The following is a 57671-nucleotide window of genomic DNA, read 5'->3' as shown; positions in this document are numbered from 1 at the left end:
GTCAACTGAATACTGAAAACTGCCTACTGAAAACTGAATCAACAATCAACCATTCTTACGGTAACCGCTAAACCACCTTCAGAGGTTTCTTTGTAGTTTTTATTCATGTCTTTTGCGGTTTCCCACATAGTGTCAATTACGTCATCTAAATGTACTAAAGATTCTTTTGGGTCAGTTTCTAATGCAATTTCTGCGGCATGAATTGCTTTTATTGCGCCCATTGAATTACGTTCAATACAAGGAACTTGTACTAAACCGGCAATTGGATCGCAAGTTAAACCTAAATGATGTTCCATGGCAATTTCTGCGGCAGACAAACATTGTGCGGGAGTTCCGCCTAATAGTTCTGTTAAAGCTCCAGCTGCCATTGCTGAGGAAACTCCAATTTCTGCCTGACAACCTCCCATTGCTGCGGAAATTGTAGCGTTTTTCTTAAAAATACTACCAATTTCTCCTGCGGTTAATAAGAATTTTTTAACGTGGTTAAAATTTGCGTCATGGTTTTCTATCACCATATAATACATTAAAACTGCAGGAATTACTCCTGCACTTCCATTTGTAGGAGCTGTTACAACTCTACCCAATGCAGCATTTACTTCATTTACAGAAAGGGCAAAACAGCTAACCCATTTTAAAATTTCTCTAAATTTTACTTCGCTACTTCTAATTGCAGATATCCATTCATCTGGGTTGGAGTAAACAGCATCTTTAATCAATTTTGCTTGTGTATCAAAAGCACGTCTTTTTACATTTAATCCGCCGGGAAGTTTTCCTTCAGTGTGGCAGCCAATGTACATGCATTCTAACATTGTTTCCCAAATTCTATTCAATTCAAAATCAATTTCATCAGAAGAACGGAGTTCTAATTCATTTTTTAAAACGATATCAGAAATTTGTAAATTTTCTTTTTCGCAATATTCTTCTAATTGAATAGCTCTATTTATAGGAAACGGAAAGTTCTTTTTTGTGATTTCTATTTCTTCTTCTAAATGATCGTTTTCTTGAACAATAAATCCACCGCCAATAGAATAATAAGTTTCTGTTGAGATTTCTTTTCCGTTAGAAAAACCTTTAAAAGTCATTCCGTTTGAATGAAAAGGCAAAAAACCTCTATTAAAAACAATAGAATTTTTTAAAAATTTAATTTTATTTCCACCTTTAAAATAAATTTCTTCTTGTGTATTAATTCTATCCACAATTATAAAAACATCTTCAATAGGTATGTATTCTGGGTCTGCTTCACTTAAGCCTAAAAGAATAGCTAAATCTGTTGCGTGCCCTTTTCCTGTTAAAGAAAGTGAGCCGTACAGATGCACTTCTATAGTGTCTATAGCACCTAAAATATTTGTTTCTCTTATTTTTTGAACCCAAGCCATGGCAGCTCTCCATGGTCCTAATGTGTGTGAGCTAGATGGGCCAACGCCAATCTTGAGCATATCGAAAACACTAATAAATTGTGACATTCTTAAATAACTACATTTAAATTGCTGTAAATGTAAAAAATCCAACTCAATGAGTTGGATTTTTTTATAATATTATAATAAAAATTATTTTTAGAAACCGTAAACAGATTCTTTATCAAATTTTTTCATTAGCATGTAATATACTACTGCTCTATATTTATTTCTTTCGGATTTTCCAATTCTTTCCATAACTTCAGCAATACCTGCATCTAATTCAGGGCTATCAGCTAAACCTAATTTTTTCATCAAGAAGTTTTTCTTAACCGTTTCTAATTCTTTAGCGTCAGAGCCAGATACAGTTTCAGCATCTTTTTTATAAATTGATGGACCTAATCCTTTTGTTACGGCTTTTAATAAATCTGTGTTAGAGCGTAAATCTCTATCATCCATAAATTTTTTATACAATGCTACTTTTTCGTCAAACTTGCTCATGATTTTTTGTTTTATAGGTTAACTTCTTTTTTTTGAAAATTCAAATTAAGATTCCAAATATAAAAAAATAATAATGGAATATCAAAAAGAATTTTAAATCAGCCTATTAGCAGTTAACAATCAATAAAATCAACGATTTGTTAATTAAATTGTTGAAAACAAAAACGCATTGTTTCTAAGCGGCATTATAGTTGTAGTACATTTAGAGTGTAATTCTAAACCTTTGCCTATGTCTTTATCAAAGTTTGAATCGATGCTTAAAACAAATAATATTTATTTTTTCGATTTGGTTGAGTTTGAGGAAATTATAGTTCACTATCTTGATGTGGGTAAACATTCTTTAGCTAGAAAAGCAGTTAAACTTGGGATGGAACAACACCCAACTTCTGTAGATCTAAAACTACTACAAATAGAACTCCTTATTTTTGAGAATAAACTAGAAGAAGCAACGCTGTTAGTTAAGAGGTTGGAAGTAGTTTCTCCTCAAAACGATGAGGTTTTTATTCAAAAAGCTACTATTTTATCTAAAAGTGGAGCGCATTTAGATGCTATCAAAAATCTTGAAAAAGCATTGGCTTTTTCTGATGACAAAGCAGATATTTGGTCTTTAATAGGTATGGAATACTTGTATTTAGATGATTACGATAATGCTCGTTTAAACTTTATACAATGTGTTGAAGTAGATTTTGAAGATTACTCATCACTTTATAATGTTGTGTATTGTTTTGACATGCAAGAAAATCATGAGCAAGCTATAAAGTTTTTAAATTCTTACGTAGATAAAAATCCATATTGCGAAGTAGCTTGGCATCAATTAGGGAGACAGTATTTTACCCTAAATATGTTTAAAGAAGCATTAACTTCTTTTGATTATTCGGTTTTAATTGATGAGAGTTTTATTGGAGGTTATTTAGAAAAAGCTAAAACTTTAGAAGCGTTAAATCGTTATGAAGAAGCAATAGATAATTATTTAATTTCTTTAGAATTAGATGATCCAACAGCATTTGCGTATACAAGAGTAGGAGAGTGTTATGAGAGATTAGGAAAGAAAGAAGTTGCAATTAGATATTATAAAAAAGCCGTACATGAAGATCCTTTGTTAGATAAAAGCTGGTTGTTGTTAACTAACTTGTATTATGAGCAAAAAGAGTATCAAAAAGCAGCATATTATATAGGGAAAGCATTGAAAATAGATGATGCAAATCCAATGTATTGGCATAAATACTCCAGCATCAATTTAAAATTAAACTTTTTTGAAGAAACTGTAAAAGGTTACAAAAAGTGTATGGAGTTGGGAGATATTGATCTTGAAATTTTTACAGCGCTATCAGATGTTCAACTATTTTTAGGTGATTTTAATGATGCTTTAAAGACTATTTTTGAAGCACAGAAAATATATAAAGATTTTGCCGAATTAGAATATAGGTTAGCGGGATTGTTTTTTATATTGAATAAAGAAAACTACGGTAGAGATCATTTAATTAACGGAATGAAAATAGATTATGAGTACCATATAATAATACAAGAATTGTATCCAGCAGTTTTTGATAATGTTAAGATTCAGCAATTATTAAAAAATTATAAGAAAGCTATAGAATAATAAAATTTCTTTTACAGTTAAGCCGAGCATTTATGTTCGGTTTTTTTATGTTTTTAAACTATCTTCGCCACAAACAAACTAAACAATGAGTAGAACATTAAAAGACTATATTTTTATAGGTTGTAAAGGATTAGCAATGGGAGCAGCAGATGTTGTTCCAGGAGTTTCTGGAGGTACAATTGCTTTTATTTCGGGTATTTATGAAGAATTGTTAGAGAGTATAAGTAATATAAATTTAGATTTATTTAAAACCCTTAAAAAAGAAGGTTTTTCAAGTGCTTGGAAACAGTTAAATGGTAATTTTTTATTAGCATTGTTTTCAGGTATTTTTATAAGTATTGTTTCACTAGCAAAAGCCATAAAATGGTTGTTAGAAAATGAACCAATTTTATTGTGGTCTTTTTTCTTCGGATTAGTTTTGGCAAGTATTATTTACATTGCTAAACAAATTACAAAATGGAACGTAGTTTCTTATGTTTTATTGGTTTTAGGAGCTGTTTTGGCGTATTATATAACAACTTTAAATCCTTTAATATCTGAAAGTTCTTCGCCTTTGTTTATGTTTTTAGCGGGAGCAGTTGCAATTTGTGCTATGATTTTACCGGGAATTTCAGGTTCTTTTATTTTAGTTTTATTAGGTGCTTATAAGCCAATTTTAGAAGCCATAAATAATAGAGATTTAAAAACAATAGCATTAGTAGGAGCAGGAGCATTTGTGGGTTTACTAACTTTTTCTAGAGTTTTAAAATGGTTGTTTACCCACTATAAAAATTACACATTGGTAGCGTTAACAGGTTTTATTATTGGTTCTTTAAATAAAATTTGGCCTTGGAAAAAGGTGTTAACATATCGTTTAAATTCTCATGGAGAAAACGTGCCTTTTAATGAGCAGTCTGTTTTACCAACTTCTTTTGATGGAGATCCTAAAATTGTATTTGGAATTGTATTAATGATTGTTGGTTTTTCGCTAATTTTATTACTTGAAAAATTAGCGGTTAAGAAGAATTAATTTTACGTAACTTCGTCTCCGACAGTTACCAAACAATGTATAAATCTAGAACTTTATCTAATAAAATAGGGCTTTTTCTTAAAGGACTAGCTATGGGCGGCGCAAACAAAGTTCCTGGAGTTTCTGGAGGAATGGTTGCTTTTGTTATAGGTTTTTATGAAGAGTTAATCTTTAGCTTTAGACGTATAAATAAAAAAGCATTTTTATTGCTTTTTAACGGTAGGTTTAAGAGTTTTTCTCAATACACCAATTTACCTTTTTTAATGCTTATACTTTCTGGAACTATGTTTAGCTATTTTAGCATATCGTTAGTTTTAGACTATTTCTTAAAACATTATGAACTCTATGTTTGGTCTTGGTTCTTCGGAATGATTATAGGCTCAATTTATTATATATCTAAAGATTTTGGAGTTTGGAGAGCTAAAGATATTGTAAGTTTAATTATTGGAATTTCAGTTGGAGTTGCAATTAGTTTTTTATCGCCTGCAAAAGAAAATGATAATTTATGGTTTGTTTTTCTTTGCGGAATTATTAGCGTTTCTGGAATGACGCTCCCTGGGCTTTCAGGCTCTTTTATCTTGATTCTTTTGGGTAATTATGTATTGCTTTTGGTAGATAGTGTAAATGCCTTTTTAGGAATAGTAACTAATTTGTTTTTAGGGAATTTTGATGTTTTAAGTGATCCAGAAAATATTCGATTCTTAAAAATTATAAGTGTTTTTACAACGGGATCTGCATTTGGATTGGTTTCTATATCGCATGTTTTAGGATATGTTTTAAAACACTGGAATCAGATTGTAAATGCAATTATTATAGGATTTATAACAGGCTCATTAGGTATTGTTTGGCCTTGGAAAAAAACACTGTTTGTACAAGAAAATGGAACAGCGCTTATAGATATAAATGGAGATAAAATTATTGAAAACTACCAACGTTATTTGCCAAATTTACAAATGACAGAAACATGGTTCGCAATTTTTTTTATTGTATTTGGAATCGCATTAATATTAGGAATAGATTTTTATGGACGTAGAAGAAAAAAATAAATTGTTTGCACTTGTTGGAAAAGATATTTCGTACTCTTTTTCTAAAGGATATTTTACTGAAAAGTTTCAGCAATTAAAATTAGATAAGAATACATATGTAAATTTTGATATTCAATCTATTGATAAGTTGCCAAAATTAATAGCAAAAAATAAGGAAGAACTTGGTGGTTTAAATGTAACCATACCTTATAAAGAAGCTGTAATTCCGCTGTTAGATAAAATGTCTAAAGCTGCAAAGAAAATTGGAGCGGTAAATACGATTAAAGTGACCAAAAAAGGTTTGTTGAAAGGTTACAATACAGATGTGTATGGTTTTCAGAAATCTATAGAACCGTTGTTAAAAGAACACCATACAAAGGCGTTAATTTTAGGAACTGGTGGCGCTTCTAAAGCTATTGCTTTTTCACTTAAAAAACTTGGAGTTTCGTTTAAGTTTGTGAGTAGAAATCCGCAGGGGAAGAAACAAATAGGGTACAATAAACTAAAGAAAGCAGTAATACAAAAACATACAATTATTATAAATTCTACGCCTTTAGGCACGCATCCAGATGTGTTTAATTATCCATCAATACCGTATGAGTTTTTAACTGAAAAACATTTATTATTCGATTTAATTTACAACCCTGCAGAAACAGCTTTTTTAACTAAAGGTAAAGAAAGAGGGGTAACTATTAAGAATGGGTTAAGAATGTTGGAGCTGCAAGCCGAAAAATCTTGGCAAATTTGGAACGGAATTAAAGAGTAGAAATACCTGCATAAATAGGCTGCGTTAGGGATTGAAACGGCATCCTTTATTATAAAAAAATGCGATAGCATTTATGTATAATAAAGATATAGTGTAAAGCCCGCCCGAACGCCCAAATATTAATTTGCTGTTTTTGGAATACATTGTTATCTTTACGTACTAATATTAGAACTTAAACATTGTAGATATGTTGGATAAAAATGAAAATCCTGAAAAGGAAGTTGAAAATGTTGATGTTAATCCGTTAACAAACACCGAAGAAGCTGTAGAGAACCTTGAGAGTTCTGAAGCAGAGGCGCCAGAAACCACTGAAGTAATTGAGGCTATTGATAATCAGGTTGCTGAAGATGCAGAAAAATCTGACGAAAAAAATGAAATTCCGATGCTCGATTATGAGTCTATGGAATTAGAAGGTTTGGTAGAAGAGCTTGAAAAGTTGGTTAAAAACAATCCTGTACAGCAAATAAAAACAAATGCAGATGCTATTAAAAATGCTTTTAATAGTAAGTTTGGTAAGTTATTGTCTGATAAAAAAGAAGCTTTTTTAGCGGAAGGTGGTAATGTTATTGATTTTCAGTTTTCGAGTCCAATAAAATCTTCTTACAATACACTTTTAGGAGAATATAAGACTAAAAGAGATGCTTACTACAAAGCGTTAGAAGGGCAGCTTAAGGCAAATTTAGATAAGCGAAATCAAGTTATTGATGCGCTTAAAGAACTTATAGAAAGTGGTGATGCAAAAACCATGTATAACGATTTTAAAGGCCTGCAAACTCAGTGGAAAAGTATTGGACCCGTGCCAAGAACTAAGTATAATGATACTTGGAAAATTTACCATCATCATGTAGAGCGTTTTTACGATTTATTACACTTAAGTAAAGATTTTAGAGAGTTAGATTTTAAGCATAATTTAGAAGAGAAATTAAAGTTAATTGCACGAGCAGAAGGTTTAGCTGCAAAAGATAATATTAACGATGCTTTTAAAGAATTACAAGATTTACACAAGCTTTGGAAAGAAGAAATTGGTCCTGTAAGTAAAGAGTACCGAGAAGATGTATGGCAAAAATTTAGCAAAGCAACTAAGGTTATTCATGATAAACGACATGACCATTTTCGTGCTTTAAAATCTCAATATCAGGGTATTATTGATGTTAAATTAGCAGTTATTGAAAAAATAGATGCGTTTGATACTTCTAATAATAAAACGCATAAAGATTGGCAAAATAGTATTAAAGGAATTGAAGCTTTACGTAAAGAGTATTTTGATGCTGGTAAGTTGCCTTATGCAAAGAGTGAGGCTGTTTGGCAAAAATTTAAAGGTGCAACAAAGAAATTTAATGCTGCTAAGAATACTTTTTATAAACATGAAAAAGGAAGTCAGAATGATAATTTAAAGCAAAAAATGGCTTTAATTGAATTGGCTGAAAGTTTAAAAGAAAGTGAAGATTGGGAAGAGTCTACAAATACAATGAAACGTATTCAATCTGATTGGAAAAAAATTGGTCATGTGCCGCGTAAATTTTCTGATGATATTTGGAAACGTTTTAAAGCAGCTTGTAATTTTTATTTTGATAGATTACATGCTCGTAAAAATGAATTAAATAAAGAACAACAAGTTGTTGTAGATACTAAAGTAGCCTATTTAGAAGCATTTAAATCGGAAGAGACTTCTTCTTTAGATGCCGTGAATTTAGCTATTGAAAAATGGAAGGAATTAGGTAGTTTGCCAAGAAATATGCGTCATTTAGATGGTAAATTTAATAAACAGATAGATGCTGCTTACGAAAAATTAAATCTTGGTAAAGAAGAAGTTGCCATGATGAAATTTAAGAATGTTATTAATAGTTACTTAGATCAAGAAGATTTTAGAAAACTAGATAATGAGCAATTCTTTTTACGTAAGAAAATTGATGAAACCGTTAGAGAGATGCAACAGTTAGAGAATAATTTAAGTTTTATTTCTAATGCTACTGAAGATAATCCGTTTGTTATTAATGTTAGACAAGGTATTAATAAACATAAAGAAGATTTAGATGTTTGGCAATTAAAGTTAGATTATCTAAAGAAATTAAAATACTAGATTTAGTGTTTCTATAAAATAAAAAACTCGAAGCTAAGCTTCGAGTTTTTTATTTTATAATTAAAAAAGATTAAGCAAAAATCTTGTCAATTTTTTGTTTTTCCTCTTCAGCTAAAGCAGCATCCACTAAGATTCTACCACTGTGCTCATCAATAGTAATTTTCTTTCTGTTTGCTATTTCTAATTGTACTTGTGGTGGTATTGTAAAGAAAGATCCTCCAGAAGCTCCACGCTCAATAGAAACTACAGCTAAGCCGTTTTTTACTTTATTTCTAATTCTAGAATAAGCAGCAAATAAATGTGCGTCTAAAGATTTAGAAAATTCTTCAGATTTAGATTTTAAAAGTGCTTCTTCCTTTTCAGTTTCTTTTAAGATAGCATCTAGTTCAGATTTTTTGTGTCCTAAATGAGTTTCTTGTCTGTTTAATTTTTCCGTAGTTGTAGCAATTACTTGTTTCTTTTGCTCAATTTTAGCCTTAAACTCGTTAATACGTTTTTCAGCTAATTCAATTTCTAATTCTTGATATTCAGTTTCTTTAGCTAAAGAGTCAAACTCACGATTGTTACGTACGTTCTTTTGTTGCTCTTCGTATTTTGCCATTAGCGCTTTACTTTCGTCAATTGCTAATTTTTTGTTTTTAATATCTGTTTCAAGATTAGTAACATCTTCACCTAAGTTAGAAACACGGGTATTTAATCCGGCAACTTCATCTTCTAAATCTTCTACTTCTAAAGGTAATTCTCCACGTACATTTCTAATTTCATCTATTCTAGAGTCAATTAATTGTAAGTCGTACAGTGCTCTTAATTTCGCTTCAACCGTAATTTCTTTCTTTTTTGCCATGTTTAAAAATAATATATTGGGTTCGTACTTTTTTCTGATAAAATGACCGCAAATTTAGTAAATTTTTTCGAGAGATACTCAACTAAAAGGTTTTTTGTAAACTGTTCACTTTCATAATGACCAACATCTGTTAATAAAATTTTATTTTCAGCTTTAAAAAACTCGTGATACTTAAAATCTGCACTTATATAAGCATCTGCTTTTTGTTGAATTGCATTGTTAATAGCAAAACTTCCTGAGCCACCTAAAACAGCAACTTTTTTAATTTTCTTATCTAATTTATTAGAATGACGCACACAGCCAGTTTTAAATTTTTTTTTCACTAATTTTAAAAAAGCGTCTTCTGTTATTGCTGAAGGAAGCTCGCCAATCATTCCCATTCCTATATTTTGATTGTAGTTTTCTAAAGTGATAATTTCATAGGAAACTTCTTCGTAAGGGTGATATTTATATAGTGTTTGTAGAATTTTACTTTCTAGGTAGCTTTCAAAAATGAACGTAATACAAGTTTCTTCTTCAAACCTTAATTCACCTGTATTACCAACAACAGGATTAGAGTTTTCATTTCCTTTAAAACTACCTTTTCCTTCCATGTTAAAACTACAATTGCTATAGTTTCCTATTTTACCAGCGCCAACTTCAAAAAGTTTTTCTCGTATGTTATTTGCTTGGGCAAACGGAATGTAAGTGGTTAATTTTTTAATGATATTTTTTTTAGGAAGTAATACTTGCGGGTTTTTAATTCCTAAAACTTCACACATCTTAGCAGAAACCCCTAAATGAGTATTGTCTAAAGCGGTGTGCGTTGCATAAATAGCAATATCATTTTTTATAGCTTTTAAAACTACGCGTTCAACATAATTATTGCCGTTTAATTTTTTTAATCCGCCAAAAATAATGGGATGAAAACTAACTATTAAGTTACAATTCTTAGCTATAGCTTCGTCAATAGTTTCTTCTAAAGTATCTAAAGTAACTAATACTCCTGCAACTTCTGTGGCGTAATTACCAACTAACAAACCAACATTGTCAAAATCTTCAGCATAAGAAAGTGGTGCAAGTTCTTCTAAATAATTGGTTATGTCTTTTATTTTCATTTGTAAATAATTTGTTAAAGTACCAAAGTTAAGATTTTAATTAGAGAAATACCTCAATGTTTTTACATTGAGTTTCCTTAAAACTGTCATTCCTGTAAAACAGGAATCTAAAAAAAATATATTTTACAATCTTTAAGCATAAATCTACTTAAAACTTTAAATGATGTATCTTGAACAAGAAATTTATATAAATTTTTTATTTTCGCAGTAATGAAACTACTTCGTTTTTTATTATTTCCAATTGCTGTTATTTATGATTTGATTACTTCAATTCGTAATTTTTTGTTTGATAAAGGAATTTTTAAATCAACTACGTTTAATATACCAGTAATAGCTGTCGGAAATTTAAGTGTTGGCGGAACTGGAAAAACGCCTCAGATTGAATATTTAATAAGACTTTTAAAGGACAAAAACAAAATTGCAGTTTTAAGTAGAGGTTATAAAAGGAAATCAACAGGCTTTTTATTGTTGAATAAAGATCACTCTGCAGAAGATGTTGGTGATGAGCCTTTACAGTATTTTAAAAAGTTTAATAATATTAGAGTCGCAGTTGATGCTGATAGAACAAATGGTATTATACAATTATTAAAAGGTGAAAATCCACCAGAGATTGTTTTATTAGATGACGCATATCAACATAGAAAAGTAAAAGCAAGTCTCTATATTTTACTTACAAAATACAACGATCTGTTTACGGATGATTTTCTATTGCCAACAGGAAATTTAAGAGAAAGTAGGAGTGGAGCAAAAAGAGCAAATATTATTGTTGTTACTAAATGTCCAGCAGATTTATCTATAGAAGAACAACAAAAAATAAGAAGCAAAATAAATGTAGAGAAGCATCAACAATTGTTTTTTACAAGTATTTCTTATGATGAAAATATAAGTGGAAGCGAAAGTATTTCGGTTAATGATTTAAAAACTTACGAAGTAGTTTTAGTAACTGGAATAGCAAACCCAAAACCGTTAACTACTTATTTAGCGAATAAAAATGTAAACTATACACATCTTAATTTTCCTGATCATCATGCTTTTTCAACAAAGGATATTGTTGGTATTCAAAATACATTTAATGCTATTTCATCAGATAAAAAAATAATTTTAACAACAGAAAAAGATTATGTTCGTTTAGAAGATAAATTGAAAGATGTTAGTTGTTTAGGTATCAAAACAAACTTTTTATTGGAAGATAATTTATTTGATGAGGTAATAAAAAGTCATATTAAATGTTAAATTTTGATAAATGGCATTTTTTTTGATACATTTGGTAAACGTAAATTATTTATTATGAGAAAAATATATCTTACCTCCCTAATTTTATTTCTTGGTTTTAGCTTTGCTAATGCGCAAGAATCTGTGGATACTCAAGAAGTAATTGAAGTTCAGGAAATACTAGAACCTGAAATTGTAATTAATTGGGAAAAATCTTACGATGATGCTCTAAAGAGAGCAAAAGCTGAAAATAAACCGTTATTAGTTTATTTTACTGGATCAGATTGGTGTGGCCCTTGTAAAGTTTTAGGTAAAAAATTATTTAAAACTGAAAAGTTTCAAGAATATGCTACTAATAAATTTGTTCTTTATAAAGCAGATTTCCCTAGGAATAAAGATTTAGTTGAAGAAAAAACAAGAAAAATTAATGAAGAAATACAAGCTCGTTTTGGTCAATCTAAATTTCCTACAATGCTTATTGTAAATTCAAAAGAGCAAGAATTAGGTATAAAACAAGGAATGTATATGACTGAATATTATTATCCGTTTTTTGACAAAGCTATAAGAGCTTTCTAGTTATAAAATAATTAAATTAAAAATAAAAAAAAAGCCTTGATGTTAAACATTAAGGCTTTTTTCTGTTATATACAGAATGTATTAAATGTTTTAAGCATTATAGAGAGACTTTTATTCGTGTATATGTTTTGGTTTAGCTCAATGTATAAAAGTTTGCTTAGACTTATGTGTTCTATGTTGTTATTGATTTAAAAAAGAAATAGAATAGGAGTTAAGCTGTTTAAGTCTTTTTATAGCTAAAAGCTATAGGCTTTCTTATATAGTTAGTTAGTTAGTTAGTTAGTTAGTTAGTTAGTTAGTTAGTTAGTTAGTTAGTTAGTTAACGTTTACAAAGAGTATGAGTACTATAATTTAATTTTAAGGCAATAAAAAACCCGAGCAAAGCTCGGGTTTTTCTTATTTGATTCTCTTGTTAGAGTGAATCGTAGTATATAGAATTACTTTTGGTTTACAACTCTAAATGTAGTTCTTCTGTTTGCTGCATGCTCTCTTTCAGAACAAGAAACACCATCAGCACAACGGTTAGTTAATTTGTTTTCACCTAAACCGTTAGCAGTTAATTGGCTTCCATTAACACCTTTAGACATTAAGTATTTTACAACTGAACCAGCTCTCTTTTCAGATAAAACTTGATTATTAGTTTTGTTACCTCTAGAATCTGTATGAGATTCAATTACTACAGCAACACCGCTATTTAATACTGGTAATAAACGAGCATCAATAATACGCTTAGCAGCTGGAGTTAAAGTTGAACTTCCTAAGTTCCAGTTAATTGGTAATGGAGTGTTGTTTACTAACTCACAATCAACAGTTTTCCAAGAAGTTAAACCTCCTTTAGAAACTAAAACTTCTTTAGTTACAGTCTTATATTTAGCTGCAACTGGTACAGTTTCTTCATAAGCATCTTTTTCTAATACAGTCTTTCTGATTGTAGAATATTTAGGCTCAGACTTCACAACTCTTGTAGTTGGAGGAGTTACCATAACAGTCTTCTTAAAAACTTTAGTTTTAGCTGGAGAAGCTACAGTAGTTGTAGATGGAGTTCCAGGATTAGTAACAGTTACTGAAGTGCTTTCAGAAGGAATTTCAATAACTCTCGTTGTTGGAGGAGTTACCATTACAGTTTTCTTAATTACTTTAGTTACAGCAGGCACATCAACAACTCTAGTTGTAGCTGGAGTATCAACAACAGTTCTTTTAACTGTAGTAGTTTGTTCTGGTATAGCAACAACTCTTGTTGTAGGAGGAGTTACCATTACAGTTTTCTTAATTACTTTTGTTACAGCAGGAATTGCTATAGTTCTAGTTGATGGAGGGTTAGTCATAACTCTCTTCTTAACAACTTTAGTAACTTCTGGTATAGCAATTACATTTGTTGTAGGAGGAGTTTTCATAACTCTCTTAGTATACGTTGCAAAACAACTTGGGTCGTTAGAACCTTCAGCACATTTACCAGCGTTAGCTAATACAGATGCATCATTACTTAAAACAGTTTTGTTAACTGTAGTGTATTGTGCAGGAACTTCTTTATAACACCAGTAACGACAATCGTTAGGGTCAGAAGACTCACAATCAGGAGCTTTTTCGCTCATTTGCCATCTTGCAGATGCAGCTCTAACTTCAATAGTTTCACTATCTCTACCAAAAGATGCAGGTACAACTCTTAAAGAGTTTCCTTCAACCTTTTTTCTATAAGATAAAGTTTCTGTTCCGTAAGTTGCAGGAACTACTGTTAAACGTTGAGAAGCTTCTCTTGTTACAATAACAACATCTCTCATTTCGTAAGTAGCAGGTACAATCTCTAAACGAGATCCAGCTTCTTTTACAGTAACAACAACATCTCTAGTTTCATATTTAGCAGGTACAACCTCTAAACGCTGAGACGCTTCTTTAGTTACTAAAGTTTCTGTTACAGTTTTCATTGTAGCAGGAACAACAACTAAACGTTGGTATGCTGCTTTAGAAGTAATAACAACATCTCTAGTTTCATATTTAGCAGGTACTGTTACTAAACGTTGAGACGCTTCTCTAGTCATTACAACTTGCTTAGAAGTAGTTGCTTTTGCAGCTACTCTACGTAAACTTTGTCCACCTTCGTCAGTTGTAACAACAACATCTCTGTTTTCATAAGTTGCAGGTACTACAACTAAACTTTCACCTCCAGCATCAACTAATACTCTTTCAGTAACAGTTTTGTATTGTGCAGGATGCGTAACAATTCTTTTGTATGCTGGTGCTACTTCGATAGTAACATCTTGATTTTTCCATACTTCTGGAGTTTTACAGCGTACATAACATTTTCCTGGTTCTGCGTTTGTAGGTAAGTCCTGTGCAGATACCGTAAATCCGAACATTAATAATGCTCCAGAAAATAATAGTTTTTTCATAATAAATGATTTGATTTTGATTTAATTTTTCTCTACTTAGTATGACACACTATCTTTAGTGAAAGTCACATGTCAAAGATAGTAAATTAAAAAAGAATGTTAAAGAGTTGTTAATATTATTTAAAAACAAGTTATAACTTATTGTAGTGTAGGCTTTTAATTATTCCGTCAGAAAGACCAATTTTAGGTACAAATATTTTTCTAGCGCCACTCCATTTCATTGCAGAGAGATAAATTTTGGTTGCAGGAACAATAACATCTGCTCTATCTGGATTTAAACTTAGTTCAGTTATTCTGTCTTGATAGGACATTTTTTTTAAGAATTGATACTGGGCATTCAAATAAATGTAAGAAATTGGGTTTCCTTCTGTCCTTCCAGACATTTTAAAAAGTTTATTGATATTTCCTCCTGAACCTATTAAAGATATGCTTTTAAAATCTTTAGTATTTTCTTTTATCCATTTTTCAACACTTTTAAATTTTACTTTATTTTCTGATTTTGTGTTATTTAGTAAACGGACTGTACCCATTTTAAAGGATTTAGAATTCACTATTTTTCCTTCAGTAAAAACGGTAAATTCTGTACTTCCGCCACCAACATCTACATATAGGTAAGATTTATCGCTTTGTATTAGTTCTTTTAGGTCTGTTGAAGAAATAATTCTAGCTTCTTCTTTACCATTAATAATGTCAATTTTAATTCCTGTTTTTTTAAGAATCTTTTTTGCTACATCTTGTCCATTTTCAGCTTCTCTCATTGCTGAGGTTGCACAGGCTTTGTATCTTTCTACACCATGGATTTTTATTAAAAGTTTAAATGCTTCCATAGCATCAATCATTCTTATGGTGTTCTCTTCGGAAATTTTTCCGTTAACAAAAGCGTCAGCACCTAAACGAATAGGTACACGAATTAAGGCAGATTTTTTAAATTTAGGCTCTTTTCCTTTTTCAATAATAACATTGGCAACCAGTAATCTAACTGCATTTGATCCAATATCTATAGCGCCATATTTTTTTATTTCTAACAAACTATCTATGATTTTTTGGGAATTCTACCATTGTTGTAGTTCCTTTCTTTATGTTTTTCCAATGTTTTTCTTCAAATTCTATTGCAATAACACCACAAGTTGAAACATGTGCAATTGGTTTGCTTCCAAATTTATTTACAAATGTATTTATTCCATGATCGTGACTAAAAATAATTGCACTATCAAAACTATCATCTAATGCTTTTACGGTTTTTACCAAGTAACCATCGCTAAAACTATATAATTGACGTTTAATTTGCAAATTAGATAACGGATAGCTAAAGTTTTCGCAAAAAATTACAGAAGTATGTAATGCTCTATTAGCACTACTAGAAATAAAGACATCTGGCCTTTTAATTTTTGAGGCTAAAAATTTAGACAGCAAATGAGCGTCATTAATGCCTCGCTCTTTTAAAGGTCTATCAATATCTTGCACGCTATCATAACTCCAAGAAGATTTTGCGTGACGAACAATGTAAAGTGTTTTCATTTTAACTTTAAAAGTGAAGTGTAAATATAAAAATTACGGTTGTAATCTTTCTAATTTCCAAGAAAAATCTTTTTGCAACGTATATCGTATTCTATCGTGCATTCTATTTGGGCGTCCTTGCCAAAATTCAATAGAAATTGGCTTTACTAAAAAACCGCCCCAATGTTTGGGTCTTAATATTTCTTTGTTAGTATGTTTTTTTTCTTCTTCGGAAAGTTGCTTGTCTAAAACTTCTCTTGATGCTACAACTTCACTTTGGTTAGAAGCTAATGCACCTAATTTGCTTCCGTCTGGACGAGATTCAAAATAACCGTCAGATAAATTTTCTGCTAGTTTTTCTGCACTACCTTTGATGATAATTTGTTGCTCCAAACCAGCCCAAAAGAAAGATAAACAGATATTGTTGTTGGCTGCAATAGCCTTTCCTTTTTCAGAATTATAATTTGTGTAGAATATAAAACCTTCCCAAGTATATTTTTTAAGTAAAACAACTCTATTCTTCGGAAAACCATCTAATCCAATGGAAGAAACTGTCATTGCATTGGCTTCATGTACAGTTTCAGATTCGTCTGCATTTATAAACCAGTTTCTAAATAATTCTAACGGATTTTCTGGACAAGTACTTTCTAAAAGTTCTTGTTTTTGATATGTTTTTCTGTGATTACTTAAATCTTGTGGCATTGTTGTATTTTAAAAGGTATTTTGGAGATGGTTCGCTAACTGTAAAAGAATATCCATTGTTTTAATTGTGGATATTCAACGTTAGCGAAGTTACCCAAAAATACCTTTAGAAACAAACTAAACTATTTCTTGTAGCGTATTTTTTTATAATTAAAATGGGTGTTCCATAAATCTGATAGTATATTTGCACTTTACTATTTTATGTCCATAAACACACTATTAATAACACCTCCTTTTACACAATTAAATACTGCGTATCCCGCAACTGCGTACATTAAAGGTTTTTTAGAATCTAAAAATGTGAAAACAACGCAAATGGATTTAAGTATTGAGTTGTTTACGGCAGTTTTTACCAAAGAATTTATTGATGCAATTTTTAAACAAGCAGCAATGCTTGGTAATAAAGAATTGCCTTTGGTTTGGAATCAAAAGGAAGATTATATTAATAAGGTAGATTCGGTAATGAATTATTTACGTGTGCAAGAAGTTACTGCAGCGTATCAAATTGTACACAAAGATTTTTTACCACACGGACATAGACGTATAAAGTTAGAAAAAGACTTAAGTGTAGAATTTGGTAAATTAGGAATTTTAGACAAAGCAAAACATATTGCAACTTTATTTGTTGAAGAATTAGGCGATTTTATAAAAGCAAACGTAGATGAGTTTTTCTCTTTTACACGCTACGCGGAACAAATTGCCAGCGCAGCTTCTAGTTTTGATGAGTTAGCGGAATGTTTACAATATGAAACTACTCTAATTGAAGATGAAATGTTGTATTTGTTGGATGAAAAATTACAACAAGACAATTTTGATTTGGTCTGTTTTACTGTGCCTTTTCCAGGAAATTTATTTTCCGCTTTGCGATGTGCGCAGCATATAAAACAAAAATATCCAACCATTAAAATAGGAATGGGAGGCGGATATTGCAACACAGAATTAAGACGACTGTCTGATCCAAGAATTTTCGATTTTGTAGATTTTATTACGTTAGATGATGGTGAAAGTCCGTTGTTGCGAATTACCGAATTTTTAGAAGGAAAAATAGGCGAGGAGTCTTTAGAAAGAACCTATATCTGTAAAAATGATGAAGTTGTTTATTTGAACAAAATACCAAACACTATTTTTCATCATAAAAATTTACCGGCGCCAAGTTATGTTGGTTTGCCTACGGAAAAATATTTATCTTTTTTAGATGTAATGAATCCGATGCACAGAATGTGGTCTGACGGAAAGTGGAATAAACTCACTATTTCTCACGGTTGCTACTGGAAACAATGTTCTTTTTGCGATGTAACTTTAGATTATATTGGTAATTACCAAAACACCACAGCTGATGATTTGGTAAATAAAATTGAAAAAATAATTTCTGAAACAGGTATTACAGGTTTTCATTTTGTTGATGAAGCTGCGCCACCAAAAATGCTGAAAGCATTGGCAAATAAATTGATTGAGCGTAAAATTTATATTACTTGGTGGACAAACATCAGGTTTGAAAAAACATTTACACCAGAATTATGTGCTTTATTATCTAAATCGGGTTGTATTGCTGTAACTGGTGGATTGGAAGTTGCTTCGGATAGGTTATTGGCAAAGATGAAAAAAGGCGTAGATATTGCCCAAGTTGCAAGAGTTACCAAAGCTTTTTCTGATGAAAATATAATGGTGCATGCCTATTTAATGTTTGGTTTTCCTACGGAAACGGAACAAGAAACCATAGATTCTTTAGAGGTTGTACGTCAGTTATTTCAAAATAATTGTATTCAATCTGCATTTTGGCATCAATTTGCGTGTACAAGTCACAGTCCGGTTGGTAAAAATCCAGATGAATTTCAAATTAATATTGTTGGTCCAGAATTTAAAGGTTTTGCAGAAAACGATTTATATCACGAAGATCCAACAGGAGCGGAACATCATTTGTTTAGTGAAGGATTAAATATAGCTTTGAATAACTACTTAAACTATAAAGGTTTTGAAATTCCGTTAGAGGAATATTTCAACTTTAAAGTTCCTAAAAAAACGTTGGAAGCTAATTTAATTGCTAATTGTTTAGAAGCTGGAATTCCGCAGAAAAAAACTACTTAATTTTATTTAGATAATCTGCTAAATAAACACCAGAACTTACACAAAACTGAAGTAAATAACCGCCAGTTGGCGCATCCCAATTTAGCATTTCTCCAATACAAAACTGATTTGGTAAATTGTTGATTTCAAAGTTTTCATTAACTGCTTTTAGGTCAATTCCGCCAACGGTAGAAATTGCTTCATCAATTGGACTGAAACCTATAATTTCTAATGGAAAATTTTTAATATTTTCAGCTAAAGAACTGTTATTTAAATACGTTTCTTTTGATAGATTTGTTTTTAATAAATCAATTTGAGAGGAACTTAATTTTAGTTCTTTTTTTAAAATTTGCGTAGTATTTTTTTGATTTGAACTCATCATTTTAGAAAGCACATTTTCTAACGACAAAGCAGGTTTTAAATCAATATAAATTGTTGCTTTTTTATGTTGATTTAATGCTTCTCTAATTTGCGGGCTTAATCCGTAAATAGCATTTCCTTCCAATCCAAATTTAGTAATAACGGCTTCACCTTTCTGTGTTTTATCTTCACAAGAAACAGCAATATTTTTTAACGGTTTTCCTTCGTTTTGTTGAATGAAACCTGATTTCCAATCAATTTTATAGGCACAATTTGAAGCTTCAAAAGGAATGGTTTTAATACCTTTTTCTTTAAATGTATTTAGCCAACTTCCATCGGAACCAGTAACTTTCCAGCTTCCGCCTCCTAAAGAGAAAACTGTGTAATCAGAAATAACAGCAGCATTATTGATTATCGGGTTATTGTCGGAATTCCAACCAGAAAAAATATGCTCGTATTTAATAGTTACATTTTTGCTTTTAAGATGATTTAGAATTGTAGTTAAAACTTCAATCGGTTTAATGCCTTCTTTTGGATATACTCTTTTGCTACTTCCAATAAAAGTTGGAATTCCTATTTCTGCTAACCAATTTCTAAAATCAACATTTGTAAAATTTAACAGTGCTTTTTTTAGAAAATTAGAAGGCGTATATCGTTTAATAAAAGTAGAAATATCTTCGGAATGTGTAAGGTTAAATCCACCTTTTCCGGCAACTAAAAACTTACGTCCTGCAGTTTTGTTTTTTTCATAAATAGTAACCGTAAATTTTGCTTCGTCTAAAAAAGAAGCAAGTAAAAATGCGGAAGGTCCGCCACCAATAATTGAAACCGATTTTTTCACAACTTATAAAATCTGTTAAAATGCGTTTTTATTTTACAAAATCTGGCCATCTTTTTAAATAAGTAATAAAAGTTTCACTTAGTCCTTCTTTTTTAAGATGTTCTTTAGAAATTGGAACTTCAACAGGACTAAAATCTGGATTTTCAATAACTAATTGAGGGAAATTATGATGTAAAATTGCTGATGTTCCAATAGAAACAAAATCTACATCGTTGTCTAAAACTTTTTGAACGTCTTTAGCGTTGCTTATTTTTCCAGCAACTGTCCATTTTACATTTTTAAAGTCGATACTTTTAAAGTGCTCGAGTAAAGATATTTCTTGATATTTTTCTTCGTGTGGCATTTTAAAAACATCCCATAAAGAAATATCTAAAAAATCAATTTTATTCAAATTTACAAGATTTTGACAAACAGTTTTTATTTCGTCAATATCCATTCCAAATCTTTCTGGAGACAATCTTACACCAAGTAAAAACTCTTTACCACATTGTTCTCTAATTCCTTCAACAATTTCAAATAACAACCGAGCTCTATTTGTTAAGTTACCTCCATATTCATCGGTTCTTTTATTTATTTCAGAACTTAAAAATTGCGTTAAAATATATCCGTGCGCACCATGAACTTCAACACCATCATAACCACATTTTTTTGCTCTAATTGCTGCGTTGATAAAATCTTCTCGTAATTGTTTTACTTCATTTAAAGTAAGTGCACGCGCTTTTGTTTTTTCATTATCTGAAGGACAAACTGGATTTTCTCCAATTAATTCTGAAGGAGTTCTCATTCCTGCATGATGTAATTGAATTACGGCTAAACTTCCATGTTCTTTTATAGCGGAAGAAAGTTTTATATGACCTTCATTTAAAACATCGCTAAAAATACCTAACTGACCTGGAAATCCTTTTCCAATTTCTTGAACGTGAGAAGCACAAGTCATAACCAAACCAAAATTTCCTTTTGCTCGCATAGTTAACCACTTAAATTCATCATCAGAAAGTTGTCCGTTTTCATGACTTTGTTGGTTGGTTAAAGGAGCTAACATGAATTTGTTTTTCATGACTGCACCACATGGAAAAGTAATTGGAGTGTTTGATTTTATCATATTAGAATAGGTTTTTTTAAAAAGTTAATTTAAATTAGAGCTTAATAGCGTTTAATTCTTTGAGGATTTAATTAAATATAGTCCAATAAAAGTGATTAAACCGTTTAAGACGAGAATAAAAAACTCAAAATCGAAACCAAATTTGGTTTTGGTAATTTCGTTAATTCCGTAGGCAATAAACGGTGATAAAATACAGATGATTGGAACTAATTTGTCTTTAACTTTCAGTTTTGTAAATAATCCGAAGGCATATAAACCTAATAAAGGTCCGTAGGTATAACCCGCAAACGTGAATATTTTTGCAATCACACTTTCATCAGCAATAAAGTATTTGAAAATTAGAATTACAGCAATCAAAATAAAAGAAAATATTACATGAATTTTCTTTCTAATTTTCTCTTGTTCGTTTTTTTCTTTCTTTTTATCAATCTCTACAATATCAATAGAAAAAGAGGTTGTTAATGATGTTAAAGCAGAATCTGCGCTTGAATATGCTGCGGCAATTAAACCAAGTAAAAAGAACAATGCGGCCGCCAAACCTAAATGACCTTTACCTGCAATGGTTGGAAATAATAAATCTTTGTGAGCGTCTATTCCGTTTTTTTGAGCAAAATCGGTTAGTAAAATACCTAAAGCTAAAAAGAAAAAGTTGACAATTACTAAAACAATTGTAAACCAAAACATGTTTTTTTGAGCGTCTTTTAAATTGCGGCACGTTAAGTTTTTTTGCATCATATCTTGGTCTAAACCTGTCATTACAATGGCAATAAATGCACCTGAGAAAAAGCGTTTCCAAAAGTAATTTCCGGCTTTAAAATCATCAAAAAAGAAGGTTTTAGACAATTCGCTATCGGCAACATAACTGAATAAATTTGAGATTTGTAATTCATCAGAAATCACATAAATACAAACTCCCACTGCAATTAACATAAAAAGCGTTTGTAATGTGTCTGTCCAAACTATAGTTTTTATTCCGCCTTTAAAAGTGTACAGCCAAATTAATAAAATGGTAATGGTTACGGTTACCCAAAATGGAATTCCGTAAGCATCAAACAATAATAATTGTAAAACATTGGCAACTAAAAATAGTCTAAAAGCTGCGCCAATTGTTCTTGATAATAAGAAGAATGAAGCTCCAGTTTTATAGGAATAATTACCAAATCTATCTTGTAAATAGGTGTAAATTGAAGTTAAATTTAATCGATAATAGAGTGGAAGTAGCACCAAGCCAATAATTGCATAACCAACAACATAACCCAAAACCATTTGCATATAACTTAATTGTTGTGCTTCTACCCAACCAGGAACGGAAATAAATGTTACGCCAGAAAGCGAAGCACCAATCATACCAAAAGCTACTAAATACCAAGGCGACGAGTTGTTGGCTTTAAAAAAAGTTTCGTTATTTGCTGATTTTCCTGTTAGGTAAGAAATTAAAATTAATACAGAAAAATAGGCTACAATTAATAGTATTATATGAAGTGGTTGCATTGTTTTATTTCGAGTTGAAAATTTTGAAGTACGAAGATACTTTTTTTAGAAGATAGAATATAGAGAAAAGAAGAAAGACTTCTTTTTGAGTATTGAATTTTCTTTTCTCTTTTTCTTGATTCTTTTCTCTTTAATGAGTTAAATTTGTAAAATGGATTTTTCTTCAAAACTTCTTGAAAATGCTGTAAATGAAGTTTCTCGTTTACCAGGAATAGGTAAAAGAACTGCGCTTCGTTTGGTGTTGCATTTACTAAAACAACCTTCAGAAAATACAAAATTTTTAACCGAAGCGTTGTCTGGACTACGTGAAAACGTAAATTCTTGTGAGAAATGTCATAATATTTCAGACACAGTTATTTGTGCTATTTGTAGCAATCCTAATAGAAATGCTTCTTTGGTTTGTGTGGTTGAAGATATTAGAGATGTAATGGCAATTGAAAGTACAGCGCAATTTAGAGGTTTGTACCATGTTTTAGGTGGAAAAATTTCTCCGATTGAAGGAATTGGTCCTCAAAATTTACAAATAGAGTCTTTAGTACATAAAGTAAAAGAAGGAGAAATTAAAGAACTAATTTTTGCACTAAGTTCTACTATGGAAGGCGATACAACCAACTTTTATATTTACAAACAAATTGAAAGTTACGATGTAATAACGTCTACTATTGCACGTGGAATTTCCGTTGGTGACGAATTAGAATACGCAGACGAGGTTACTTTAGGACGAAGTATTGTTAATAGAATTCCTTTTGAACAGAGTATTAAGAGTTAGATTTTTTTATTTGACATCATTACTTTTGTAGTTTTCTGTCAAGTTTTAAAAATGTTATATATTTGAAAAATAAAAAAGCCGATTGCTGTAACAATCGACTTTTAAAAAAAGGTGATTAGCTTTGGACACATAACCAAGTGATTTGCTCATTTAATTTAAAAGGGTTGGAATCTTTTAAATTGGCTACAAATTCAAATCAATTTTTACCTTTTAAAAATAGTACTCTATTTGAGTACTATTTTCATTTCAAAGGTATGTTCAATTGTGCCAAAAAGAAAGCCGTACTTATTCACAAAACCCTTGAAGTTTTTAACAAAAAATGGTTTTTTGAAAAATAAACGAAAAACAAATCTTTTATATCGAATTTATAGCCCGTTTGTAGTGATTTTTAAAGAGATTCTTGATTTTTATCTTCCTCTATTATTTTTTTCTCCAATTTATCCCAAGATTTTTTAGCTCTTACTTTTTTGTAGAGTTTAATACTCATCATCATAAGTGTACCAAAAAGAATAATTCCAACTACGCCCCAAACCCAGTTTATTGCGCTTTTTAGGGTTACTAAAAATACAATTGCAAATAAAATTATGGTTGCAACTTCATTCCAAATTCGTAGTTTGAAAGCAGTGTATTTTATTTCATCATTTTGTAATTGTTTAAAGATTTTATGACAAGCAAAATGATAAAAATACAATCCTAAAACAAAGGCAAGTTTTACGTGCATCCAAGGCATTTCTAAATATATGGGGTTTTTCCAAAGCATCCAAATGGCAAAAAAGCTCGCTAAAATTGCTGATGGCCAAGTAATAATATACCATAAACGTTTGCTCATTAATTTGTATTGTGTTTGTAAAATCTCTTTAGCAGGTTCGTCTTTTTTTTCTGCTTCTGCATGATAAATAAATAATCTAACAATGTAGAATAAACCAGCAAACCAAGTTACTACAAAAATAATGTGTAATGCTTTTACGTATAAAAAATCCATAATTTTTATTTAAAGATTCAAAAATTGAAATATTATTTTTTCACAGTGTCACTTCGAGTGATTTCGATTTTTCTTCGAAATTGTATCGAGAAGTCTTTTGAAATAGTTCTCGATACAAATTTTTTCATTCTTCAAAAATTCACTCGAACTGACAGTCCGTTTGATCTTTGAAGTTTTATTTTTCTTCTAACTTCTAACTTCTAACTAAAACTCATTAATCCATCCAGCTAAAACATCAACCCATTCGTTATTGTCATTAATACAAGGAACAGTGTGGAATTCTTCTCCACCAGCTTCTAAAAACTCATGTTTTCCTTCCATGGCAATTTCTTCTAATGTTTCTAAACAATCCGAAACAAAGGCAGGAGTTACAATTGCTAACTTTTTAATGCCGTCTTTTTCAGCTTTATTTACAATAGTTCTGTCTGTATAAGGTTGCAACCAAGGATCAACACCTAAACGAGATTGAAACGAAGTTGAAACTTTATTTTTATCCCAACCTAATGCTTCAATTACATTTTTTGTGGTTTGCAGACATTGATGTTTATAGCAAAATTCGTGTGCTTTAGAAGGTGAACTACAACAAGGCGCTTCACCAGGAATATGAGGTTTACAATGACTTTTTGTAATATCTGATTTTCTAATATGACGTTCTGGAACTCCGTGGTACGAAAACAATACGTGATCATAATCTTTATCCGCTAAATAATCTTTGATGGAGTTTGATAAAGCAGAAATATATTCTGGTTTGTTGTAAAACGCAGGAACATCAGTAATTTTCATTTTAGGAAAGAATTCTTTTCTTAACTCTTCAGCAAGAACAACAATAGTTTCTGTGGTTGCCATTGCAAATTGTGGATACAATGGAACTAACATAACCTCAGTAACACCTTTGTCATGCAGTTCTTGTAGTCCGCTTTTTAAATTCGGATTTCCATAACGCATAGCCAAAGCTACAGGAAGTTCTGTTTTTTGTTGCACTTTCTTTTGTAATCTTTCTGATAAAACAATTAATGGAGAACCATCTTTCCACCATATTTTTTTATACGCTGCGGCAGATTGTTTTGGTCGAGTATTTAAAATAATTCCTTTTACAATAAAAGAACGTAACCAATACGGAACGTCAATAACGCGTTCGTCCATTAAGAATTCGCCTAAATAATTTTTTACGTCTTTTGGATCTGTGCTTTTTGGCGATCCTAAGTTTACTAATAAAACTCCTTTCATAAAAGCCCACCTTAATCCTCCCAAAGGGAGGAAACTTGCAGCGGTGGTTGCTGGTTTTTATTTTGTTATTATATACTGAAGCTTCGAGAGTTTCAGAATTTTATTCTTTATACATTCAGTTGCTCAATTCCTTCCCTTCGGGAAGGTTAGGATGGGCTTCTTAACTGATTTGTAGTTTCATACAATGCAATCGCTAAACTATGTATTACGTTCATGCTCGAATTTCTCCCAAACATTGGTATCGCAACCGTTGCATCTACTAAATTTATATTTTCTATTCCGTTTCGTTCGCTACCCAAAAGTAATACGATTTTTTCTTTTGAAGCAAAATCAAAATCTTGAATATTTATGCTTTTATCAGTAATTTCTATACCAATAATTGTGTTTCCTTGGTCTTTTAATTTGTTGATGGTAGCTTCAAAATCTGTGTAAATTTCATGTTCAATCTGAGCTACCGTATTTCTTGCTGTGTTTGCAACTTTTCTGTTTTCGATTGAAGGAGAATCTTGATGTAAATAAATTTTTTGCACACCAAAACTTTCCGATATTCTAAAACACATACCTATGTTTTCTGGCGTTCTAATTGCGTCGCAAACAATTGTAATAGGGAATTGTTGTTGCGTGTTTTCTATGTCGTAATGTGTTAATTGTTCCATCTAACTATTTTGTAATGATAAAACATACTGTTTAGGTGTTGTGCCAAATTTCTTTTTAAACGCTGCAATAAAATGACTCGAAGTGCTGTAACCAACTTGTAAACCAACTTCATTTACGTTGTATTGATTGCTTTCTAAAAGTTTTTTTGAATGCTCCATTTTGTAATCAAATAAAAAACTGAAAACCGTATCTCCATAAATTTGCTTAAAACCTTCTTTCAGCTTCTTTAAATTTAAACCAATTTCGTTTGCTAATTCTTGTAAACTTGGCGGTTCTGCCATTCTTGAAATAATAATTTCTTTCGCTTTTCTTATTTTTAAAACATCGCGTTCATCAACCAAAAACGGACAATATTCACCTTCCACGTTTTCATCTTTCTGAAAATGTAAACTTAGCAATTCGTAAATTTTTCCCTTTATGTATAAATCTTTTATCGAACTGTTGATGTTGGCATTAATAATTTGCTGCAAAACTATTAAAACGGTTGGTTTTATAACACTGTCATCATAATATTTTCTATTGCTATTTTCTTCAGACAAAAAAGGAATATAGCTTGCTTCCTTTGAGAATAAAGAATGGAATTTCTTTATCGATATTAATAAAGAAACCATTGTAGATTTTGGTAAAATCTCTAAATTTATCGGTAATTTTTGTTGCGGATTGTATAGTAAAATTGAATGTTTGTCTAAAACATCAAAGGTATAATTACCATTATTAAAATGAAATTTTAAGTTTCCGCGTATGCAAAAATGTAATTGAATAAATGTGCTATCAATATCTCTCTCTAAATGACGAGTTTTAGAAGTCTCATTTTGAGTGTGTAAGACTAAAAAATCGTTTTCGAGATTAATTTCTTCAAAAGGACTCTGAGCGACATTTTTTGGCATCATCAAAAATATTAAAAGAGAGTATTTTATTTAGATTCGTTCTAAATTAAATTCATTCAAATAGCTAAATTCATTGCAAAAATAAGTCATTTAGATGATATTTATCATAAAATAAACTAAAAAACAAAAAACGACATTTAAAGTTCTTTTAGCGATACTTTTTTCTTGCTGTTCTTTTTACTTTTGAGCGATATTTGAAATTATTGAATGACTTTCCATCACAAGAATACGAATCTATACAATATTGGTGTCAGCTATAAAAAAGCCGATGCGCAAATAAGAGGTAAATTTTCTTTGTCTAAAGAGAATCAAATTGCCTTATTAGAAGAAGCTAAACAGAGCGGTGTAGATGGTATTTTAGTTTTATCAACTTGTAATAGAACAGAAATTACTGGTTTTGCAGAACATCCTTTTCAATTGATAAATTTATTGTGTAAATACTCTAACGGAAATGTAGATGAATTTGCAAAAGTTTCTAATGTTTCTAAAAATAAAGACGCTGTAAGGCATTTATTTAGAATGGGAACAGGTTTAGATAGCCAGATTTTAGGAGATTATGAAATTGTTGGGCAATTACGCCAAGCCTTTAAACAAGCAAAAAAATTAGGAACAACCAATGCGTATTTAGAACGTTTGCTAAATAATATTATGCAAGCAAGTAAGCGTGTTAAGAACGAAACTAAGTTGAGTTCTGGAACAACATCGGTTTCATATGCAGCGGTTCAATACATAATTGAAAATGTTGCCGATTTTAATTTGAAAAACATTTTAGTTTTTGGATTAGGAAAAATGGGGAAACATACTTGTAAAAATCTTGCCGAGTACACGCAAAATAAAACTGTAACGTTAATTAATAGAACTGAAGAAAAAGCAGCAGAATTTGTAAAAGAACATCCTTCAATTAAAAAAGCATCGTATGCTAATTTACACGAAGAAGTAGCAAATACAGACGTTTTAATAGTTTCTACAGGTGCCGATAAACCAACAATTACTACAGCGCATGTTTCAGAAGGCAAAGAAATTTTAATTTTAGATTTGTCGATGCCAGAAAACGTGTCAAAAGAAGTAGCTAATTTAAACAGCGTTTCTTTGGTAAATGTTGATGAATTATCTAAAATTACTGATAAAACGTTGGCAATTCGTCAAGCAGAAATTCCTTCCGCAGAAAAAATTATTGACGAGCATAAAGAAGAATTTACAGCTTGGTTAAATCATCGCCGATTTACACCCGCAATAAATACATTAAAGCAATCGCTTGAAACAATTCAGAAAGATGAAATTAATTTTCAAAAAAAGAAGATTAAGAATTTTAATGAAGATCAGGCAGAAATTTTAACATCGCGTATGATTCAAAAAATCACAACGCAATTTGTTAAACACTTAAAAGATGAACAAACTTCTGTTACAGATAGTATAGAAGTTATTCAGAAAATCTTTGGAAACAACTAAGACACCATGCAAAAAACAATTAGAATAGGAACTCGCGATAGTGAATTAGCACTTTGGCAAGCAAATAAAGTTCGTAAACAACTTGAATTTTTAGAGTATAAATGCGAAATAGTTCCGATAAAATCTACAGGAGATATCGTTTTAGATAAACCTTTGTATGAACTTGGTATTACAGGGATTTTCACCAAAAATTTAGACATTGCAATGTTAAATGGCGATATTGATATTGCTGTTCACTCAATGAAAGATGTTCCAACAGTTTTACCTGAAGGAATTATTCAAGCTGCCGTTTTAAAACGCGCAAATTACAACGATATTTTAGTTTTAAAAGACAACGAAGAGTTTTTTGGGCAGCCAAATGGCGTTATTGCAACTGGGAGTTTGCGTAGAAAAGCAATGTGGTTAAATCGATATCCAACGCATAAAGTTGTTGATTTAAGAGGAAATGTAAATACACGTTTAGAAAAATTAGAAAATAACGATTGGAACGGAGCTGTTTTTGCAGCTGCCGGATTAGAAAGAATAGGAAAAAGACCAGGCGGAGCAGTTAATCTATCTTGGATGATTCCTGCGCCAGCACAAGGTGTAATTATGATTACTGCCTTAAATGAAGACGATTATATAAAAGACGCATGCGAGCAATTAAATCACTACGAGACACAAGTTTGTACTGGTATTGAGCGCGAATTCTTAAACTTATTGGAAGGCGGTTGTACAGCGCCAATAGGAGCTTTGGCTTATATTGATGAAAAAACCGAAGAAATAAACTTTAAAGGTGTTTTATTAAGTAGAGACGGAACCAAAAAATTATCAGTTAATAAAACGGGTAAAGTTGGTCGTCATCGTTATTTAGCAAAAGATTGTGCCGATTATATTATTAATCGTGGCGGAAAAGAATTAATGCTTGAAGATGAAGATATTGAAAAAGAATTTTCAGTATATTCAACAAAATCTTTATCAGAAATTCAAAAGAATTTATTGCCAACTTCTATGAAAGTTGAAAGTAGCGATTTCATTAAAATACGTTTTAATAGAATTCCGCCAAAAACAGTAAAAGACGAAATTAAAAACGTGATTTTTACAAGTAAAAATGGTGTAGAATCTATTTTAAATTCTTTTACTTCGGATGAGTTACAGTTTAAAAACATTTACTGTGTTGGCCGTAGAACTAAGAAATTAATAGAACAAAGAATAGGTAAAGTTAAACATGCCGCAAGAAATGCCGCAAAGTTAGCAGAGTATCTTTCTTTGGAAATTCCAGAACAAAAAGTTACCTATTTCTGTAGCGATTTACGTTTAGATACGTTACCAACAGTTTTAACTGAAAACGGAATTAGAGTCAACGAAGTAGAAGCGTACAAAACAATGTTTAGCCCAACAATAGTTGATGATTCTGTAAACGGAGTTTTATTTTACAGTCCATCTACTGTAGAGAGTTATTTGCAAGAAAATAAAGCTAATAAAGTAGCTTTTTGTATTGGAGAAAGTACAGCAAAAGAAGCAAGAAAACATTTTGAAAACGTGCAAGTGGCTAATCTGCCAACAGTTGAGAGTGTAATTGAAATGGTGAATTTACATTTTGTAAAGAAATAAATGTCTCCTCGAGCGCAGTCGAGAGGTTAATGAGTTCTCGACTGCGCTCGAACTGACAAATTGAAATTATATGTTCAGAACAAGAAGACTTAGAAAAACAGCAGGTATAAGAAGGTTAGTTCAAGAAACTAAACTTTCTGTAGACGATTTTGTGTATCCACTTTTTATTGAAGAAGGAGAAAATGTTGAATCAGAAATAACTTCAATGCCAGGAATAAAAAGATATTCTTTGGATAGAATTTCTAAGGAATTAGATGAGGTTGTTGAATTAAATATTCCAGCGGTTTTATTATTTGGAATCCCTTCAAAGAAAGACGAAGAAGGAACCGAAACTTGGAACGATAACGGAGTTATGCAACAAGCAATCCGTTTTATCAAGAAAAATTATCCAGGTTTATATGTAATAACTGATGTTTGTTTTTGTGAATATACAAGTCATGGACATTGTGGTGTTATTCATAACAATGATGTTGATAATGATGCAACATTAGTAAACCTTGCAAAGCAAACTATTTCCCATGCTAAAGCAGGAGCAGATATGGTTGCGCCTTCAGGAATGATGGACGGAACAATTGATATGATGCGTCAATCTTTAGACAATTCAGGTTTTGCAAACTTGCCAATTATGGGCTATTCTGTTAAATATTCATCAGCATTTTACGGACCATTTAGAGAAGCGGTAGATTCTGCGCCAAGTTTTGGAGACAGAAGAACCTATCAAATGGATCCAGCAAATAGAGACGAAGGAATGCGCGAAGCAACTTTTGACGATCAAGAAGGAGCCGATATTTTAATGGTAAAACCAGCAATGTCTTATTTAGATATTATTAGAGATTTAAAAAATAATTTTGACAGGCCAATTGCGTGTTACAACGTAAGTGGAGAATATTCAATGATAAAAGCTGCCGCAGAAAAAGGTTGGATTGATGGAGAAAAAGTAATGATGGAAAGTTTACTGTCTATGAAAAGAGCAGGAGCTGATATTATTATTACTTATTTTGCTAAGGAAGCGGCAAAAGTTTTAAATAGATAAATTATGAATTTATATAAACATTGTAAATCTTGTAAAGATGATATTGTCATTAAATCAAGTTCTGTAACAAGACCAGATTTACAAATGGAAAAAGGAACTGAATTTCAAATAAATTGCCAAAACTGTGGCAATATTGAAAAAGTTCACGTCAATGATATAAAAGGAGAACCAAATAAAACGATGATATTAATAGGCTTAGTTTTAGGAGTTGTTGCTACTGCTATTATGTGGATGTTTTTTGGAGCTATTGGAACTTTAGGCGCAATTATTCCTCTTTTATTTTGGCAACAGCAAATGAGTGCTTCTAAAACTTTTAATTCATATTTAGTAAAAAGGTAATTGATGAGTTTCAAAAAATCAGAAAAATTATATAAAAAAGGATTGGTAAACCTTGTTGGAGCGGTAAATTCTCCCGTAAGAGCATTTTCATCAGTTGGTGGAAATCCGTTGTTTATCAAAAAAGCAAAAGGAACTAAAATTACAGATGTTGATGGAAACAAATATGTAGATTTAGTATTGTCTTACGGACCAATGATCTTAGGTCATAGACATAAAAAAGTGCAAAAAGGAGTTGAAAAAGCCTTAAAAAGTGGATACTCTTTTGGAGCTTCTACAGAAAACGAAATCAAATTAGCAAAAATAGTTTGTGATGCTTTTCCGGGAATGGATAAAGTCCGTTTTGTAAATTCTGGTACAGAAGCTGTTTTAAGCGGAATACGTTTAGCAAGAGCATTCACTGGAAAAGATAAAATTATAAAATTTGCAGGTTGTTACCATGGTCATCAAGATGCATTGTTGGTTGCAGCAGGTTCTGGTTTAGCAACGTTAAGTTTACCAGGTTCAAAAGGAGTTCCAGAAGGCGCTGTAAAAAATACATTAATTGCAGAATACAATAATTTAGAAAGTGTAAAAAAACATTTTGAAGGAGATGATAATATTGCTGGTGTAATTATTGAGCCAATTGGTGGAAATATGGGCGTTGTAATTCCGCAGAACAATTTCTTAAAAGAATTAAAAGATTATTTAGAAACAAAAGGAGCATTGTTAATTGCTGATGAGGTTATGACAGGTTTTCGTTCTAAATTTGGTGGCGCACAAGAATTATTGGGCGTTGAAGCAGATATTACTTGTTTAGGTAAGGTAATTGGTGGAGGTTTTCCAGTTGGAGCGTATGGAGCAAGAGAAGAAATTATGCAAGAAGTTGCGCCATTAGGCGGAATGTATCAAGCAGGAACGTTAAGTGGAAATCCAATTGCAATGGCTGGCGGAATCGCAACTTTAACGGAATTGAAGAAACAAAATCCATATAAAAAGTTCGAAGAAATAGGAGGGATTTTAGAAGTAATTCTTTTAGAAACTGCTAAGAAATATAATATTGATTTGGTTGTAAATAGATTCGGTTCTATGATAAATCCGTTTTTCACAAAAGTAAATGTTACAAATTTCGATGAAGCACAAACTTCAGATACAGAGAAATTTGCAGTATTCTTTTGGGAAATGATCAAAAATGGTGTGTTTTTACCTCCATCTCAGTTTGAAGCATGGTTTTTATCATCAGCTTTAACAGAAAAAGATATTCAAAAAATAAGTAAAGCAATTGATATGGCGATGTTAGCTGTATCAAAAATGTAAAAAAACATACAATAAAGAATAGCTAAAAGCCAAAGCCAAAAGCTAAAAGCCAATAGCCAAAAGCTATATCATGATAAAAAACGATTTATTTTTAAGAGCATTAAAGGGAGAAACTGTAGACCGTCCACCAGTTTGGATGATGCGTCAAGCAGGAAGATATTTACCAGAGTTCATGGAAATCAAAAAGAAATACGATTTCTTTACACGATGCCAAACTCCAGAATTAGCCTCAGAAATTACGGTACAACCAATCCGAAGATACGGAATGGACGCTGCAATTCTTTTTTCAGACATTTTGGTAATTCCACAAGCAATGAATATTCATGTGGAAATGAAACCAGATTTTGGGCCTTATTTACCAAACCCTATCCGTTCTCAAAAAGATTTAGATTCAGTTATTGTTCCAGATATACAAGATACTTTAGGGTATGTAATGGATGCCATAAAAGCAACAAAAGAAAAATTAAATGACGAGGTTCCTTTAATTGGTTTTGCAGGTTCTCCATGGACAATTTTATGCTACTGTGTGCAAGGTCAGGGTTCTAAAAACTTTGATAAAGCAAAGCAGTTTTGTTTTACAAATCCAATTGCTGCGCATCAATTATTACAAAAAATTACAGACACAACAATTGCTTATTTAAAAGCAAAAGTTGCAGCAGGAGTTAATGCTGTTCAGGTTTTTGATTCTTGGGGAGGAATGTTATCTCCAGTAGATTATCAAGAATTCTCTTGGCAATATATTCAGCAAATTATCGATGCTTTAAAAGATGAAGCACCCGTAATTGCATTCGGAAAAGGATGTTGGTTTGCCTTAGATACTATGGCAAAATCAGGAGCTTCGGCTTTAGGTGTAGATTGGACGTGTTCAGCGAGAAATGCTCGTTATTTATCTGGTGGAAATATTACATTACAAGGTAATTTTGACCCAACAAGATTGTTTTCGCCACCTGCGGAAATCAAGAAAATGGTAACCCAAATGATCAACGAATTTGGTAAAGACAAGTACATTGTAAACTTGGGTCACGGTATTTTACCAAACATTCCGTTAGACAATGCCAAGGCGTTTATTGACGCTGTAAAAGAATACAAGAGTCCGTCTTAAAATAATAATTTGGGCGTTACCACGCAAAAAAGCGTGGTCGCGCTTTCCATTATATCTTTTTGCAGAAAAAGCAAAAAGGATGCCATTTCAATCGCTAACGCGGACGGAGTCTGTGAGATAAAGAAATTTAGGAATAAAAAGAAACTAAGATGCCACATTTTATATTAGATTGTTCAGAACCAATTCTTGAAATTCAAGATCCACAAAAAGTAATAGAAGCCGTTTTTGAAACCGCTTTCGAAACTGGTTTATTTGGTAGAAATGATATAAAAGTGCGCATGAATCCTTTTAAGCATTCTTTGGTACAAGGAGGTAATTCCGATTTTATACATGTTTTTGCAAATATAATGGAAGGAAGAACAGAAGCTCAAAAAGCAAATTTGTCTAAACAAATTGTTACTAAACTGAATGAGTTATTTCCAGAAGTGCCAATTATCTCAATAAACATAAGAGATTTCGAGAAAGCTACCTATTGTAATAAAAACATGATTTAATTAAAATGATACAAAATATTTTAAGCGGAATTAAAGCCTACACTGGCGCATTTAGTTTAATATCTAAACTAAAACTCTGGAAATATTTTGCAATCCCAATTTTAATTAGCGTTTTAACAGCAACCATTGTTGGTTTTACTGCGTATGGATTATCAGATAATATTGGTGTCTTCTTAGCCAAAATCTGGATTTGGGATTGGGGTAAAGAAACCATAACAACAATCACCTCATTTATTGGTGGAATCTTTGTTTTAGTTATCGGATTAATCTTATACAAACACATTATTTTAGCATTATCTGCGCCATTTATGAGTCCGGTTTCCGAAAAAATTGAAATTCATTTCAATGGAAAGTTAAACCATAATCATAGAAAAACGTCTTTTCAAGAGCAATTATGGAGAGCAATTAGAATCAATTTTAGAAATTTAGGTAAAGAGTTGTTAATTACATTACCAATTTTATTACTAAAGTTTATTCCTGTTGTAAATATATTTTCTACCGTTTTATTGTTTTTGATTCAGTCATATTATGCAGGTTTTGGAAACATGGATTATACGTTAGAAAGGCATTTAGATTATAAAGAAAGTATCAACTTTGTTGGTAATAATAAAGGTGTTTCTATTGGAAACGGAATTGTTTTTATGCTGTGTTTATTAATTCCGGTTGTAGGAATTATAATTGTTTTACCGTTATCGGTAACAGCAGCATCCGTAAAAACAGTAGCATTGTTAAATAAACAAAATGAAAGAACAGTTTTTTAAATACATACAAGAATTACAAGACACCATAACTTCAACATTAGAAAAAGTTGATGGGAAAGCTACGTTTCAAGAAGACAATTGGAAACGTGCTGAAGGTGGAGGAGGAAGAACACGCGTTATAGAAAATGGAAACATTTTTGAAAAAGGTGGCGTAAATATTTCTAAAGTTTTTGGGGAATTACCAGAAGCATTAAGAAAACAGTTTGGCGTAAAAGAAGGAAATTTCTTTGCTTGTGGATTAAGTTTAGTCTTGCACCCAACAAATCCGTTCATTCCAACGGTACATGCAAATTGGCGTTATTTTGAAATGTATGATGAAGCAGGAAACATTGTTACACAATGGTTTGGTGGCGGACAAGATTTAACGCCGTATTATTTATTTGAAGAAGATGCAACACATTTTCATACAGTTTGTAAAACGGTTTGCGACAAACATAATTCAGAATTTTATCCGAAGTTTAAAGAAACGTGCGATAATTATTTTTGGAATAAACATAGAAATGAAGCTCGTGGAATAGGAGGTTTGTTCTTTGATTATTTAAAAGAAACTGAAGAATTTTCAATTCAAGATAGATATAATTTTGTAACAGAAGTAGGAAACAGTTTTTTAGAAAGTTATGTACCTATTGTTGAAAAAAGAAAAGAAATTGAATTTACCAAAGAGCATAAAGATTGGCAAGAAGTTAGAAGAGGTCGTTATGTAGAATTCAATTTAGTACATGATAGAGGAACTTTATTTGGGTTAAAAACAAACGGACGTATTGAAAGTATTCTAATGAGTTTGCCGCCAACAGTACAATGGGTTTACAATCATCATCCAAAAGAAGATTCTGAAGAAAATAAATTATTAAAAGTGTTAGCTAAACCTAAAGATTGGGTGTAGTTAATTATTGAAAATATAATTTTAAAGCCAAAAATCAACGTTATTTGTTTTATAGTTGATTTTTGGCTTTGTTTTTTACGAATAGTGCAAATATGTGTAAAAATTTTCATCAATAAAAAGATGAAAAAATCCGTAGTATTTTGTACTTTTGTTCTCGTTAAAACAGACTTACTATGGCAAGATTCGAATTAAAGTTACCTAAAATGGGTGAAAGTGTTGCAGAAGCAACTATTACTTCTTGGTTAAAAGAGGTTGGTGATACTATTGAATTAGATGAAGCAGTTGTAGAAATTGCTACAGATAAAGTAGATAGTGAAGTGCCAAGTGAAGTAGAAGGAACACTTGTAGAAATTTTATTCGATAAAGATTCGGTTGTTAATGTTGGAGATACCATTGCGGTAATAGAAACTGAAGGTGGAAGTGTAGAAGTTTCAGCTCCTGTTGTTAAAGCTGAAGTTGCTCCGGTAGCTGCAGTTACAGAAGCAGCCAAAAGTGTTGAAATTGCTAAAGAAACTGTTGCCACTCCAATTTCTAAAACTTCTGAAAGTGGAAAGTTTTATTCTCCATTAGTAAGAAATATTGCACAAACAGAAGGAGTTTCTATGGCGGAATTAGAAACTATTGCTGGTTCTGGAAAAGATGGAAGAGTTACAAAAGAAGATATATTATCTTATTTAGGAAATAGAGGAAATGCTCCTGTCATTTCGAGTACAGTCGAGAAATCTCAACCCAAAAAGGTTGAAAAAAATACTCCAAAAGCTGCGCCAGTTTCTGTAAACGGAGAAGATGAGGTTATAGAAATGTCTCGTATGGGGAAACTTATTGCGAAACACATGGTAGATTCTGTTCAAACTTCTGCACATGTACAATCTTTTATTGAGATAGATGTAACTAATATTGTAAAATGGAGAGGAAAAGTAAAAGATGCTTTCTTAAAAAGAGAAGGAGAAAAGCTTACTTTTACACCAATTTTAATGCATGCTGTTGCATCAACTATTAAAAAATATCCTTTAATAAATATTGCTTTAAATGGTGATACAATTATTAAAAAGAAAAATATAAACCTTGGTATGGCTGCAGCTTTACCAGACGGAAATTTAATTGTTCCTGTTATTAAAAATGCAGATCAATTAAACTTGGTTGGAATGACAAAAGCTGTAAATGATTTAGCAGGAAGAGCAAGAAATAATCAATTAAAGCCAGATGAAATTCAAGGAGGAACATATACTGTTACAAATGTAGGTAGTTTTGGTTCTGTAATGGGAACACCAATTATCAATCAGCCACAAGTAGCAATTTTAGCTTTAGGAGCTATAAGAAAAGTGCCAGCTGTAATTGAAACACCTGATGGAGATTTTATTGGAATCAGACAAAAAATGTTTGTTTCTCACTCTTACGATCATAGAGTTGTAAACGGTGCTTTGGGAGGAATGTTTATTAAAACACTTAAAGAAACTTTAGAAGCTTGGGATATGAATCAAGATTTTTAGGAAATATAAAATATAGATATAAAACGCTCGCAATTTGCGAGCTTTTTTAGTTTAATCGATTATATTTACAGTAAATAAATTTAATTATACAGAAATGAAAAAGTTTTTAATTTTAGTGTTAGTTATTGCTTCATCATTAACATTTGCTCAAGAATCTGTTTTATTACGTTTAAAGTATAATAAAGGGGATAAATATGCTTTTAAAATGAAGCAAACTTTAGATTCATCAGTTGGCATGAAAGCTACTAATATTGATATGATTTCAAAAATTACAGATGTTTCTAATGATCTTTTTACTTCTGAAACAAAGATCGATAAAATGAAAATTGATACGGATATTGGACTTTTCCCAGTGTCGTTTGATTCATCTAAAGAAGACTCTGAGTTAGATGAAATAGGTTTAATGTTGAAACAGCAAATGTCACCTATGTTGCAAATGATTATTACTACCAAAAGTAATGTACATGGAAAAGTGATGGATGTTAAAGTAACTCCAGATAGCCCAATGACAGCTCAGTTTAAGAATCAGTTTAATGTAGTTTTTCCTGAAAAACCTGTAAAAGTAGGTGATACTTGGATAGATGAAACAGCGCAACAGGGTTTAAAAAACGTAATAGAATATAAGGTAACTTCTATCACTTCAGAGAAAGTTGTATTAACATTAACAGGAAATGTAACTGGACAAGCAACAGGAACAGCAACAAGTGGTTCTGTAGAAATTGATAGGGCTAGTGGAGCTTTATTAAAATCATTAATTAACAATAATATTAATGCTGGTGGTCAAGAGGTGAAGGTTGGTATTGAGTTAACTATGGAAAAAATCTAATTTATTAGAGTTATAATAAATGTAAAGAGCTCGTTACTAAATTTTAGTAACGAGCTTTTTATTTTTTACTAAACAACCACCAATTCATGTCTCTACTTAATTTAAAACCTAGCTTCTCGTAAAGAGGAATTGCTAAGTTTCCTTTGTTTGTATGAAGCATTGGAAGTTTGTTCTCTTTTATAATATCTTTAGACGTATGGTAAATTAACTGTTTTGCATAGCCTCTTTTCGTGTAATTAGGGTGCGTTACAACCGAACTAATCTCTATAAAATCATCTGTTTGCATTCTTTGACCAGAAATAGCAACTAATTTATTGTCCTTAAAGATTCCAAAAAACTTACCCATTTCAAAACCTCTTTTTTGATAGAACCCAGGCATTACCAACCAGATTAAATCATAAACTTCGTTTATGTGTTTCTCGGTCAATAATACTAGTTCTTCAGTTATTGTAACTTCAGTTAAATTCTCCAAAACCATTTGACAACCATCTATTTTTTTTTCTAAAATAGTAGTGTCAGTATTAATATTTGGAACTCCGTCTTCAGAAACTAAAAAGAATTTATCTGCTTTTTCGGCATATTGGGTTAAAGCACCGGGAGTTTTTTCAGCATTAAAAAAAGCGCCAAAATTATTTATTTCTGGATTATAAAATTGAACACCATCATATTCAATAAGGAATTTTTTATGTGTTTCTTGTAAAGAATACCATACTGGGTTTTTAAGTTTTTCTTCTAATGAATTCATAAAATAAAGGTAAAAAAAAAGCTCGCAATTTGCGAGCTTTTTTATAGTATAAAATTTTAAATTTTAAGCTAGCATTGTAACTGGGTTTTCAATAAACGTTTTTAATGTTTGTAAAAACTGAGCTCCAACAGCACCATCTACAGTTCTGTGATCACAAGTTAATGTTAAGTTCATTGTATTACCTACAACTATTTGTCCGTCTTTAACAACTGGTTTTTGTACAATTGCACCAACAGATAAGATTGCTGAATTTGGTTGGTTAATAATTGATGTAAAGTTATCAATACCAAACATACCTAAGTTAGAAACTGTAAATGTACTTCCTTGCATTTCTGCAGGAGCTATTTTTTTGTTTCTTGCTTTACCTGCTAAATCTCTAACACCAGCACCAATTTGAGTTAAACTTAACTGATTTGTGTGTTTTATAACTGGTACTAATAAACCATCATCTACAGCAACAGCAACACCAACGTGAATATGACTATGGAAAACAGTATTATTGTCTGTCCAAGAAGTATTTACTTGTGGATGTTTTTGTAAAGCCATTGCACATGCTTTTACAACCATGTCATTAAAAGATACTTTAGTGTCTGGAATTGCGTTTATAGTTTTTCTAGAAGCTATTGCATTGTCCATGTCAACTTCAATATTTAAACTGAAATCTGGTGCAGAAAATTTAGAGTTACCTAAAGATTTTGCAATTGCTTTACGCATTTGAGAATTCTTAACTTCTTCAGATTTTTCTTCTCCAGAAGCAACAAAACTGATTGTTGGAGCAGAAGAAGTAGCCTTAGAAGATTCAACAGTCTTAGCAGCAGGAGTGTAGTTTTCCACATCTTTTTTAACAATTCTTCCGTTTTCACCAGAACCATTAATATCTGCTAAATTAATTCCTTTGTCTTTAGCTATTTTCTTAGCTAATGGTGAAGCAAAAATACGTCCACCTGAATTATTTGTAGAAGTGTTAGTTGTTGATTTAGTTTCAACAACTTTAGTTTCATCTTTTTTTTCTGTTGGAGTAGTTTTTTCTGTTGGTGCACTTTCAGTAGTTCCGCCAGTTGCTACAATTGCAGAAACATCAGTTCCTTCTGGACCAATAACAGCCAATAAGCTGTCTACAGGAGCAGTTTCACCTTCGTTTATACCAACATATAATAATGTTCCTTCGTAGAAACATTCAAACTCCATAGTAGCTTTGTCTGTTTCAATTTCAGCAAGAATATCTCCTTCACTAACAGCGTCACCAACTTTTTTTAACCAAGAAGCTACAGTTCCTTCTTCCATCGTATCACTTAAACGAGGCATAGTTATAACTTGAACACCTTCTGGTGTTTCAGCTACACTTTTAGTTGCTTCATCTTTTGTTTCTTCTTTAGCTACTGTAGTTTCTTCTATTGCAGCTTGAGCATTTAATAAAGCTGAAAAATCTTCACCTTTTTCTCCAATAATAGCTAATAAAGTATCTACTGGTGCAGTTTCTCCTTCTTTAACACCAATGTGTAAAAGTGTACCTTCATGAAAAGATTCAAACTCCATAGTAGCTTTATCTGTTTCAATTTCGGCAAGGATATCACCTTCTTCAATTGCATCTCCAACTTTTTTTAACCAAGAAGCTACAACTCCTTCTTCCATTGTATCGCTTAAGCGAGGCATGTTTATTACTGTTGCCATATTATTTTCTTGAGTTTAATTAGCTTATAAAAGGATAATCTTCTTGATCGTAAACTGTGTCATATAATTGCTGTGCTTCTGGATATGGAGAGTCTTCAGCAAACTTCTCACATTCTGCAACCATACTTTTTACTTCTTTCTTAATAGCATCAATTTCTTCATCAGATGCATATTTTTTATCTTGAATAACATCCAATACTTGTGTAATAGGATCTATTTTTTTGTATTCTTCAACTTCGTCTTTAGTACGATAGTGTTGTGCATCAGACATTGAGTGCCCACGGTAACGGTAGGTTTTCATTTCTAAAAACGTTGGTCCATCTCCACGTCTTGCTCTTTGTAAAGCTTCATCTATAGCTTCAGCAACTTTAATAGGGTTCATCCCATCAACAGGTCCACAAGGCATTTCGTATCCTAAACCTAGTTTCCAAATATCTGTATGGTTTGCTGTTCTTTCTACTGAAGTTCCCATTGCGTAACCATTGTTTTCAACAATAAAAATTACTGGTAATTTCCAGTTCATTGCCATGTTAAAAGTTTCATGTAACGAGCCTTGACGTGCAGCTCCATCTCCAAAACAACATAAAGTTACACCGTCATTTCCTTGGTATTTATCACCAAAAGCAATTCCTGCCCCTAATGGTATCTGACCACCAACAATTCCGTGACCACCATAAAAACGGTGTTCTTTAGAAAAAATATGCATAGAACCACCCATCCCATGAGAAGTTCCTGTTACTTTTCCGTATAATTCTGCCATTACGCGTTTAGGATCAACACCCATACCAATTGGTTGAACGTGATTACGGTAAGCAGTTATCATTTTGTCTTTAGATAAGTCCATTGCGTGTAAAGCACCCGCTAAAACTGCTTCTTGCCCGTTGTATAAATGCAAAAAACCTCTTACTTTTTGTTGAATATAAACTGCTGCTAATTTGTCTTCAAATTTTCTCCAAAAGAGCATGTCTTTATACCAGTTTAGGTAAGTTTCTTTGGTTATTTTTTTCATAAGGAATAGTTGTTGTTTGTAATTGCTTGTTTAAAATGCAATAACAAAAATAACTGTTTTCTTTTGAATATAAAAAAGAGTTTTCAGGAATTAAAGAAAACGATTTCGAAGAATTGGTTTTATTCCGTTTTACTAATGGCAATTGTAGCTTTTGCGCCTGTTGCTAATTCCCACTGATTTGAAGAAATTAAGGTGCCAGAATCGTCATATACTTTAAAACCAGCAGTATTTGGGCCAGAAGTTCCTTGGTTTAATGCTTTAAAATCTATAGTGTTGATACCAACTTCTAAAGGAATTTTAAAACTTTGATAACTTTGACGTAATACAATATTATAAACCACCGGAACATTGTTATGATAAACAGTTACCCTATCATTATCTGGGTGTTGATAATCTCTACAATACACGGTAATAAATTTACCATTACTTCTAAAGCTACCTAAATTTTGATCTATAACAGCGTATCTACCGTTTATTTTTTTGAAGTTTTTACTGAATCGTTCTTTGGCAACTTGCGCATCATTTTTAATGCCTTTGTTTTTTAATTTACGCTCGTCTTCTTTCTTTTTTTGTTTTTTCTGTTCTTCTTTACTTGCTGTTTTAAAACCATTATTATTACCAAAACCTATAGTTTTTGGTTTTGTAATGGTTTTTGAAGGAGCTTCAAAAGTACCAATAGATTTTCCTTTGGTATTACCACCATTATTATTGTCTAACTGAGAAAATCCTTGCGTGGCAATTAGTGCAAATAGTAAAATGAAAAAATATTTAAAGTGTTTCATAATTGTAAAACCTAACAACAAAGATAATGCCGTTTGTAATAATCTGTCTTAGTAATTTGTTAAAAATTACACGATTAGAAAATTACTTTATCGGAAAATTGAAATACGTCTTAGGAAATGGTTCATTACGTAATGTAAAATGCCACCATTCATTAACATAAGGTCTAAAGTTGTTTTTTAACATTACTGTTCTTAGTAAAAGTCGATTTTCCAGTTGTTTTTTTGATAATTTTTTAGAAAATGGATGCGATATTTCTCCGAAGAAATCATATGGACTTCCCATGTCTAGTTCTGTACCCGTTTTTACGTCGATTAAAGTTAAATCTACTGTGCTTCCACGAGTGTGTCCGGATTTTGAAGCAATATAGCCAAGGTTAAATAACTGACGTTTGGGAATATTTGGATAATATTCTCTCTTTTTTACAGTGTCGTTTAGTACGCGCGCCCAACGTACAAAATGATTAACGGCTTGTTGTGGCCTATACGCATCAAATACTTTTAAACTGAAGCCTTTTTTTAGGATTTCTTCTTGTACTTTTTTCAATGCATTTGCAGCTTTTGTTGAAATAATAAGTGCATTGTCTTCGTAACCATCAATAGGAATTCCTATAAAATTATTATGAGAACAATAACGTAGTTCTGTTTCTATGGACGGAACAACATCATTTAGATAAACAAATCCTTTGGGTAACTCTTGAGCTATTAAACCAAGACTTAGAAATAATAAAATAAGTAAAGTGGACTTTTTCATTATTCAAAAATACGAAAAAAGAGTTTGTTTTTTTATAATTAGAGAATTGATAAGTGTAAAAAACGGTATTAAATATCATTATTTATTTCAATCCAATATCCATCTGGGTCTTGAAAGTAAACCTGTCTAATTCCATCTTTTCGTATGTAATCTTTATTTGGTGTATTAAGCCAATCAGAGCAATCAATTTTTAATTCTTTTAGATTTGTTATAAAAGAATCTAGATTAGATGTAGTTAGTGCAAAATGAGCAGCTTTATTAATCTTTATTTCAAAATTTGGACGAGGAATAAGGTGAAGTTGTTTTCCTTCATTAATGGATAACCATCTTGTTTTTGAGTCAGAAGCAGTATTCTTAATTTCTTTAAGTTGAAGTGTTTTTTGATAAAATTCAACAGATTGGTTAACATCTTTTACAGAAAGTGCTATATGGTTAAATGAAAAAGTAAACATTATTAAGTTTTATTACGAAATTAAAAAGCTGGAGTTTTTACATGTCATCGGCGAAGCCGCGGGGCGATGGGATGCAAAAGACCGAAGGTATTGCATCCCATCGTGTTTGTGTATGATTTCGTTGCGTGTTTCAGCACCTAATTTAGCAAATACAAACCAAATAGAAAATCCGCGAGGATTTTCGTAAGTAGGCGAGTACTAGCAATGAATTATACACGTTGTTGGCAATAGTTATTTTACGCTTTGTTCAAATTTTACTGACTCTATTCCATTTGTAACTACAATTACATAATTTCCTTGTTTTAATCCGAGACTAAAACTTTCTTTTTTGTTTTTTACTTCTGTTATGTCAATTGGAACAGCCGAATTTATATCTTCTCCTTTTTTGAAAGCTAAAACCATAACAGGAAATTTAATTCTAATATCTGTTAATGAAATTGAAATTTTTTTATTTCCGTTATCAAATAACCAAATTGGTCTGTCATTTATATAGCTTGTTATTGGATGAAAGACAGCTATGTCAGTCCAAGCATCTCTACGTTCATATTTTAATGGGTTATTATTTTTGTCAATTATTACTGATGACTCTTTAATATCTAACGCCTTTAAAAGTGGGTGACTATATTCAGGTTTGCTTTTCTCGCTATAAAGTACTTGATTAATAGTTAGAGGATTTATCTCTGTATATTCGGTTAATCTTCCAGCCATAGCTTTTTCCCAAGATCTATGAATTCCTTCCAAAGCGTGGTCAAAGCCACAATGAATTAGAAATTTCTCATTCGGTTTTGAGTTTATTATTTTCTCAATATTTTTTGCTTGTTCAATTTCTCTTGGTTTTCCACTTCCTTTTCCCATATTCTCATATGCAAATAATTCATAGCCAATTTCTAAAGCTTCTCTGACTAAATTTCCAAATTGAGGGTCTTTTATATAGTGGCCTGTTTTAAGAATTGGATATTTTCTACTATTGAGTGTTGAATCTAAATACTCTCCATTTCCTAATGCTTCAAGGCCTAAATTTTTATATCCATTATCGAATAGTTTTTGAAGAAGTGATTTTGTGAATACTCGATGAAAAGAATTGTGATGTGCTTCATTTATTATTACTACTTGGCTTTTCTTTGATTGTTTAATAATATAGTCTGTAGCATTAACTTTAGAATACTTTTGATTTATTGAGTCTATTTGGGTTTCTGTATAGTTATTTTCCCTTGTTCCCATTGCCAAGTCCCATTGAAGTAAAGCGTTTTTATAATCTCCTTTTGTAGCATAATCAGCAGCCGAAAATTGATGTTTCCAAGGAACAGTGTCTTTAGCTATTTTGTCTTCTATTTCATAAGAAAATTTATAGTCGGTTTTGAAATCAATTTTTTCAATTACTCTTTTTTCTTCTTTACAACTTGAAAATCCAATTAGAATAGTATTTATTAAAAGTATTTTAAAAACATTTTTTGAATTCATAAAGTTATTTTTATAGTGAATTCAAATATAACTAAATTTTTAGTTTAAGTATGTTTTGTTTAATTATTGCCAACGTTAACACTAATATGCAACGTTTCAATATTTTATATTCATAGTTAGCGAATTTCGTGATTTTTTATTGGAAAGTCAAGTGGATAAACAAAAAAAAGGTAAGAGTCGCTAACCACAGCGACTCTTACCAAGTAAACTAATAAAACCAAGTATTAGTAACAATTAGGGTTAGCTACACTAATTGTTTTCTAATGTTTTTAATGCAGACTAATTACACGTGTAATTTGCCATTTATTGTTTTCTTTTTTCCAAATTGTAACAAACTTACTTGCCATTTGTTTTCCGTTTGGCTCTTGCTTATTGAAAAACTTATGATAACCCATTTGTACAGCTCCGTAATTAGGAATTGGATATACTTCAATACTTCCTTTAATAAGTGTTCTAGTAACTTTATTACAAATGTTATCTTTTAAAGCTTTTAAAATAGCCTCTTTTGAGGTTGATAAACCGCCTCTGTCATGAAAAAATTCTAGATCTTCTGATAAAATTTCTGCCTGAACTTTCATGTTACAATTATTATAAGCATCAAAAAAAAGACTGTCCATTTTTGTAATTTCTTCATGTAGTTCTTTGTCTACAGGTTTGTAGGCAGGTATTTCATCTACTTGCGCATTTAAGAAAGCAGCAGAAAAAACCATAAATAATAGTACAATTAATCTTGCCATTTTATATTTATTTTGCATCTACGTCTCCACCAGAAGTTTCTTTCTTGTTAACGTTTGTTGGGTTTCCTTTATAATCTATATCTCCACCACTTGTTGCTCTAGCATCAATACTTTCAGAAGCATAAATATCTATGTCTGCTCCACTTGTAACACTAACTTTAGCTTTTTTACTTTTTAATCCGAAGGCATAAATAGAGCTTCCGCTTGTAGCGCTAGAAGTATGATTTGTTGCTACTCCAGAAATGCTTAAATCGGCTCCGCTTGTTGCGTTAGACTCTACATTTTCAGCATCAACATCAATTTTTGCATCAGCTCCGCTAGTAACACTAACTTTAAATCTTGTTGCTTTTAAAGTGTTTTCTGTGTACACATCACTTCCGCTTGTGGCAATTAATTCTTCAATATTTGTAAGTGTTAAATGCACTTTACGAGCTTTGGCTTTCCAAATGTTCTTTTCTGAATAGATGCTTAGTTTTCCATTTTCATTTACTTCAGTTTTAATAATGTCGAGTAAATTTTCATCAGCTTCAACAACTAAAGAAACTTCGTTTCCTTGTGTTATATAAAGATCAATACCTGTGCTAACTTTAACTACTGAAAAATTATCTTGAATTTTACGGTTTTCAGTTTTTACATTTCTGTTTCCGCTTACGCTGTTAAACATGTTGCCAGCGCAAGAAATAGTTAGAGTTGCTAAAATTAGTAGTGCGAATACTTTAGAAATAGTTGTTTTCATTTTTGATTGGTTTTAAATTGTGTAACAAATGTCTTATATATGACGCTCTTTTTTAAAAAGAGGTTACCCAATTGTTGATTTTTATTGCTGAATTGTTATTTAAAATTCAACATCAATACTATTACCGTCTGCTTTTATTCTTAATCTTCTTTTTCTTTCTCTTTCTTGATTAATTTCTTTTTCATTTCTCATAATATCTTCTTCGCAATCATTACAATCAAAACCTTTTGGTGTCATTGTAAAATGTTGATTACTCATGTCTTTGTCATTTACATCTTGTAAATTATCTACACCATATAAAAAACGTTTTGTAGAATTATGAAAATAGACGGTAACACCTTCAGGAACATAAACTGTTGCTTTAATTTCCTCGTCTTTCCAAATGTTTCTATAATCACTTAAAAAGTAAGCGTCAAAAGTTAAATTTTTGTCTTCAATTGTGTACTTGTATGTTATTTCTGAAGCACTTTTATTTGCTTTAGAACGGTTTCTTCCATTAGATTCTTTATGAATTTCTATGTAAGCTTCATTAGTCTCACTCTTTTTTACATCAATTTTTACATTGTTAGAATACGCCATCTTTACGTCATTTACATGTACTTCTTCAGAATTGGTTCTTCTTCGTAAGTTATGCTGATAGTATAAATTATCATCATTAACCATCTTAATTTTTAACGTATCGTTTGCTATAATATTAATGTCACTTTTTTCAATTTTAGTACCATTATATGCATGTGAAGTTGCAAATTCAATTCCTGAAAAAGCTACTGTAAACAAAGCTACAAGCCACAAACCTAATAAAGTTAAAGATGTTGTTTTACTGAATTGTTTTACGTTACTCGATAAGATTCTTAATCCTAAAATAAATAAGATTAAAAACGGAATCCCAATTAATAAGAATCCAAAAACAGTAAGTAACCATTTTGGTAAAATTGAATCATAGAAAAATGGTGGATATTGAACAAAGTCATTATCAAAATTTAATATTTCAATACTTCCTACAGAGAATAAACCAATTATTAATGACAGTAAAACTGCTGCGGCAACAAATAATAAGATTACTCCAATAAATTTACCAAACACTTTAAATACTGCTAAGAAAATTTTACCAATTGTGTCTAAAAATTCTTGTAAACCCGATTTAGATTGCTGTTTTAACTTCGCATAATCTGCACTTGATATTTTATCACTAATCTCTGATGCACCGTCTTTTACCTTTGTTGAAAGGCTGTTAAACTCGTCACGAATTTTTTTTTCAATGTTGTCAATATTTACAGCTTCGCCTTCCATCTGTAATTTTTCGGCTGTAGATTGTGCTTCAGGTAAAAGAATCCATAAGATAATGTATAGTGGAATTCCAGCTCCACCGCTAAAACCTAATACTAAGAAGATTAAACGTACCCAAATTGTGTCTATTCCAAAATAATGACCTAATCCAGCTGCAACACCACCTAAGAACTTATCGTCACCACTTCTAAATAATTTTTTTGAGTTGGTATTTCTTCTTTGATAAGAATAGTTTGTCTCAGCATAACCTTCTTCAGCATCTGCATAATCTTCTGGTTGTCCCATAATAGCAATAACTTCTTCAATATCGCTTTCGTTTACAACCTGTCTAGCATCTGTAATTCTTTCTGAAAGTAGCTCGCTAATACGTGCTTCAATGTCAGAAATAATTTCATTTTTTCCTTGCGGATCATCGCTTAGCGACCTAGAAATGGATTCTAAATATCTCTTTAATTTGCTATAAGCGGTTTCATCTATGTGAAAGAAAAATCCACCCAAATTTATGTTTATAGTCTTATTCATCTTTAGTTGATTTTGTTGTTGTTACTTGGTGTACTGCATTTACTAGATTGCTCCAGGTTTTGTCTAATTCTTTAAGGAACATACCTCCATTTTCTGTTAAAACGTAATATTTTCTTGGTGGTCCAGAAGTTGATTCTTCCCATCTGTAGGTTAATAAACCTGCGTTTTTTAAACGTGTTAATAATGGGTAAATGGTACCTTCAACCACAATCATTTCTGCAGCTTTTAGCGTTTTTAGTATTTCAGAAGTATAAGCATCTCCATGTTGTAGTATGGAAAGTATACAATACTCTAAAACACCTTTTCGCATTTGCGCTTTTGTGTTTTCTATCTTCATGTATTGTGTGTTATTTTATAAAGTTTATTGTAAAAGGATACTTGTATGTTTCTCCTTTATTTGCTTTTAAAGACGCAATTATTATCAATGCAATTTTTGCTAAAACCACAAAGCTTGCTATAGAAACAATGCCAAAGAGTCCAAAAATTCCAGAACCAATATCAATTCCAAAATCAACATGATCTACATTGTCTAATATGTTAAAGAATGATCTAAAAAAGAATGGAAAAAAAGAGGCAGACAAAATAAAGATGTACAAACCAAAACTGATGTTAAAGTTTACTGCTTCTTTACCATGTTCATCTAAAAAACCACTTCGTTCTTTCAATGTTTGCCATAAAATTAATGGAGCAATTATACTACCAAGCGGAAATAAATAACCTGCAAATGCAGATATATGTATTAAAAAAGCGTTGGTGTTTTGGTCGTTATTTTTCATGTTTATAAGATTTGTATAATACTTTCTTATGCAAATATATATCTTTAAAAAGGTATTATGCAATACATAGTACTATAATTAACATTTCTTTAACATTTGTAAATTGGTTAGAAATAGAGGGTAAGCTACTGTTGTTATTGAGTTTTTGTTTAATTTATTTTAAGTATATTGCCGCTGTAAATTTTTTACTCAAAACCATTTTATAAATAAAAAAATGAATTTCACTCCAAGAAAAGTTAACTTTTTTAACCTAATAAAGCTTCCTTTAGCCTACCTTGGCGGAGTTAGAGTAAAGTCTATAACAGATAGAGAAGTGGTAGTTTCAATAAAACATAGGTGGATGAATCAAAATCCGTTTAAAAGTATGTTTTGGGCAGCACAAGGAATGGCAGCAGAAATGCCAACAGGAGTTTTGGTAATGAAAGCGATTGATGATTCTAAGAGAAAAGTATCTATGTTAGTTACGCGTCAAGAAGCGCAATTTTTTAAGAAAGCTACTGGAAGAATTCATTTTTCTTGTACAGGAGGGAACGAAATTAGAGATGCAATTCAAAAATCAATAGATACTGGAGAAGGTCAAGTTATCGTTTTAACGTCCGAAGGGAAAAATAAAGAAGGAGTTGTTGTTTCTAAATTCCAATTTCATTGGAGTTTACGAGTAAAAAAATAAAATAGTTACTCCTTAATATATAACTTAGGTCTTTCTTCGTTATAATCACATTCTTGAAAAATTCCGCAAGACACATTTGTACGCGCTAAAGATTTTGTAATTTCAAATTGCTTAGACAGCGCTTCTATTTCTGGAGATAAATACTTCATATAATACTTTCCTTTAATTAGTAAGTTAATTGCTGTTTTACTTACATAACATCAAAAATAAGGTAATTATTTAAATGTATCTAGTTTAGGTAATTTCTTACTTGTCTTAAAATTCATTAAATTTAGAAATTAAAAGTAGTAATTTGTAACAAAACACTACATAAATCATCTAATACTATATAAGACTTAAAAACCCAAACTATGTATCAAGACAAAATTCCACAGAATTCATCAAATAGAAATGCACACGAAATAGATTTTGAAATCTATGGAGAAGAAATGCAATATGTAGAAATAGAGCTAGATCCAGAGGAAGGTGTTGTTGCAGAGTCCGGAAGTTTTATGATGATGAATGATGGTTTAAAAATGAGTACTATATTAGGAGACGGTTCTAATCAAGAAAAAGGATTGTTAGGTAAAATATTTTCCGCAGGAAAAAGAATACTAACAGGAGAGAGCTTATTTATGACTGTTTTTACCAATATTGGTAGCGGAAAAAAGAAAGTTTCTTTCGCTTCGCCGTATCCAGGAAAAATTGTTCCTATAGATTTAGCAGAGTTTGGCGGAAAGTTTATTTGTCAAAAAGACGCATTTTTATGTGCTGCAAAAGGAGTTTCAATCGGAATTGAATTTTCAAAAAAACTAGGCAGAGGTCTTTTTGGCGGTGAAGGATTTATAATGCAAAAAATGGAAGGAGACGGAATGGGCTTTATTCATGCAGGAGGAACCATGGCAAAAAAAATCTTGTTGGCTGGCGAAAAAATAAAAGTAGATACAGGTTGTTTGGTTGGCTTTACCCAAGATGTAAATTACGATATTGAGTTTGTTGGCGGAATTAGAAATACAGTTTTTGGAGGAGAAGGAATGTTTTTTGCAACCCTTCAAGGTCCAGGAACAGTTTATGTGCAATCCTTACCATTTAGCCGATTGGCAGGAAGAGTATTGGCAATGGCGCCTAGAAACGGCGGGAGCAAAGGGGAGGGAAGTATCCTTGGCGGAATTGGTGATCTATTAGATGGCGATAACCGATTTTAAAATAATTTGGGCGTTACTTTATCCTGAAGGCATTCAGGACCAAGTCGGGCTTTTCACTATATCTTTTTAATTTTAATCAATTAAAAAGGATGCCGTTTCAATCCCTAACGCGTGTACTTGCTAACTTTAGTTTTTATTTCAGACACAGTTTTCTGTAAAGTTGAGGGGAATCAAATCAACATAAATCACAACAAATAACTTTTAATTTTTTCATCATAAATAATTCTACATTAAAAAATTGTAATTCAAAATTAGTTAGTATCTTTGCAATCCAAAATTAAACAACCAATAGTTTTATAACTATTTAAAATATATAAGATACAGATGAAGGGAGGTGCATTACCATGTTAATAATTCCAGTAAAGGAAGGAGAAAATATTGATAGAGCGTTAAAACGTTTTAAAAGAAAATTCGACCGTACTAAGACGAAGAGAAGCTTACAGCAAAGAAAGCAGTATGACAAGCCTTCAGTTGTAAAAAGAGCACAAAGAATAAAAGCTGCTTATGTTCAAAAATTAAGAACACAAGAAGAACTAGGTTAATGAAACTCAGTTTTTATAAGTCTGTAAGATAAACTAAAAACTACAAGTTAAATTAATTTCGTTTTTAAAACGGAATCTAAACTTATTCTTTCAAAAAATAAAATCCTGCACATTTGTGCAGGATTTTTTTGTTATAAAAATCAAATTAGTACATTTAGCTAAAATAAAAACACGTTGATACAATCCTTTTTAGATTATATAGCATTGGAGAAAAATTACTCCAAACACACCGTTTTAGCATATAAAACCGATTTAACGGATTTTAAAGACTTTTGTATAACAGCATATGATCAGCAAGAGATACAAGATGTAAATTATTCGCAAATAAGAAGCTGGATTGTAAGTTTGGTAAATAGAGAGTTGTCTAATAAGAGTATCAATAGAAAAGTAACTTCATTAAAGTCTTTTTATAAATTTCTCCAAAAAATAGAACAAATAGAACTAAACCCTTTAGCAAAACACAAAGCGTTAAAAGTTCAAAAAAAAGTGCAAATACCTTTTTCAAAAGAAGAAGTAACACAAGTTTTAAATGTTATTAGTGAAAAAACAGATTTTATTTCAGTTAGAAATAAGTTAATAGTAGAGTTGTTTTATTCAACAGGAATAAGAAGAACCGAGTTAATAAATCTAAAACAAGCTGATGTAGATTTTTATAGCAAAACAATAAAAGTTTTAGGAAAACGGAATAAAGAACGGTTTGTTCCATTATTACCTTCTGTTTTTGAGACGTTAAACAATTATATCTCACTTAAAAAAAATATAGAAACAAAAGAAGAACAGTTATTCATTACTGAAAAAGGAAATAAAATTTACGAAACACTTGTTTATAGAACAATAAATATGTACTTTAGTCAAGTCTCCTCAAAGGTAAAAAAGAGTCCGCATATACTGCGTCATTCGTTTGCAACACACCTTTTAAATGAAGGAGCAGATTTAAATTCGGTTAAAGAATTGCTAGGACATTCAAGTTTAGCCTCCACACAAGTGTATACGCACAATAGTTTGGATAAGATTAAAGAGGTGTTTAACAAGGCGCATCCTAGAGGCAGCCATAAAAAAAAGTGACAATATGAAAGTATTTACCCAGTCAGTAAATTTTAATGCAGATAGTGATCTATTAAAGTTCATTGAAAAGAAAGTAGAAGCGTTAGAAAAATTCCACGACAAGATTGTCGATGCAGAAGTATTTTTAAAAGTTCAAAATACAAGTGATAAAGAAAATAAAATTACAGAAATTAAAATAAATATACCAGGAAGTGAGTTAATGGTAAAGAAACAAGCTAAAACCTTTGAAGAAGGCGTTAGTACTGCTATTGACTCTTTAAAAAGGCAATTAAAAAAGTCTAAAGAAAAGCATAGAGATTCTTTAGTTTCATAAAAAGTGAAAATTTTTTAAAAAAAGTTTTTGCAAACAAAAAAAACTTTATACATTTGCAATCCGTTAGAAATAGCGGATTGTTTTTTTGCAATAAAAAAGCCGATGTAGCTCAGCTGGCTAGAGCAGCTGATTTGTAATCAGCAGGTCGTGGGTTCGAGTCCCTCCATCGGCTCAAAAGAACAAAAAAGTTCATTAAAATATTAAAATTTTTGGGGAGATACTCAAGCGGCCAACGAGGACGGACTGTAACTCCGTTGACTACGTCTTCGCAGGTTCGAATCCTGCTCTCCCCACAAAATTTTAAACCTTTAATTTTTGTAAGAAAATTAAAAAGCGAAAGTAGCTCAGTTGGTAGAGCGTCAGCCTTCCAAGCTGAATGTCGCCAGTTCGAACCTGGTCTTTCGCTCAAAATATCAACAAGCCGATGTAGCTCAGTTGGTAGAGCGCATCCTTGGTAGGGATGAGGTCATGGGTTCAAATCCCATCATTGGCTCATTAATAAGTATTATTAGACACAAATATATTTAAACTAAGAATTAAAATTAATAATTATGGCAAAAGGAACTTTTGACCGTTCGAAACCACACTTAAACATTGGTACTATCGGACACGTAGATCACGGTAAAACAACTTTAACTGCGGCTATTACTAAAGTATTAGCTGATGCAGGATTCTCTGAAGCTAGATCTTTTGATCAGATTGATAATGCTCCGGAAGAAAAAGAAAGAGGTATTACAATTAACACTTCTCATGTAGAGTATCAAACAGCTAATCGTCACTACGCTCACGTAGACTGTCCAGGTCACGCGGATTACGTAAAGAACATGGTTACTGGTGCTGCGCAAATGGATGGAGCTATCTTAGTAGTTGCTGCTACAGATGGACCAATGCCACAGACTAGAGAGCACATCTTATTAGGTCGTCAGGTAGGTATTCCTCGTATCGTTGTTTTCTTAAACAAAGTTGATATGGTTGATGATGAAGAATTATTAGAATTAGTAGACATGGAAGTTAGAGAATTATTATCTTTCTATGAATACGATGGTGATAATGGACCTGTTGTTTCTGGTTCTGCTTTAGGAGCATTAAACGGAGAACAAAAATGGGTTGATACTGTTTTAGAATTAATGAATCAAGTTGATGCTTGGATCGAAGAGCCTTTAAGAGAGGTAGATAAAGATTTCTTAATGCCAATTGAAGATGTATTTTCAATTACAGGACGTGGAACAGTGGCAACTGGTCGTATTGAGACTGGTATTGCTAACACTGGAGATGCTGTAGATATTATCGGTATGGGTACTGAGAAGTTAACTTCTACTATTACTGGTATTGAAATGTTCCGTCAGATCTTAGATAGAGGTGAGGCTGGAGATAATGCAGGTATCTTATTAAGAGGTATTGATAAAGAACAAATCAAAAGAGGAATGGTAATCTGTAAGCCAGGTTCTGTAACTCCACACGCTAAGTTTAAAGCTGAGGTTTATGTTCTTAAGAAAGAAGAAGGTGGTCGTCACACACCATTCCATAATAACTACCGTCCTCAGTTCTACGTAAGAACAACTGACGTTACTGGAAACATTGCGCTTCCTGATGGTGTTGAAATGGTTATGCCAGGTGATAACTTAACTATTACTGTTGATTTAATTCAACCAATTGCATTAAACTTAGGTTTACGTTTCGCTATCCGTGAAGGTGGTAGAACAGTAGGTGCAGGTCAGGTAACTGAAATCTTAGACTAAAAAGTCTAAATAGATAAATAAATTTTTTATAAGGTGTCTCGATTTTTTCGGGACGCCTTTATAAATGAATAAGAAACGGGCGTAGTTCAGCGGTAGAGCACTGGTCTCCAAAACCAGCTGTCGGGAGTTCGAATCTCTCCGCCCGTGCAAATAGAGCAAATAAGATGAATATAACACAATATATCAAAGATTCTTTTGAAGAATTAAGTAATCACATGACTTGGGTTTCTAAAGAAGAAGCTCAAAAATCAACGGTAACTGTAGCTGTATTTACAATATTATTTGCATTAGCAGTAGCCGCGATAGATTTTGTTTTTCAAACAGGGTTAGATAACTTTTTTGGAATGTTTAAATCAATTTAATTATGGCAACTGATTCAGTAATGAAATGGTATGTTGTAAGAGCCATTGGTGGACAAGAGAATAAGGTACAAGCTTATATTGAAACCGAAATTTCTCGTTTAGGTCTTTCAGATTATGTAAGTCAAGTTCTTGTTCCTAAAGAAAAAGTAATACAAATCCGAGATGGGAAAAAAATACACAAAGAACGTGTTTATTTTCCAGGATATATTATGGTAGAAGCAAATCTATCTGGAGAAGTTCCTCACGTAATAAAAGGAATAACGGGAGTTATTGGTTTTTTAGGTGAAACAAAAGGAGGAGAACCAGTGCCAATGCGTAAATCTGAAGTTAACAGAATGCTTGGTAAAGTAGATGAGTTATCTGTACAAGATGAAAACGTTGCAATTCCATTTACAGTAGGAGAAACTGTAAAAGTTGTTGATGGACCATTTAATGGTTTTGATGGAACTATTGAGAATGTAAACGAAGAAAAGCGTAAACTTGAAGTAATGGTTAAGATTTTCGGAAGAAAAACTCCATTAGAATTAAGTTATATGCAAGTAGAAAAAATATAAGTGTTACACAATTATATATAACGATGCGTTTTTAAGCTTCCACTCAAAAACACATCATTAAATTTTTAAAAATGGCAAAAGAGCTAAGCAAAGTAGTTAAATTACAAGTAAGGGGAGGCGCAGCGAATCCATCGCCGCCGGTTGGACCCGCTTTAGGTGCTGCTGGAGTAAACATTATGGAGTTCTGTAAGCAGTTTAATGCTAGAACACAAGATAAGCAAGGTAAAGTATTGCCAGTTGCTATTAATGTTTATAAGGACAAGTCTTTCGACTTCGTGGTTAAAACACCACCCGCAGCAGTACAGTTATTAGAAGCGGCCAAAATTAAAAAGGGTTCAGGAGAACCAAACAGGAAAAAAGTAGCAAGCGTAACTTGGGATCAAATTAAAGTTATTGCAGAAGACAAAATGGTAGATTTAAATGCCTTTGAAATTTCTTCAGCAATGCGTATGATTGCAGGAACTGCTCGCTCTATGGGATTAACTGTTAAAGGTAATGCACCAGCATAAACTTTATTAAAAATTAGTAAAATGGCAAGATTAACAAAAAAGCAAAAAGTAGCTTACGCAAAAGTAGACGCTAATCAGTCTTACGATTTAAATGCAGCTTCTGCTTTAATCAAAGAAATTACTACTGTAAAGTTTGATGCATCTGTAGATTTAGCAATACGTTTAGGAGTAGATCCTCGTAAAGCAAATCAAATGGTTCGTGGAGTAGTAACACTACCTCATGGAACTGGTAAAGATGTAAAAGTGCTTGCATTAGTAACACCAGACAAAGAAGCTGAAGCTAAAGAAGCAGGAGCAGACTTTGTAGGATTAGATGAATACCTTCAGAAAATTAAAGGAGGATGGACAGACGTAGACGTTATTATTACAATGCCTAGCGTTATGGGTAAATTAGGTCCTTTAGGACGTGTATTAGGACCTCGTGGTCTTATGCCAAACCCAAAAACAGGTACTGTAACTATGGACGTTGCTAAGGCAGTAAAAGAAGTAAAAGCTGGTAAAATTGACTTTAAAGTTGATAAAACTGGTATTATTCATGCAGCTATAGGTAAAGCGTCGTTTGGAGCAGATAAGATTGCAGATAATGCAAACGAATTACTACAAACTATTATAAAATTAAAGCCAACAGCTTCAAAAGGAACTTATATTAAGAGCGTATTTATGTCTTCTACTATGAGTCCAAGTGTAGCTGTAGATGTAAAATCTGTTTCATAAGGCAGTTAAAATAAGTATATCATGACTAGAGAAGAAAAATCACAAGTAATACAAGATTTAACAGCAAGATTAGCAGATACTAATACAATCTATTTAGCAGATATTTCTGGGTTAGATGCAGCAACTACATCTAACTTACGTAGAGCTTGTTTTAAAGCTAACGTACAATTGGCTGTTGTAAAGAACACTTTGCTTGCAAAAGCAATGGAAGCTTCTGATAAAGATTTCGGAGATTTACCAACGGTATTGAAAGGAAATACTTCAATGATGATTTCTGAGGCGTCTAACGCACCAGCAAAATTAATCAAAGAGTTCAGAAAAAAATCTAAAGACCGCCCTTTATTAAAAGGAGCGTTTGCAGAAGAGTCTATTTATATTGGAGATGACCAATTAGAAACTCTTGTAAACATTAAGTCTAAAGAAGAACTTATTGGAGATATTATCTCATTATTACAATCGCCTGCTAAGAACGTTATTTCAGCGTTACAATCAGGAGGTAATAAATTATCTGGTATCTTAAAGACATTATCAGAAAAATAATTACGCGCACAAATAAACTATAATAATAAAAGAATTTTTAAAAACAATTAAAATGGCAGATTTAAAAGATTTCGCAGAACAGTTAGTTAACTTATCAGTAAAAGACGTTAACGAATTAGCTGATATTTTAAAAGAAGAGTACGGTATTGAGCCAGCAGCAGCAGCAGTAGCTGTAGCAGGACCAGCAGCAGGAGGCGGAGACGCAGCTGATGAGCAA

Annotated in this window: 60 protein-coding genes and 5 tRNA genes (1 of these 65 only partly in view); 37 read left to right on the top strand and 28 right to left on the bottom strand. The window is 31.6% G+C overall.

What is annotated here, in order from left to right; translation table 11 throughout:
• Positions 1–38 precede the first annotated feature (38 nt).
• Positions 39–1463, bottom strand: a complete 1425-nt coding sequence (locus LPB136_RS06475) for an L-serine ammonia-lyase (protein ID WP_072555342.1) — start codon at positions 1461–1463, stop codon at positions 39–41.
• A 90-nt stretch (positions 1464–1553) separates the two neighbouring features.
• Entirely contained in the window at positions 1554–1895 is a 342-nt protein-coding gene (locus LPB136_RS06470; protein ID WP_072555341.1) for a DUF2853 family protein, read from the bottom strand.
• A 229-nt stretch (positions 1896–2124) separates the two neighbouring features.
• Between LPB136_RS06470 and LPB136_RS06465 the strand changes: the two genes are divergently transcribed.
• From LPB136_RS06465 to LPB136_RS06445, 5 genes are all read left to right on the top strand, one after another.
• Complete coding sequence (locus tag LPB136_RS06465; RefSeq protein ID WP_072555340.1) at positions 2125–3495, top strand: tetratricopeptide repeat protein; 1371 nt, start codon at positions 2125–2127, stop codon at positions 3493–3495.
• 85 nt (positions 3496–3580) lie between these two features.
• Positions 3581–4504 carry a polyprenyl-phosphate transporter gene (locus LPB136_RS06460; RefSeq protein WP_072555339.1) on the top strand — a complete coding sequence of 308 codons (924 nt, stop codon included), beginning with the start codon at positions 3581–3583 and terminating at the stop codon, positions 4502–4504.
• Positions 4505–4539: 35 nt separating this feature from the next.
• Entirely contained in the window at positions 4540–5550 is a 1011-nt protein-coding gene (locus LPB136_RS06455; RefSeq protein WP_072555338.1) for a DUF368 domain-containing protein, read from the top strand.
• Positions 5528–6295: a shikimate dehydrogenase family protein gene (locus LPB136_RS06450; RefSeq protein ID WP_072555337.1), complete on the top strand. Its 768-nt coding sequence runs from the start codon at positions 5528–5530 to the stop codon at positions 6293–6295. The genes LPB136_RS06455 and LPB136_RS06450 overlap by 23 nt, the downstream gene beginning before the upstream one ends.
• A gap of 187 nt (positions 6296–6482) precedes the next feature.
• The gene (locus LPB136_RS06445) at positions 6483–8375 is read left to right on the top strand and encodes a DUF349 domain-containing protein (protein ID WP_072555336.1); all 1893 of its coding nucleotides are present in this window, start codon (positions 6483–6485) and stop codon (positions 8373–8375) included.
• Positions 8376–8445: 70 nt separating this feature from the next.
• Here LPB136_RS06445 and LPB136_RS06440 read toward each other — a convergent pair whose 3' ends face one another.
• Positions 8446–9219, bottom strand: a complete 774-nt coding sequence (locus LPB136_RS06440) for a zinc ribbon domain-containing protein (RefSeq protein WP_072555335.1) — start codon at positions 9217–9219, stop codon at positions 8446–8448.
• Positions 9220–9221: 2 nt separating this feature from the next.
• A complete protein-coding gene (locus LPB136_RS06435; protein ID WP_072555334.1) occupies positions 9222–10316 on the bottom strand; it encodes a Nif3-like dinuclear metal center hexameric protein in 1095 nt (364 codons plus the stop codon).
• Between the two features lie 210 nt (positions 10317–10526).
• On the opposite strand from LPB136_RS06435, the gene lpxK reads away from it, so the two are divergent.
• Positions 10527–11549: a tetraacyldisaccharide 4'-kinase gene (gene lpxK, locus LPB136_RS06430; RefSeq protein WP_072555333.1), complete on the top strand. Its 1023-nt coding sequence runs from the start codon at positions 10527–10529 to the stop codon at positions 11547–11549.
• 54 nt (positions 11550–11603) lie between these two features.
• On the top strand, positions 11604–12104 hold the full coding sequence (locus LPB136_RS06425) for a thioredoxin family protein (RefSeq protein ID WP_158009612.1): 501 nt from the start codon (positions 11604–11606) through the stop codon (positions 12102–12104).
• Between the two features lie 437 nt (positions 12105–12541).
• On the opposite strand, the gene LPB136_RS06420 is transcribed toward LPB136_RS06425, so the two are convergent.
• The 4 genes from LPB136_RS06420 to pdxH form a co-directional block, all read right to left on the bottom strand.
• A complete protein-coding gene (locus LPB136_RS06420) occupies positions 12542–14491 on the bottom strand; it encodes an OmpA family protein (RefSeq protein WP_072555331.1) in 1950 nt (649 codons plus the stop codon).
• Between the two features lie 131 nt (positions 14492–14622).
• A complete protein-coding gene (locus tag LPB136_RS06415; RefSeq protein ID WP_072555330.1) occupies positions 14623–15519 on the bottom strand; it encodes a Ppx/GppA phosphatase family protein in 897 nt (298 codons plus the stop codon).
• A gap of 1 nt (position 15520) precedes the next feature.
• On the bottom strand, positions 15521–16009 hold the full coding sequence (locus LPB136_RS06410; RefSeq protein ID WP_072555329.1) for a SixA phosphatase family protein: 489 nt from the start codon (positions 16007–16009) through the stop codon (positions 15521–15523).
• Between the two features lie 33 nt (positions 16010–16042).
• On the bottom strand, positions 16043–16690 hold the full coding sequence (gene pdxH, locus LPB136_RS06405) for a pyridoxamine 5'-phosphate oxidase (RefSeq protein ID WP_072555328.1): 648 nt from the start codon (positions 16688–16690) through the stop codon (positions 16043–16045).
• 201 nt (positions 16691–16891) lie between these two features.
• Here pdxH and LPB136_RS06400 point away from each other — a divergent pair, with 201 nt between their 5' ends.
• Positions 16892–18775 (top strand): B12-binding domain-containing radical SAM protein, encoded by a 1884-nt coding sequence (locus LPB136_RS06400; protein WP_072555327.1) that lies wholly within the window; start codon positions 16892–16894, stop codon positions 18773–18775.
• Here LPB136_RS06400 and LPB136_RS06395 read toward each other — a convergent pair.
• From LPB136_RS06395 to LPB136_RS06385, 3 genes are read right to left on the bottom strand one after another with little or no spacing between them, the layout of a single operon-like run.
• Positions 18768–19955, bottom strand: coding sequence for a BaiN/RdsA family NAD(P)/FAD-dependent oxidoreductase (locus tag LPB136_RS06395; protein ID WP_072555326.1), 1188 nt, complete (start codon positions 19953–19955; stop codon positions 18768–18770). The two genes, LPB136_RS06400 and LPB136_RS06395, sit on opposite strands and share 8 nt — an antisense overlap.
• Positions 19956–19983: 28 nt before the next feature.
• The gene (locus tag LPB136_RS06390; protein ID WP_072555325.1) at positions 19984–21057 is read right to left on the bottom strand and encodes an NADH:flavin oxidoreductase; all 1074 of its coding nucleotides are present in this window, start codon (positions 21055–21057) and stop codon (positions 19984–19986) included.
• 51 nt (positions 21058–21108) lie between these two features.
• On the bottom strand, positions 21109–22548 hold the full coding sequence (locus tag LPB136_RS06385) for a sodium:solute symporter (protein ID WP_072555324.1): 1440 nt from the start codon (positions 22546–22548) through the stop codon (positions 21109–21111).
• A gap of 151 nt (positions 22549–22699) precedes the next feature.
• On the opposite strand from LPB136_RS06385, the gene recR reads away from it, so the two are divergent.
• Complete coding sequence (gene recR / locus LPB136_RS06380; protein WP_072555323.1) at positions 22700–23317, top strand: recombination mediator RecR; 618 nt, start codon at positions 22700–22702, stop codon at positions 23315–23317.
• A 388-nt stretch (positions 23318–23705) separates the two neighbouring features.
• On the opposite strand, the gene LPB136_RS06375 is transcribed toward recR, so the two are convergent.
• From LPB136_RS06375 to LPB136_RS06360, 4 genes are all read right to left on the bottom strand, one after another.
• Positions 23706–24299 carry a CopD family protein gene (locus LPB136_RS06375; RefSeq protein ID WP_072555322.1) on the bottom strand — a complete coding sequence of 198 codons (594 nt, stop codon included), beginning with the start codon at positions 24297–24299 and terminating at the stop codon, positions 23706–23708.
• A 204-nt stretch (positions 24300–24503) separates the two neighbouring features.
• Positions 24504–25526, bottom strand: a complete 1023-nt coding sequence (gene hemH / locus LPB136_RS06370) for a ferrochelatase (protein ID WP_072555321.1) — start codon at positions 25524–25526, stop codon at positions 24504–24506.
• Positions 25527–25672: 146 nt separating this feature from the next.
• A complete protein-coding gene (locus tag LPB136_RS06365) occupies positions 25673–26182 on the bottom strand; it encodes a TrmH family RNA methyltransferase (RefSeq protein WP_072555320.1) in 510 nt (169 codons plus the stop codon).
• A complete protein-coding gene (locus tag LPB136_RS06360) occupies positions 26183–27070 on the bottom strand; it encodes a helix-turn-helix domain-containing protein (RefSeq protein WP_072555319.1) in 888 nt (295 codons plus the stop codon).
• 207 nt (positions 27071–27277) lie between these two features.
• Between LPB136_RS06360 and hemA the strand changes: the two genes are divergently transcribed.
• The 11 genes from hemA (at position 27278) to LPB136_RS06305 (ending at position 38333) form a co-directional block, all read left to right on the top strand.
• A complete protein-coding gene (hemA, locus tag LPB136_RS06355) occupies positions 27278–28519 on the top strand; it encodes a glutamyl-tRNA reductase (RefSeq protein ID WP_072555318.1) in 1242 nt (413 codons plus the stop codon).
• Between the two features lie 6 nt (positions 28520–28525).
• Entirely contained in the window at positions 28526–30112 is a 1587-nt protein-coding gene (gene hemC / locus LPB136_RS06350; RefSeq protein WP_072555317.1) for a hydroxymethylbilane synthase, read from the top strand.
• 70 nt (positions 30113–30182) lie between these two features.
• Positions 30183–31145: a porphobilinogen synthase gene (hemB, locus tag LPB136_RS06345; protein ID WP_072555316.1), complete on the top strand. Its 963-nt coding sequence runs from the start codon at positions 30183–30185 to the stop codon at positions 31143–31145.
• Positions 31146–31148: 3 nt separating this feature from the next.
• Positions 31149–31484, top strand: a complete 336-nt coding sequence (locus LPB136_RS06340; protein WP_072555315.1) for a hypothetical protein — start codon at positions 31149–31151, stop codon at positions 31482–31484.
• Between the two features lie 3 nt (positions 31485–31487).
• Entirely contained in the window at positions 31488–32777 is a 1290-nt protein-coding gene (gene hemL, locus LPB136_RS06335) for a glutamate-1-semialdehyde 2,1-aminomutase (RefSeq protein ID WP_072555314.1), read from the top strand.
• A gap of 70 nt (positions 32778–32847) precedes the next feature.
• Positions 32848–33879, top strand: a complete 1032-nt coding sequence (hemE, locus tag LPB136_RS06330; RefSeq protein ID WP_072555313.1) for a uroporphyrinogen decarboxylase — start codon at positions 32848–32850, stop codon at positions 33877–33879.
• A gap of 149 nt (positions 33880–34028) precedes the next feature.
• Positions 34029–34373 (top strand): 5-carboxymethyl-2-hydroxymuconate Delta-isomerase, encoded by a 345-nt coding sequence (locus LPB136_RS06325; protein ID WP_072555312.1) that lies wholly within the window; start codon positions 34029–34031, stop codon positions 34371–34373.
• 5 nt (positions 34374–34378) lie between these two features.
• The gene (locus LPB136_RS06320; RefSeq protein WP_072555311.1) at positions 34379–35134 is read left to right on the top strand and encodes an EI24 domain-containing protein; all 756 of its coding nucleotides are present in this window, start codon (positions 34379–34381) and stop codon (positions 35132–35134) included.
• Complete coding sequence (gene hemF, locus LPB136_RS06315) at positions 35115–36017, top strand: oxygen-dependent coproporphyrinogen oxidase (protein WP_072555310.1); 903 nt, start codon at positions 35115–35117, stop codon at positions 36015–36017. The genes LPB136_RS06320 and hemF overlap by 20 nt, the downstream gene beginning before the upstream one ends.
• A 173-nt stretch (positions 36018–36190) precedes the next feature.
• Positions 36191–37507 carry a dihydrolipoamide acetyltransferase family protein gene (locus tag LPB136_RS06310; protein WP_072555309.1) on the top strand — a complete coding sequence of 439 codons (1317 nt, stop codon included), beginning with the start codon at positions 36191–36193 and terminating at the stop codon, positions 37505–37507.
• Positions 37508–37601: 94 nt separating this feature from the next.
• Positions 37602–38333, top strand: a complete 732-nt coding sequence (locus tag LPB136_RS06305; RefSeq protein WP_072555308.1) for a DUF6263 family protein — start codon at positions 37602–37604, stop codon at positions 38331–38333.
• A 58-nt stretch (positions 38334–38391) separates the two neighbouring features.
• On the opposite strand, the gene LPB136_RS06300 is transcribed toward LPB136_RS06305, so the two are convergent.
• The 12 genes from LPB136_RS06300 to LPB136_RS06245 all read right to left on the bottom strand — a co-directional run bounded on the left by LPB136_RS06300 (position 38392) and on the right by LPB136_RS06245 (position 49262).
• Positions 38392–39078, bottom strand: coding sequence for a GNAT family N-acetyltransferase (locus tag LPB136_RS06300; RefSeq protein WP_072555307.1), 687 nt, complete (start codon positions 39076–39078; stop codon positions 38392–38394).
• Positions 39079–39141: 63 nt separating this feature from the next.
• Positions 39142–40749 carry a pyruvate dehydrogenase complex dihydrolipoamide acetyltransferase gene (locus tag LPB136_RS06295; RefSeq protein WP_072555306.1) on the bottom strand — a complete coding sequence of 536 codons (1608 nt, stop codon included), beginning with the start codon at positions 40747–40749 and terminating at the stop codon, positions 39142–39144.
• Between the two features lie 19 nt (positions 40750–40768).
• Complete coding sequence (gene pdhA, locus LPB136_RS06290; protein ID WP_072555305.1) at positions 40769–41758, bottom strand: pyruvate dehydrogenase (acetyl-transferring) E1 component subunit alpha; 990 nt, start codon at positions 41756–41758, stop codon at positions 40769–40771.
• Positions 41759–41877: 119 nt separating this feature from the next.
• The gene (locus LPB136_RS06285) at positions 41878–42540 is read right to left on the bottom strand and encodes a hypothetical protein (RefSeq protein WP_072555304.1); all 663 of its coding nucleotides are present in this window, start codon (positions 42538–42540) and stop codon (positions 41878–41880) included.
• Between the two features lie 82 nt (positions 42541–42622).
• Positions 42623–43291 (bottom strand): M15 family metallopeptidase, encoded by a 669-nt coding sequence (locus tag LPB136_RS06280; RefSeq protein ID WP_083426190.1) that lies wholly within the window; start codon positions 43289–43291, stop codon positions 42623–42625.
• A gap of 68 nt (positions 43292–43359) precedes the next feature.
• Positions 43360–43743 (bottom strand): VOC family protein, encoded by a 384-nt coding sequence (locus tag LPB136_RS06275; RefSeq protein WP_072555303.1) that lies wholly within the window; start codon positions 43741–43743, stop codon positions 43360–43362.
• Positions 43744–43974: 231 nt separating this feature from the next.
• Entirely contained in the window at positions 43975–45204 is a 1230-nt protein-coding gene (locus LPB136_RS06270) for a hypothetical protein (RefSeq protein WP_072555302.1), read from the bottom strand.
• A gap of 269 nt (positions 45205–45473) precedes the next feature.
• The gene (locus LPB136_RS06265; RefSeq protein WP_237267426.1) at positions 45474–45941 is read right to left on the bottom strand and encodes a nuclear transport factor 2 family protein; all 468 of its coding nucleotides are present in this window, start codon (positions 45939–45941) and stop codon (positions 45474–45476) included.
• A 7-nt stretch (positions 45942–45948) separates the two neighbouring features.
• Positions 45949–46677, bottom strand: coding sequence for a head GIN domain-containing protein (locus tag LPB136_RS06260; RefSeq protein WP_072555300.1), 729 nt, complete (start codon positions 46675–46677; stop codon positions 45949–45951).
• A gap of 99 nt (positions 46678–46776) precedes the next feature.
• A complete protein-coding gene (locus LPB136_RS06255) occupies positions 46777–48486 on the bottom strand; it encodes a PspC domain-containing protein (RefSeq protein ID WP_072555299.1) in 1710 nt (569 codons plus the stop codon).
• Positions 48479–48823, bottom strand: a complete 345-nt coding sequence (locus LPB136_RS06250; protein WP_072555298.1) for a PadR family transcriptional regulator — start codon at positions 48821–48823, stop codon at positions 48479–48481. The genes LPB136_RS06255 and LPB136_RS06250 overlap by 8 nt, the downstream gene beginning before the upstream one ends.
• 10 nt (positions 48824–48833) lie before the next feature.
• Positions 48834–49262 carry a DUF4870 domain-containing protein gene (locus LPB136_RS06245; RefSeq protein WP_072555297.1) on the bottom strand — a complete coding sequence of 143 codons (429 nt, stop codon included), beginning with the start codon at positions 49260–49262 and terminating at the stop codon, positions 48834–48836.
• Between the two features lie 214 nt (positions 49263–49476).
• On the opposite strand from LPB136_RS06245, the gene LPB136_RS06240 reads away from it, so the two are divergent.
• Positions 49477–49932 (top strand): DUF4442 domain-containing protein, encoded by a 456-nt coding sequence (locus tag LPB136_RS06240; RefSeq protein WP_072555296.1) that lies wholly within the window; start codon positions 49477–49479, stop codon positions 49930–49932.
• A 5-nt stretch (positions 49933–49937) separates the two neighbouring features.
• Here LPB136_RS06240 and LPB136_RS14065 read toward each other — a convergent pair whose 3' ends face one another.
• Positions 49938–50081 carry a hypothetical protein gene (locus LPB136_RS14065; protein WP_204218387.1) on the bottom strand — a complete coding sequence of 48 codons (144 nt, stop codon included), beginning with the start codon at positions 50079–50081 and terminating at the stop codon, positions 49938–49940.
• Positions 50082–50282: 201 nt separating this feature from the next.
• Here LPB136_RS14065 and LPB136_RS06235 point away from each other — a divergent pair, with 201 nt between their 5' ends.
• From LPB136_RS06235 to rplL, 16 genes are all read left to right on the top strand, one after another.
• Entirely contained in the window at positions 50283–51116 is an 834-nt protein-coding gene (locus LPB136_RS06235) for a TIGR00266 family protein (RefSeq protein ID WP_072555295.1), read from the top strand.
• Positions 51117–51460: 344 nt separating this feature from the next.
• On the top strand, positions 51461–51658 hold the full coding sequence (gene rpsU / locus LPB136_RS06230) for a 30S ribosomal protein S21 (protein ID WP_072555294.1): 198 nt from the start codon (positions 51461–51463) through the stop codon (positions 51656–51658).
• Between the two features lie 174 nt (positions 51659–51832).
• The gene (locus tag LPB136_RS06225) at positions 51833–52723 is read left to right on the top strand and encodes a tyrosine-type recombinase/integrase (protein ID WP_072555293.1); all 891 of its coding nucleotides are present in this window, start codon (positions 51833–51835) and stop codon (positions 52721–52723) included.
• Positions 52724–52727: 4 nt separating this feature from the next.
• Positions 52728–53036 (top strand): ribosome hibernation-promoting factor, HPF/YfiA family, encoded by a 309-nt coding sequence (gene hpf, locus LPB136_RS06220; RefSeq protein WP_072555292.1) that lies wholly within the window; start codon positions 52728–52730, stop codon positions 53034–53036.
• A 98-nt stretch (positions 53037–53134) separates the two neighbouring features.
• Positions 53135–53208, top strand: a tRNA-Thr gene (locus LPB136_RS06215).
• A 39-nt stretch (positions 53209–53247) separates the two neighbouring features.
• Positions 53248–53329, top strand: a tRNA-Tyr gene (locus LPB136_RS06210).
• 40 nt (positions 53330–53369) lie between these two features.
• Positions 53370–53442, top strand: a tRNA-Gly gene (locus LPB136_RS06205).
• A 14-nt stretch (positions 53443–53456) separates the two neighbouring features.
• Positions 53457–53529, top strand: a tRNA-Thr gene (locus LPB136_RS06200).
• Positions 53530–53587: 58 nt separating this feature from the next.
• Positions 53588–54775, top strand: coding sequence for an elongation factor Tu (gene tuf, locus LPB136_RS06195; protein WP_072555291.1), 1188 nt, complete (start codon positions 53588–53590; stop codon positions 54773–54775).
• Between the two features lie 75 nt (positions 54776–54850).
• Positions 54851–54922: transfer RNA gene (locus LPB136_RS06190), tRNA-Trp, on the top strand.
• Between the two features lie 17 nt (positions 54923–54939).
• The gene (secE, locus tag LPB136_RS06185; RefSeq protein WP_072555290.1) at positions 54940–55137 is read left to right on the top strand and encodes a preprotein translocase subunit SecE; all 198 of its coding nucleotides are present in this window, start codon (positions 54940–54942) and stop codon (positions 55135–55137) included.
• 2 nt (positions 55138–55139) lie between these two features.
• Positions 55140–55691 (top strand): transcription termination/antitermination protein NusG, encoded by a 552-nt coding sequence (gene nusG, locus LPB136_RS06180; RefSeq protein WP_072555289.1) that lies wholly within the window; start codon positions 55140–55142, stop codon positions 55689–55691.
• Between the two features lie 71 nt (positions 55692–55762).
• Positions 55763–56200 carry a 50S ribosomal protein L11 gene (gene rplK / locus LPB136_RS06175; protein WP_072555288.1) on the top strand — a complete coding sequence of 146 codons (438 nt, stop codon included), beginning with the start codon at positions 55763–55765 and terminating at the stop codon, positions 56198–56200.
• 21 nt (positions 56201–56221) lie between these two features.
• Positions 56222–56914, top strand: coding sequence for a 50S ribosomal protein L1 (gene rplA, locus LPB136_RS06170; protein WP_072555287.1), 693 nt, complete (start codon positions 56222–56224; stop codon positions 56912–56914).
• Between the two features lie 21 nt (positions 56915–56935).
• Positions 56936–57454, top strand: a complete 519-nt coding sequence (rplJ, locus tag LPB136_RS06165) for a 50S ribosomal protein L10 (RefSeq protein WP_072555286.1) — start codon at positions 56936–56938, stop codon at positions 57452–57454.
• 52 nt (positions 57455–57506) lie between these two features.
• On the top strand, positions 57507–57671 hold the beginning of the coding sequence (gene rplL / locus LPB136_RS06160) for a 50S ribosomal protein L7/L12 (protein WP_072555285.1). 210 nt of this gene lie beyond the right edge of the window; only the first 165 of its 375 coding nucleotides appear in the window; its start codon is at positions 57507–57509; its stop codon lies beyond the right edge, outside the window.

Source organism: Tenacibaculum todarodis, assembly GCF_001889045.1.
Lineage (GTDB): Bacteria > Bacteroidota > Bacteroidia > Flavobacteriales > Flavobacteriaceae > Polaribacter > Polaribacter todarodis.
The sequence above is the reverse complement of the archived record's forward strand: the minus strand, read 5'-3'. Positions and strand labels throughout refer to the sequence as shown.

What these genes read in the sequence shown, in the direction of transcription:
- LPB136_RS06425 (WP_158009612.1), top strand. Translation starts at nt 11,604, where the DNA reads ATGAGAAAAATATATCTTACCTCCCTAATTTTATTTCTTGGTTTTAGC.
- LPB136_RS06265 (WP_237267426.1), bottom strand. Translation starts at nt 45,941, where the DNA reads ATGGCAAGATTAATTGTACTATTATTTATGGTTTTTTCTGCTGCTTTC.
- LPB136_RS06325 (WP_072555312.1), top strand. Translation starts at nt 34,029, where the DNA reads ATGCCACATTTTATATTAGATTGTTCAGAACCAATTCTTGAAATTCAA.
- LPB136_RS06445 (WP_072555336.1), top strand. Translation starts at nt 6,483, where the DNA reads ATGTTGGATAAAAATGAAAATCCTGAAAAGGAAGTTGAAAATGTTGAT.
- LPB136_RS06360 (WP_072555319.1), bottom strand. Translation starts at nt 27,070, where the DNA reads ATGCCAAAAAATGTCGCTCAGAGTCCTTTTGAAGAAATTAATCTCGAA.
- recR (WP_072555323.1), top strand. Translation starts at nt 22,700, where the DNA reads ATGGATTTTTCTTCAAAACTTCTTGAAAATGCTGTAAATGAAGTTTCT.
- LPB136_RS06260 (WP_072555300.1), bottom strand. Translation starts at nt 46,677, where the DNA reads ATGAAAACAACTATTTCTAAAGTATTCGCACTACTAATTTTAGCAACT.
- hemH (WP_072555321.1), bottom strand. Translation starts at nt 25,526, where the DNA reads ATGAAAGGAGTTTTATTAGTAAACTTAGGATCGCCAAAAAGCACAGAT.
- LPB136_RS06235 (WP_072555295.1), top strand. Translation starts at nt 50,283, where the DNA reads ATGTATCAAGACAAAATTCCACAGAATTCATCAAATAGAAATGCACAC.
- LPB136_RS06475 (WP_072555342.1), bottom strand. Translation starts at nt 1,463, where the DNA reads ATGTCACAATTTATTAGTGTTTTCGATATGCTCAAGATTGGCGTTGGC.
- LPB136_RS06450 (WP_072555337.1), top strand. Translation starts at nt 5,528, where the DNA reads ATGGACGTAGAAGAAAAAAATAAATTGTTTGCACTTGTTGGAAAAGAT.
- LPB136_RS06460 (WP_072555339.1), top strand. Translation starts at nt 3,581, where the DNA reads ATGAGTAGAACATTAAAAGACTATATTTTTATAGGTTGTAAAGGATTA.
- hemL (WP_072555314.1), top strand. Translation starts at nt 31,488, where the DNA reads ATGAGTTTCAAAAAATCAGAAAAATTATATAAAAAAGGATTGGTAAAC.
- LPB136_RS06400 (WP_072555327.1), top strand. Translation starts at nt 16,892, where the DNA reads ATGTCCATAAACACACTATTAATAACACCTCCTTTTACACAATTAAAT.
- LPB136_RS06270 (WP_072555302.1), bottom strand. Translation starts at nt 45,204, where the DNA reads ATGAATTCAAAAAATGTTTTTAAAATACTTTTAATAAATACTATTCTA.
- hemC (WP_072555317.1), top strand. Translation starts at nt 28,526, where the DNA reads ATGCAAAAAACAATTAGAATAGGAACTCGCGATAGTGAATTAGCACTT.
- LPB136_RS06300 (WP_072555307.1), bottom strand. Translation starts at nt 39,078, where the DNA reads ATGAATTCATTAGAAGAAAAACTTAAAAACCCAGTATGGTATTCTTTA.
- LPB136_RS06305 (WP_072555308.1), top strand. Translation starts at nt 37,602, where the DNA reads ATGAAAAAGTTTTTAATTTTAGTGTTAGTTATTGCTTCATCATTAACA.
- LPB136_RS14065 (WP_204218387.1), bottom strand. Translation starts at nt 50,081, where the DNA reads ATGAAGTATTTATCTCCAGAAATAGAAGCGCTGTCTAAGCAATTTGAA.
- LPB136_RS06245 (WP_072555297.1), bottom strand. Translation starts at nt 49,262, where the DNA reads ATGAAAAATAACGACCAAAACACCAACGCTTTTTTAATACATATATCT.
- LPB136_RS06255 (WP_072555299.1), bottom strand. Translation starts at nt 48,486, where the DNA reads ATGAATAAGACTATAAACATAAATTTGGGTGGATTTTTCTTTCACATA.
- tuf (WP_072555291.1), top strand. Translation starts at nt 53,588, where the DNA reads ATGGCAAAAGGAACTTTTGACCGTTCGAAACCACACTTAAACATTGGT.
- secE (WP_072555290.1), top strand. Translation starts at nt 54,940, where the DNA reads ATGAATATAACACAATATATCAAAGATTCTTTTGAAGAATTAAGTAAT.
- LPB136_RS06455 (WP_072555338.1), top strand. Translation starts at nt 4,540, where the DNA reads ATGTATAAATCTAGAACTTTATCTAATAAAATAGGGCTTTTTCTTAAA.
- LPB136_RS06320 (WP_072555311.1), top strand. Translation starts at nt 34,379, where the DNA reads ATGATACAAAATATTTTAAGCGGAATTAAAGCCTACACTGGCGCATTT.
- LPB136_RS06410 (WP_072555329.1), bottom strand. Translation starts at nt 16,009, where the DNA reads ATGAAAACACTTTACATTGTTCGTCACGCAAAATCTTCTTGGAGTTAT.
- hpf (WP_072555292.1), top strand. Translation starts at nt 52,728, where the DNA reads ATGAAAGTATTTACCCAGTCAGTAAATTTTAATGCAGATAGTGATCTA.
- LPB136_RS06365 (WP_072555320.1), bottom strand. Translation starts at nt 26,182, where the DNA reads ATGGAACAATTAACACATTACGACATAGAAAACACGCAACAACAATTC.
- LPB136_RS06435 (WP_072555334.1), bottom strand. Translation starts at nt 10,316, where the DNA reads ATGAAAATAAAAGACATAACCAATTATTTAGAAGAACTTGCACCACTT.
- LPB136_RS06420 (WP_072555331.1), bottom strand. Translation starts at nt 14,491, where the DNA reads ATGAAAAAACTATTATTTTCTGGAGCATTATTAATGTTCGGATTTACG.
- LPB136_RS06340 (WP_072555315.1), top strand. Translation starts at nt 31,149, where the DNA reads ATGAATTTATATAAACATTGTAAATCTTGTAAAGATGATATTGTCATT.
- rpsU (WP_072555294.1), top strand. Translation starts at nt 51,461, where the DNA reads ATGTTAATAATTCCAGTAAAGGAAGGAGAAAATATTGATAGAGCGTTA.
- LPB136_RS06295 (WP_072555306.1), bottom strand. Translation starts at nt 40,749, where the DNA reads ATGGCAACAGTAATAAACATGCCTCGCTTAAGCGATACAATGGAAGAA.
- lpxK (WP_072555333.1), top strand. Translation starts at nt 10,527, where the DNA reads ATGAAACTACTTCGTTTTTTATTATTTCCAATTGCTGTTATTTATGAT.
- LPB136_RS06465 (WP_072555340.1), top strand. Translation starts at nt 2,125, where the DNA reads ATGTCTTTATCAAAGTTTGAATCGATGCTTAAAACAAATAATATTTAT.
- LPB136_RS06250 (WP_072555298.1), bottom strand. Translation starts at nt 48,823, where the DNA reads ATGAAGATAGAAAACACAAAAGCGCAAATGCGAAAAGGTGTTTTAGAG.
- rplJ (WP_072555286.1), top strand. Translation starts at nt 56,936, where the DNA reads ATGACTAGAGAAGAAAAATCACAAGTAATACAAGATTTAACAGCAAGA.
- rplA (WP_072555287.1), top strand. Translation starts at nt 56,222, where the DNA reads ATGGCAAGATTAACAAAAAAGCAAAAAGTAGCTTACGCAAAAGTAGAC.
- pdxH (WP_072555328.1), bottom strand. Translation starts at nt 16,690, where the DNA reads ATGCCACAAGATTTAAGTAATCACAGAAAAACATATCAAAAACAAGAA.
- LPB136_RS06275 (WP_072555303.1), bottom strand. Translation starts at nt 43,743, where the DNA reads ATGTTTACTTTTTCATTTAACCATATAGCACTTTCTGTAAAAGATGTT.
- nusG (WP_072555289.1), top strand. Translation starts at nt 55,140, where the DNA reads ATGGCAACTGATTCAGTAATGAAATGGTATGTTGTAAGAGCCATTGGT.
- hemB (WP_072555316.1), top strand. Translation starts at nt 30,183, where the DNA reads ATGTTCAGAACAAGAAGACTTAGAAAAACAGCAGGTATAAGAAGGTTA.
- LPB136_RS06440 (WP_072555335.1), bottom strand. Translation starts at nt 9,219, where the DNA reads ATGGCAAAAAAGAAAGAAATTACGGTTGAAGCGAAATTAAGAGCACTG.
- LPB136_RS06390 (WP_072555325.1), bottom strand. Translation starts at nt 21,057, where the DNA reads ATGATAAAATCAAACACTCCAATTACTTTTCCATGTGGTGCAGTCATG.
- LPB136_RS06470 (WP_072555341.1), bottom strand. Translation starts at nt 1,895, where the DNA reads ATGAGCAAGTTTGACGAAAAAGTAGCATTGTATAAAAAATTTATGGAT.
- LPB136_RS06240 (WP_072555296.1), top strand. Translation starts at nt 49,477, where the DNA reads ATGAATTTCACTCCAAGAAAAGTTAACTTTTTTAACCTAATAAAGCTT.
- LPB136_RS06280 (WP_083426190.1), bottom strand. Translation starts at nt 43,291, where the DNA reads ATGAAAAAGTCCACTTTACTTATTTTATTATTTCTAAGTCTTGGTTTA.
- hemA (WP_072555318.1), top strand. Translation starts at nt 27,278, where the DNA reads ATGACTTTCCATCACAAGAATACGAATCTATACAATATTGGTGTCAGC.
- LPB136_RS06375 (WP_072555322.1), bottom strand. Translation starts at nt 24,299, where the DNA reads ATGGATTTTTTATACGTAAAAGCATTACACATTATTTTTGTAGTAACT.
- LPB136_RS06385 (WP_072555324.1), bottom strand. Translation starts at nt 22,548, where the DNA reads ATGCAACCACTTCATATAATACTATTAATTGTAGCCTATTTTTCTGTA.
- hemF (WP_072555310.1), top strand. Translation starts at nt 35,115, where the DNA reads ATGAAAGAACAGTTTTTTAAATACATACAAGAATTACAAGACACCATA.
- pdhA (WP_072555305.1), bottom strand. Translation starts at nt 41,758, where the DNA reads ATGAAAAAAATAACCAAAGAAACTTACCTAAACTGGTATAAAGACATG.
- rplK (WP_072555288.1), top strand. Translation starts at nt 55,763, where the DNA reads ATGGCAAAAGAGCTAAGCAAAGTAGTTAAATTACAAGTAAGGGGAGGC.
- LPB136_RS06310 (WP_072555309.1), top strand. Translation starts at nt 36,191, where the DNA reads ATGGCAAGATTCGAATTAAAGTTACCTAAAATGGGTGAAAGTGTTGCA.
- hemE (WP_072555313.1), top strand. Translation starts at nt 32,848, where the DNA reads ATGATAAAAAACGATTTATTTTTAAGAGCATTAAAGGGAGAAACTGTA.
- LPB136_RS06285 (WP_072555304.1), bottom strand. Translation starts at nt 42,540, where the DNA reads ATGAAACACTTTAAATATTTTTTCATTTTACTATTTGCACTAATTGCC.